Below are 57,671 nucleotides of genomic sequence, written 5' to 3' on the forward strand. Positions count from 1 at the left end.
GCCTGATCTTATTTTTGAGCATTGGCGCACCGGCACCCGCCTATGGAATGCACATCATGGAAGGCTTTTTGCCGGCACCGTGGGCGATTTTTTGGTGGCTAGTATTTATCCCATTTTTCACCTTGGGGTTGCGATCGCTGCACCGCATTACTAAAGAAAATCCGGAATTAAAATTACTTCTCGCCTTAGCCGGCGCGTTTGCTTTCGTCCTGTCTGCCTTAAAAATACCTTCAGTCACCGGCAGCAGTTCCCACCCCACCGGCACAGGGTTAGGGGCGATTCTATTTGGCCCAATGGCTATGTCTGTTTTAGGCAGTTTAGTGCTGCTCTTTCAAGCCTTATTGCTGGCGCATGGCGGTTTGACCACTTTGGGGGCAAATGCGGTTTCGATGGCCGTAGTCGGGCCGATAGTGGCCTCTGGTGTGTATCAGTTGGTGATGAAGGTAGCCGGTAAACAGAAAGTGGCAATTTTCCTCGCTGCAGCAGTAGCAAATTTAACCACTTACCTTGTCACTTCGGTGCAACTAGCCTTGGCGTTTCCCTCTGCAACCGGCGGCTTTGTGGCATCGTTTGTGAAGTTTGCTGGAATTTTTGCACTCACTCAAGTTCCTTTAGCGATCAGCGAGGGATTGCTGACTGTCTTGGTTTGGAATTGGCTTTCTAGCTATGGGCGTCAAGAATTGGAACAGTTGAAGTTGATTAAGCGGAGTGCTTAGTTAAGTTTTTGGTAATTGGGGATTTGGGAAAATTTTTAGTTATTTACTGTCTGAAAGGTTTTGAGTAATGCAGCAGAAACAAAAAGCTTGGGATAATTGGCTGTTGATTTTGGGAGTGGTATTTTTAGCGACGATGCCATTAATTTTGGTAAAAAATTCAGAGTTTGGGGGTGCGGATGGCCAAGCAGAGGAGGCGATTCAGGAAGTTCAGCCAGATTATAAGCCTTGGTTTAAGCCGGTTGTGGAGTTACCAGGGGGAGAAGTTGAATCGCTTTTATTTGCAGTGCAGGCTGCTGCCGGTGCCGGCGTAATTGGATATGTGATTGGCTTATACCGGGGCCGAGGTTTTCGGGAAGTAAAAAGTAAAAAGTAGAAAGTTAACTTTTCGCTTACTTTTTCTTTTTGCCTTTTTTTCATGCACCTTTATATCGATACGCTGGCTTACACGAATCGGTTGCGGTATTTGCCACCGGCACACAAACTACTGTTTGCGATTATCCCCCTATTTATCGCTTTTATCAGTCATGCGCCGGTGCAGTTGGCAGTGATAATATGGATGGCAATCTGGACAATTGGTTATGCGCGAATTCCAGTCGGAGTTTATTTAAAAATGATTGCCGGCGCTGGGGTATTTTTACTCATGAGTTTACCGGCACTCATGCTTAACATGACTTCAGTTAGTGAAATGCCGGCAATTCTTTCAGATCGATGGATCGGGATAGAATGGAGTAATTGGTATTTTTATATCAGTCACACCGGCACTCAACAAGCACTTGGAATTTTGCTGCGATCGCTTGCCGGGGTATGCTGTCTGTTTTTCATCCTTCTCACCATACCGTTTGTAGAAATTCTACAAGTTTTGCGCCGGCTGGGATGCCCAACCCTTTTAACAGAACTATTGTTATTAATGTATCGCTTTATTTTTGTGCTGCTGCAAACTGCCGGTGAATTGTGGATCGCCCAACAAGCGCGGAACGGACATCGCTCTTGGAGCATCACTATGCGTAGCCTAACACTATTAATTGGTCAATTATTACAGCGCACCCTCGAACGCTATCGGCAATATTCCTTCACCCTTGCCTCACGTGGTTTCACCGGCGACTTCCAAGTTTGGCATCCACAGCGCACTAGCCCCTCGCGTCGGTACATCCTAGAAGCATCCCTCGGCTGCATTGCATTACTCGGACTCGAAATGCTTACAGGTTATCGTTAATAGCCCAATGCCTCAGAAATGAGGAACTAGGGAAAAGTTAAAGAGGGTCGTGACATTTAGCGTACCATTCCCAATGCCCCAGGCCCAATGCCCCATTCCCAATTCCCAATGACACATTGGTTACTAGAATTTGACGGCGTACATTACAGCTATCCAGCCAGCCAGCAGCCGGCACTCAACGGCTTGACATTACGTGTGCCGGCGGGAAAAAAAAGCGCCTTGATTGGTCATAATGGTTGTGGCAAATCCACCCTCCTATTCCTAGCTGATGGCTTGCATCAACCTCAACAAGGAATGTTGCGATGGCACGGTAAGCCAATGCGCTATGATCGGCACTCCCTGATTCAGCTTAGACAAAAAGTGGGGCTAGTGTTTCAAGATCCAGAGCAACAGCTTGTAGCTCCCACTGTCGAGGAAGATATTTCTTATGGCTTATGTAATTTAGGATTATCCGCCGCTGAAATTAGCTGGCGAGTTGACGGCGCTTTAGCCGATTTTGGCTTAACTGAATTGGCTACCAGACCTGTACATCATCTCAGTTTGGGGCAAAAGAAACGAGTTGCCCTTGCCGGCGTGATGGTGTTACAGCCTGAACTATTATTACTAGATGAACCGACCGCTTATTTAGATCCGTTGCAGACACGTCAGTTGATGGCTAAACTCGAACAAATTCATGCTGCCGGCACCACTCAGTTAATGGCAACGCACGATTTAAATTTAGCTTATCAATGGGCCGATTGGATTTTTGTTATTCACCAAGGACGCCTGATCACTGAAGGCGACGCAGTAGCTGTGTTTTCTCAGCGTCATCTGTTGCAGGATTTACAGCTAGGTGTTCCTTTGCTTTGGGAAGTTTGGGAGACGATACTTGAGCAAATGCCGCTGGCAGCAGGGATGCAACACCCCAAAACTGTTGATGAGTTGCGCGAGCAATTACTCTTAAAAATGCCTTTACGAGAATAATCTCCGGCGCTATAAATATCTCCCAAGACTTTCACTTTTAAGCACTTTTACTGAGCTTCCGGCATGATGTGGCGCGGCTGCTTTTGTTTGGCTTTTGATAGTTGCTCTAGATAAGCCACAGGCACCACAAGAGGCCACAAAACACTCGCCATGACCAAAGTCGCTAAGGAAAGCTGCTTTTCTTCTTCCGATAATTTGCCGGCTTCCCGCTTGAAGAATTGCAGCCAGCTCGTGAAAAAGCAGGGAGCGCTAACCAAGTAAACCAATCCAAATGAGCCTAATAGTAGTGTGGCCATCGTTCTTTTTCCTTAAATTGGGTAACAGTTCAACCGGCTGCTAACCTTGGCCTAACTTATGAGCACGTGCCTTTAAGTCATCTTCCTAGAGGTAGATTTGCCAGTTGTGGCTTTGTTCTACTTTAAACCTACTTTTGTCCAGTTTTGTTGTTCTTTATACAAACTTTACCGAAATTTCACAAAAGTTTTATTCTTGTCAACGGCAAATATACTGAAAATTTACCAGCCGTTGAGTTTGTCCCTCTATCTTAAGTCGTAGTACCTACGACAGAGCAATTCTTGCCAGAAGCGGCAAAAAAAAATTAATACTTAATTTGCATAAAGCCAGACAACCCGGATTAAGCCAATCAGAAAATAAAGGTTAATCGGCAGCATTTATAGGGATGAATACTTACTAAATCCTTAGAAGTAACAAGCAAACTAGATGCAAAACTAAAGTTGATAGCGAGTGGCGGTGGCTGCCGGCAATCAGGGGGATATGTAGGTGGCGCAACAGTCGCGATAAAACTGGAATGCAGAGGGAAAGACATTTGTAGAGATCCAGAGCCAAAGGGCCGGCCTCAACACTTACGAAGTGTGTATCCGTAAAGATTCCTGCAGTTGCTTTAAAGTTCTTAAAATTTCTGATACAAGTGAAAAGTATATCTAATGGAGAATGAGCAATGGCTGCGGCTCAGCCAGAAATTGATATCGCGCCCTTTATTGATCACGCCTTGCTGAACCCAACAGCAACGCCGATGATGCTTCAGAAGTGCTGCGAAGAGGCAGATCGCTTTCAGTTCGCGACGGTGTGCGTATATCCCACCTACGTGCGTCAAGCCGCAACTCTCCTACACGGCAAACAACCGCGAGTGTGTGCGGTGATTGGCTTTCCTACCGGCGCAACAACATCGGCAGTGAAACTGTACGAAGCCCAAGAAGCCGTAGAGAATGGTGCGACTGAACTGGATGTGGTGATTAACTTAGGTTGGTTGAAAGCCGGTAAAACCGACGAACTGCACCGGGAGATTGCCGAAATTTGTGACGAAACAGGGAAAAGCGTCAAAGCGATCTTGGAAACGGCATTACTCACAGATGAGGAAAAAATTACGGCGGCTGAACTTTGTATGGATGCCGGTGTGGATTTCCTCAAAACCAGCACAGGTGTTTATGGGGGGGCAACTGTGGAAGATATCCGCTTGCTCAAGGAGTTCAGCAAAGGACAGGCCGGAATCAAAGCATCGGGGGGAATCCGTACTTATCAGCAAGCCGTGGAGTTAATTTTAGCCGGCGCAACCCGTCTAGGCACCTCTCGCGGACCCGAATTAATTCGCTTACGCGATAACCTGGAAGAGAAGCGTGAAGAAACATGAACAGACTAGGGACTAGGGACTAGAAGGACAAATTTGCCCAATACCCCATTCCCAATGCCCCATTCCCAATGCCCCATCCCCTAAATACTAAAAATGGGTCAAACTTACAAAGCGACTGGAATTAACCTAAAAGGCTCACCAATGGGCGAGTCTGATCGGCTCTTGACGATTTTGACGCGGGAGTTTGGTTTAATTCGCGCAGTCGTACCGGGGGCGAGAAAGCCAAACTCGCAGATGGGGGGGCGCGGTGGCTTGTTTGTTGTTAACGAATTGCTGATTCAAAAGGGGCGCTCGCTTGATAAAATTGCCCAAGCAGAAACTTTAGAATCTTATCCGGGTTTAAGTCGGGATCTGGGAAAACTTGCGGCTGGGCAGTATTTGGCTGAAGTGGTACTTTGTCAAGCTTTGAGCGAACAACCGCAGGAAGAACTTTTTTGCTTGCTAAACGAGCATTTAAGTCGAATTGAGCAGTTACCCAACGCAGGCGAGGGTGCAATGTCTGTGCCGGTGCTAGCCCACCTAACTCACGGTGTTTATCACCTTTTGGCTTTAGCCGGCATTGCGCCTCAAGTTCAATCCTGCTCTATCACCCAGCACCAGCTCATCCCAGATTTTACCGCGCCAGACTGGCGAGTTGGGTTTAGTATCGCTGCCGGCGGAACCGTGAGTTTACCAGAGAAACGCCGGTTGGAGGGGCCAGGTTCAGGGCCGGTAATTGAACTGCAACGATCCGCTTCTAAAACCACAAAATTCGACATAAGTCAAGCTGGATTTAAAGCCGGCATAGAAACGCGACCTGAAAAGATTTCAGCCTTAAAAAGCATTGCCATCGGCAACAAAGTGGCTGAGACTACTAACAACAGCTACCGCACACTCATCCATCCCGAAAGACCCGTAAAAATCGATACCCAGCTTAATGCCGTCGAACTGGCATTGCTTCAGCAGCTAGCGGAACCTCAGATACTTTGGCCCCAGGCCGGTTTATCTCATTTACCTACCCAGAACACAGAGACAGCTTGGGTCGCAGTTGAACGCATTTTGCGTCAGTACGCTCAGTCTCAATTTGATCGCTCGATCCGCTCGGCTGCTTTAATAGATTCCTATTTTGCCTCCCTGCCCATTTCCCCGTGAGCCATGATGCGACTGTCTGATTCTGATTTTAAAATACAGCATTCACCCCTAAAACACGCTAACCAGCCAGCCAACGAAGTGAGCCAACCTCGCCCAAATGGCAATGGTAGTAATCAAATACCTTATCACCGCCCAAACGCTGATCGCTCAAACGGCAGCAAAGAGTCGGCTACCCACAGGCTTGATAAAATGCCTGTACCCGAGACTCCCGCGCAAAAAACAGGCGAACCGGCAAATGGGCATGGGGCAACCGATGAGCCAGAGAACACCGAAGCAGCCCCCCAGACGCTCTCCCCCTCCACCCCAGAACCCATCGAACCGGCGCAAACAGACCAGAGAGGATTTAGGCCGATTCTGAGAAATCGCAACTTTGTAACGATGTGGAGTGGCCAGATATTTTCTCAACTGGCGGATAAGGTGTATTTAGTGCTGATGATTGCGCTGATCGCCAGTAAGTTTCAGGCATCTGGACAAACGATCAGTTCCTGGGTTTCAGCGATTATGATCGCCTTTACCATTCCAGCCGTGCTGTTGGGTTCTCTAGCCGGCGCGTTTGTGGATCGGTGGCCCAAAAAAATAGTGATGGTGATCACGAATTTACTGCGCGGCGCGATTGTTTTGGCGTTGCCGGTGCAGTTGTGGGTAGTTCAGGATTGGGCACCTGTGGCGGGACTGCCGGTGGGATTCTGCATTTTATTAGCCGCAACATTCTTGGTTTCAACGCTGACGCAATTTTTTGCGCCGGCAGAACAAGCAGCCTTGCCTTTGATCGTAGAACGCGGCCAGCTTTTAGTGGCAAATTCACTCTACACCACAACAATGATGGCCTCGGTCATTATTGGGTTTGCCGTGGGAGAACCGTTGCTGGCGTTGGCAGACACCTTATTCGGTCACTGGGAGATTGGGAAAGAACTGGTAGTAGGAGGTAGCTATTGCATCGCTGGTTTGCTGCTAGTTACCCTCAAAACCGGCGAAAAGTCAATGCCGGCAGATCATGAAGCCCCCCATGTTTGGGAAGATATACGAGATGGTCTGCGCTACTTGCGGGAAAACCGACGCGTCCGCAACGCCATGATTCAATTAGTTATTCTCTTCTCAATCTTTGCCGCCTTAGCCGTTTTGGCCGTTCGTTTAGCTGAATTGATCCCCGCAATGAAAGCCTCTCAGTTTGGCTTTTTACTCGCTGCCGGTGGGCTAGGCATGGGTGCCGGTGCCGCAATTCTCGGTCACAAAGGCCAGCGCTTTTCCCACGCTCAACTGAGTTTAGTTGGTTCAATGGGCATGGCAGCCTCTCTCGCCGGTCTATCCGTATTCACACAACAGCTATGGCCGGCATTATTGCTGATTACCACCTTAGGCGGATTTGCAGCCGTGGTCGGCGTTCCCATGCAAACCACCATTCAGGCAGAAACTCCCGAAGAAATGCGGGGCAAAGTATTCGGCCTACAGAATAACGGGATTAATATCGCCCTTACCTTACCCTTAGCGTTAGCCGGTGTTGCCGAAACTTTCTTCGGATTAAAAGTCGTTTTTCTAGGCTTAGCCGCATTAGCCCTCGCCGGAGGCGTCTTAACCTGGTATATTTCCCGTAAATAGCTGTCATGGTTGAGTAAACTTCTTGCAAAAACCCTTAATCGCATCAAACTCATTCACCTGATCTGCCTATCCCTAAAGGCAGACGCCGGCTAACACCTGCTTATACCTAACGGCACATTAAGGCTATCATCTGCGTTTATCTGTGGTTAAAAAAACAACCTTTGCAAGAAGTTCAAGTGTTCACGGTTAATTGTTCGCGCCTGAATGCGATAAACAATAAACCTTGAAGTATCAACACGGCTCACCGGCAGCCCATTGGGCAACAAACAAATAAACAATGCACATCGCTTGGCTTGGAAAAAAATCACCATTTTGTGGCAATGTCACCTACTCCCGCGAGGTCACAAATGCGCTGCTAGACCGGGGATACGAAGTGAGCTTCCTCCACTTTGCCCAAGAAGCCTTCGACCCGGATAACTTTTTTCCTTACCTGTGGGCCGGTCAGTTCGGCAGTACCGCCCGCACGGCTTTAAAAAAATCAAAAATTGCTCCAATCGTTGCAGAAGCGAACACCGGCCCTGTCGCCTGTGAAGTTTCTCTGCCTTGCCTCTATAAATCCACGATTTACACAATTCCCACCTTAAAATCGAGCAAGGTGTTGAGCGACTCGCTGCGGAAGCTCAAACCTGACTTGGTTCATGCGTCTTTGACGCTGTCTCCCCTCGATTTTATGCTGCCAGAAATCTGTGAGGAACTGAATTTGCCGTTAGTGGCAACGTTCCACCCGCCGTTTGATGGCAAGTTGCGGAATTTGACTTCAGGAACGCAGCAGTTGATGTATCAGTTGTATGCGCCGTTTTTGGCCAATTATGACCGCACAATTGTTTTTTCCCAACTACAGCGAGATGTGCTGATGCGCTTGGGGGTTCCAGAATCGCGGCTGGCAGTGATTCCAAATGGAGTAGATGTCCAGAAGTATTCGCCTGGGCCTTCGCAGTTAAAGGCTCGATTGGGTGCAAAGCGGATTTTTGTCTATCAAGGCCGCGTTGCCTTGGAAAAGAATGTAGAGGCGCTGCTGAAGGCGTGGAAGCGGTCTGACATGGGTGCTGATAGCCGGCTCGTGGTTGTCGGCGATGGGCCGATGGCAGCCTCGCTGATGCAGTTTTACGGGGAAGATTACGGCATCACTTGGCTGGGATTTATTGGGGATGAGCAGCGGCGGATCGAAATCCTGCGAGGGGCGGATGTATTTATTTTACCTTCCTTAGTTGAGGGGCTTTCCCTGTCGCTGTTGGAGGCGATGGCGTGCGGGTTGGCGTGTTTAGCCACGGATGCGGGGGCGGATGGGGAAGTGCTGGATGGGGGTGCCGGCGTGGTTTTGAGAACCCAAGGGGTGACGGGACAACTGCGAACCTTGCTGCCGGTGTTTGAACAGCAGCCGGAGTTTACTACGATGCTGGGGCAAAAAGCGCGTCAGCGAGTGTTGGAACGTTACACGCTCAGCAGCAATATCTCGCAAGTGGAGAAGCTTTATACTGAGGTCTTGCAGCAACACCGGCAGGTGCCTTTAAGAGTTAGTAGCAGTCAGCCAAGATTTATGAATCCGTTTTAAAGCCTTGGTGAATGAAATTTGTGCCGGCACCTGCAAATTTGGGGTGCCGGTTTTACAGTTATGCCGGCTTACTGTTATAGCACTACGCAAAAACATTAAAACATTGCTTGAAGGCTGCATCTACACATTCCCTGACTGTTTTAAATTCCTTCAGTCTCTGTTTCATCCAAGTTTTTAAGACAGCCCACCAACTTTCTATTTTGTTTAAATCCGGTGAATAGGGCGGTAAATACCCTATCTCGCATCCCGCTGAAGAAGGGCTATAAGCATAGGGATAGTTTTCTCGCTCATCAAATCCTGTTTCATCGACATCGACTAATTTTTATTGAGCGACTTCTTCTGTTCTTGTTATGAGTAGAAAAATTTAAAGATTTGCTATACCTAAATTTTTTAAAGCATACATAACTGCGCCAAGTCGGGTTTGAACATTAAATTTTTTATAAATATTCTCCATGTGTTTCTTGACAGTCCGATCACTCATCTCCAATCGTTTGGCGATTTGTTGGGTACTTTGATCTTTGGCAACCCAAAACAATACTTCAGCTTCTCGTTTGGTTAATCCCAGTATTTGTAGTGCTTCAATTGAAAACTGATTGGGTTGATCTTCTTCAAGTAAAAGATAAAACTGTTCCATTTCAATGTTACAGCCAAAACGTATTTTCAATCGTTGTCCATTCAGTTCTAAAGTAATTGGACGAATTGAAGAAATATCATTTAGTGATTGAAGAAATATAAATATTTGTTGATTAACCCAACGTTGTACAAAATCGGGTAAGGTCACTTGAACACAAGATAGTGAAAAGTAACGATGTAAAATTTCTTCTGCTTTTTGAGTTGCCCATTTCACTTTGCCATCTATAGATAGGGAAATTAGTGCTGCTTGTTCAATAGCTTTTTGCTGTTTAGCAAGCAGATGATGCAAATGGTTGAAAGTGACAACGTTTTCATAAGCTTGTTTCAAGTGAGGGCGAATCAAATTTAGGATTAGGTGATCGTGTTCTGTAAAGCTTCGACGATTACGGCTGGCTGATAGGGCTAAGTGTTCCTGTCTTTTGTGGAATGGAGCAATGTCTGATCCACTCTTCAATCTAGACGGAAGTTCAAAGTGGATTAGCAGTTGATCTTCCAGACCTAAGTGTTGAAAAAAATCTGAGTATAAAGGTTCCTGCCGGTGAAATTCTAATTCACTGAGAAAATCTGAAATTGCTAGTGCCTGTCCATCATTTGTTTGGACATAATGATAGGAAGCTGGATGAGCGAAAAAATTTTGACGGTTTGCTGTGAATGATTCAGCTACTATGCCTATCTCGGGATTTGGGAATGTGCGGATACGCGGCAGAATTGTATCGTCTGTACTGAAACTAGCTGCCCCAAATAATTCTGCACCGATCAACTTTGGCAAGGCTGTAAGTATTTGCCCTGGAAATTCATCTAGGTTACAGGGACTATAAATTGCTAATAAAAACTTGTGCAGATACTGCCAATCAATACTTGTCAGGGTTTCCATAGATTGTGGAGGGACAGGGACTGCTTAACAATTAACTACGGCGATCACCGTATTGTATCCCTTAAAGGAAAATGGCACGCTAATACATACTCTTTTTTGTAAATTACTAAACACCAAGGCAGTGGCTGCATCTCAGTTAATTCAACAACAATGCTAATTTGGAGTAATTGATATGGCTACAATCATCGGAACCTCTGGAAACGACAATCTCTCTGGAACGGCTGGTAATGACAGCATCGTTGGGTTAGCTGGCAATGACATCATCAATGGGTTAGCCGGCATCGATACGATGGTAGGAGGTCAAGGTAACGACATTTACTATGTAGACAGCACCTATGATGTGATTACCGAAGGCGTTTATGCCGGCACAGATAATGTCTATGCCGATGCCAGCTATCGCCTAAGCGCAGAAAGCAGCGTGGAAAACCTTTTCCTGCGAGGCAGCGCTTATTATGGCTACGGCAACGGACTTGACAACTATATCGCCGGTAATGTCGGCAACAACTACCTCTCGGGTGGCGCTGGCAACGACACCATCAATGGGGTTGCCGGCAACGATACGATGGTCGGCAGCACAGGTAACGACATTTACTATGTAGACAGCGCCGATGATGTGGTTACTGAAGGGGTGGGTACTGGCATAGATAGCGTTTATACCTCTGTCAGCTACGGTTTCAGTGCCCTTTTTGGAGGTGTCAGCGATCATCCAAGTGCCCACGTGGAAAACCTTTACCTCCAAGGCAGTGCTTATTTCGGCCTTGGCAACGCACTTAATAACTCTATCGGAGGCAATGCCGGCAATAACCTGATCTGGGGCGGTGCTGGCAACGACGTCATCAATGGTGCTGTCGGCAACGATACAATGGAAGGTGACGTAGGTAACGACACCTACTATGTAGACAACTCCAGTGATGTGGTTACTGAAGGGGTGGGTGCCGGCACAGATACCGTTTATGCCTCTGCCAACTACACTTTAAGTGCCAACGTCGAAAACCTCTACCTCCAAGGCAGTGCTTATTACGGCGCTGGCAACGAACTTAATAACTCTATCGTAGGCAATGCCGGCAATAACTACCTCTGGGGCGCTGCAGGAAATGACAACATCAATGGCGGTGCCGGCAACGATACGAATATTGGTGGGGACGGCAATGACACAATTAGAGGCAGCGCCGGCAGCGATGTCTTGACTGGAAGTGCCGGTGCAGATTACTTTACCTTCAACTCTGCCGGTGAAGGTATTGATACCATTAACGACTTTAGCTGGCAACAAGGAGATAAAATTGTGCTTTCATCTAGTGGGTTTAGCAGCTTACAAACTCCAGGTGGATCTCTGGCTCCCTCAGAGTTCGGCACTCGCATCCTCTACAACTCATCAACCGGCGCACTGTCTTTTGACCGAGATGGGACAGGGACAGTATACGGGTCAGTTCAAATCGCTACCCTATCAACCAGGCCAATTTTAATTAGCAGTGACTTCCAGGTTATTGCCTAGAATCGTTAGCCTTTTGCTAAAAGACCAAAGCAATTAATTTTATAACTTCAGCTCCTTTGACAGCTCAAAACTCTCAGAGGAGTTTTTCTTAAACAAAATTTAAAGCAAGTAGATAACTATAGCATTACGCGTTAAGGTTAGGACAGTAAAAGAATAGAAAAGAAAGTTACAACTCACCCAAAATAGAAAATTGGTGAACTGTGTTAAAAACTTGGATAAAATAGAGACTGAAGGAATTTGAAACAGTCAGGGAATCTGTAGATGCAGCCTTCAAGCAATATTTTAATGTTTTTGCGTAGTGTTATAAAAATTCAAACAACTAAAAACCCAGGATAGTTTCAGCAGATAAATGCATCACAGAATTGGGAAACCGGCCTTTGAGTGCCGGCAGCACAGGACAGGGTTTTTTATCTTCTAAATTATTCGGTTTATTCCAGGTAAAAGGTGCTTTTTGAGCCACAGACATCCACAGCAACCGCTTCGCGCGCGTCATCGCCACATAAAGTAAACGAAACTCTTCTGCTGTTTTTAAATAACCAGCTTGTTCCCAAGCATTACCGACATCTGGGATAGGTTTCTTATGTAAGCCGGCACGAATTTTCGCCCTAGCAACTTCTGCTAATGTAAACTCTCCGAGAAACTGCACTTGAGGCGGCACCCACAACCGGCCTGGAATTGTTTGTTCGTGCAAAAATGGTAGAAAAACGTAATCCCAATCTAACCCTTTTGCCTTGTGCATGGTGATAATTGTCAGCTTGCCGGCTTGCGTATAAAGTGACTCATTATCATCTGTTTCCACCCCCTCAAATCGCTCAGAACTAACAATATCACTCAAAACTGTCAGCACAGAACTCATGGAACTATTTCCCGCATTTTGTTGAGCCACTCTTTCTGCTAATTTATCCGCTGTTGCTAACTCCGCTTGGTTGTAGTTCAGTGCCAAAGCCAGAAATGAAATTAAATTATAAATCGGTAATTCCATCCGAGCGCGAAGTAAACTGCAACAGTAACGACGTGCTTGCTCAACCGGCTGCGGTTGCGGTTGTGGATCGAGAGGGCCGGGATAGAGGAATTGTTCGGGTAAACTTGCTAAAGTATTAAGGTCTTGAGTGGGAATTAGCCGGCGTTCTACCAATACCGTTAGTGCTGCTTTTAAGTAATCTGGAGAATGAGGCCGGTCAAGGAATTGCAGCATTGCTAAAATTTGAGCCGGCACATGAGAACGCCGTTCCTGTTGCACCACATCATAAACATCAATCTTGTCTTTATATTGGCGGTTGAGTTCGTTGCCTAACCATTCGCCTTGCCGGTTTTCTCGCACTAAAACTGCTGCGGTACTTTCTGGGTTTTCAGCAAATAATTCAATTACCCGCAATCCTATCAACTGAACGGTATTATAAATATCGCGGGGCGTATAAATTTCTAAGCCATGACCGACTGGATCTGGGTTCGCATTTGCTTGCGGATCTCCCACATCAACCGGGTGAATTTGCTGCTCCTCAAAAGGCGGTTCACTTCCCGCTAAATGAGAACTATTCACCCATTTTAAGACAAAATTAGCCGCATCAATAATAATTTGAGAACTGCGACCGGCCTCATACATTTTCACGCGCCGGTTTTCAGTCGCGCAATCCTTACAGAATTCCCGAAAGTATTTGGGATCGGCAGGGGTAAATGTAGAATTAATTGCTTGATTTGGATCTCCCACTCGCACTAAATTTAAATTTGGGAATTGGGCAAGGCTGCGCCAACCTAAAGGTATGGGCATGATGGGGAATTGGGGATTGGTTAGTTTCCCTGTCTCTACAACTCTCCCTTTCCGCGACTGAGTTGCGAGGATTTCTAGTAACCGCGTTTGCAAGGGTGAAGAATCTTGCGCTTCATCTTCAAAAACGGCAAAGACTTGATTTTGCCACAATTGCCTTGCCCCTTCATTTTCAAGGACACGCAAGGCAGCTAAAATCATGTCATCGTAATCGATAAAATCACGGGCTTGCAGCAAATTTTGATAATTTTCATATAAGCCGGCGGCAATGGTTAAAATCTCATATTCATCCTCTGAAATACCCTCACTCATCGTGAATAAATCTTGCGGTAAGCAACCCGATGATTTGGCTTCGTGAATCACGGTCATTGCCAAATTTGGCAAGACTTCTGTGCGTAAAACAGATTGCCGGCGTAGCCTTTCTGTTTCCTCTCCATCAAATTGACGCCCTTCCAATAATCTTTGATACCGGCGCGGATTTGCAGCGATCCACTGTTCCACACAAGTGCGAATTAGCCGGTGATTTTGGGTTGGCGTTACTAGCGTGGCAGTATCAAGGCTTAAATGTGAAAGTTCTGGATGACGCGTGGCAATATTCAACGCCAAGCCATGCAATGTATTAACCGTAAAACCTGAATAGGGTAGGGATAAATTTTTCAGATATTCGCGGATTTTAGCTTTAATATTGGCAGCAGCGGCACGGGTAAAAGTGACAACAACCAATTGCCGGCGGGTGTGTAACTGGTTATTTGCAATTGCCAAAGCTGCGGCTGCCGCCATACCTGTCGATTTGCCGGCACCAGGAACAGCGGAAACCGCCAAAGGGCCACCTTGCCAGTCAGTCATTTGCTGCTGTCCTGATCGCAGTCCCTCCCGAATACGACGCATCGCCAACTCGCGTAGCGCTGCCGGTGTGAGTGCTTGCGTCTCGGTATCCGCACTCTCTGAATGGGTAATATTTTTATCTGAATCTTTTGGCATCGTTTGCTTGGCGGCGGAATTTTGAGCCGATCATAATTTTGAGTTTATCTCTTAAACAGCAATTCGGAAAACCCTGTTATCTCGTTAGACTGCTGACAAAAATATGAATGTAGCGGCGGGTTTAGCCGGCATTTAACGCCCATCGCCCCTTAATTTCCCTCTCAACTCGCCCTACCCCAACTTTTGGCGTTTCAATTTTTGTATCAGTTATGTACACACGATTTATTTGAGGTTAACTTAGGTACACCCAGGAAACGATACTCGATTTTCTCTAAACAAATTCTCATGAAAACTGACTTCAAATCCAAATCCGCCCAATATTTTACCCAATTAAACCCGCCTCAAACCAACAGCGGCAGCCAGCGTTTTAGTATTGTCTTGCTGCTTGCAGTGCTATCTACCGCGATGATGGCAAGCTGTGCCCAGCAAGCCAGTCAATACAACGCCTCTATGGCAAGTCCTCCCGTGCCGGCAAATGCTCCAGCACCAGCAAATCAGGCTGTCGCGCCTGCTGAAGTGCCGAAAGCCGCACCTCAACTCATCAAAAATGCAGGGCTAACTCTCATGGTCAAATCCATTGACAAAACCATGAAAGAAGTTTCTGCAATCGCCCAAACCCAGCAGGGGGATATCTTGGGATTTCAGAATCAAAAGCCTCAAGATTCTAGTATGCGGCACACAGCATCCATGCGAATTCGGGTGCCGCAAAACAAACTCGAAGCTACATTAGATGCTTTAAATAGATTAGGAACTGTGCAAAAACAAACCCTCACTGCAGAGGATGTTTCCAATCAGTTAGTCGATTTAGATGCGCGGCTGCGAAATTTGCGAAAATCTGAAGAATTGACTTTGAAAATAATGGAGCGATCCGGTTCCATTGGGGATGTGCTAAAGGCATCTCAACAAGTAAATACGATTCGCGATGAGATTGAGCGCATTGATGCTCAGTTAAAAAAACTGCGAGATCAGGTTGCCTACTCGACTATTTTGCTAAATCTAGAAGCCGCTGTTTCTGCTTCATCTGAGACGCAGCCGACTCTAGGTTTGCGGATGCAGGAAAGCTGGGGCCAAGCAACTTACTCAGTTGGTCAAGTTACTTTAGGTTTACTTGCTTTGAGCATTTGGTTAGTTGCTTTCAGCCCTTATTTGCTTTTAGGGGGTGCGGCTATATATGGCTATCAACGATTTAGAAAACACAAGTCTCTTTCCAGAGTTCATCAGGCGAAAGTAAGAGAATGAAGGCTAAAAGTGAAAAATCGAGTGGGTGCCTGGTAATTCCCTAGGAAATTCTTCCTTTTTCCTTCTGCTTTTAGCCCTAGAACTGTGGGAAAAATCAGAGGTGAGCATCAGGCAGATCGCTTGCTGGTACAGGTTCAGGTGAGTGTTCAGTTGGTATTTGTTCAAAAGGCTCAGCTTCTGGAAGGATGAATGGTTGAAAACGAATATCACCTGGTTCAATGGCTTGCTTTCTCCACCAAGCCGGCAGCAGAAGCAGCCAAAACTTACCCAGAGACACAGCACGTTGCTCATGAACAAAAACCAAAGGCAGGAGAGCAACCAGCCGCAGGACGGCTGAGAGGGCAAACAGCCCCGGCAAGCCATTGAACTCACTGACAGTTGCGAGAAAGCCACCGAGTGTGATTCCCATTGCGCCGGTGACCCCAGGAACCGCCGCCGCAATCGCAAAGTAAATGGACTGATTTCGCAGGGGTGCTACTCCCATCAAAAGATTGCTGCTGCACAGATCAATTGCCGCCCACGTTGCACCGCCGACGATATGCAACAGGGGGAACCAAACCCAAAGGAAAATTGGGGCGGTTCCAGCTTCTAGCCAGAGTAGCGGTGTTAGCGCGACCAAAATTCCCACGACGATCATCAGGGGGCGATTTCCCACCCGATCAGCCAGTTTCCCCCACAAAACTAGCATTAGCAAGTTAGCGCCGGCTCCTAAGCTGCCATAAAGCGTAACCACGCTGACATCTATTGCTAAGTCATCGAGCAGATAGAGGTTAAAGAAGGGTGCGCTAACATTGACCGCAAAGCTCCATAGAGCAGAGTAGAGCAAAAACTTCAAATAATTGGTGTCCTTGAGGAAGCTAAAAACACTCCCTGTGGACGACTTTTGGGCGGTATCTGAATGGGTGAGATGGACTTGCTGCGGATTCACATCCACCATAAAGAACTGACAGGACAGACTGACTAACCCCACCGCAATGGCTAGAACCAAGACAGCGCTGTAACCTTGAAGCGTTCCACCGGGCCACTTTGAGATCACTAAACCCACCACCGGCACACCGATAAGATTGGTCAAGCTGATCGCACTGTTGCGGAAGCCAAAATACCGGCCCCGCAATCGCTGAGGGACTAAGGCAGCCAACCAGCTGAACCAAGAAGCTCGGCCCAAAGCTTCCATGATATTGGTGATCCAGATAATGGCGAGTGTTAGCTGCACCAGCCGGTGGTTAGTGATATGAAACGAGTGCCCGAACCAAAGTGCCGGCACGAGAATCAACCACAGCAGCCGTGATGGGCCAAAAATCCAGACGGAATACCAGTGCCGGCTTTTCGTTCGATCTGCTATGTACGCCCCTAGCGGTTGCAGCAGATTCGTTAGCTGAGGAATCGAGGCTAGCATCCCAATTTCTACAGGGCCGGCACCCAAACCGAGCAAGAAATTACTGAGCAACGCGCCGCCGATAATGCTATAAAAAATCGTGGCGAAGACACCTTCGAGCGTTATTGCTTTCAGGCTTGAGCGAATTGCCGGCTTAGCAATTTTTTGAGGCGGGTTTGCCAGAAGTGCTGTCTCTGATGATGCCCGCTCTTCTTGGATTTCCTGAAGAGTCAGAGGGATTGCTTCCCCTAAGCTCTCATTTTCGACTTGACTGAATATACTAGACAGCCAACTTTTTAACATATAAATATTTAATTAGTATGAGTTTGTGTGGTTCAGGAAAAATATCTGAATGCATAAGGCACTTGTGATTGTAACTGTATTCGTTTAATATAGATTCAGCCAAAAGAATGATTAGTGTATTAAATTATTTTGTGTTATCTTATACAAGAGAATTTAGTTTAGAATTAAAAGTTTCACCTACTTGATATTTTAATTTATTAGCTATTTTAAGTCTGCATTTGTTTTTTTGTTAGATTTTAGATTAAAAAATACTTCAAATTCTAAATATACTTGTAGAAAAATATGACGTTTTTGTTATATTGTCAGGCTTTTGATTTTTCTCAAACATTTATTTCATTAAAGGCTCACTTGTTTTTTCTGTAAGCATTCTCCAGAACCTCACAAATTTTATCTACATTAGCCCATTCCGAGTTACTCATCGCCACAAATCCCAGACGCTCATCTGGATAAATTATGAAACGAGTTCTCGTTTTTGGCTGAGCGCCGGCACCGATAATGCGCTTTCTACCCTTAAACTCACCTACACTAAAACCCATGCTTTGCTTCATGGATTTGCCGTCTCTATATTGGCTGCCTTTCCAGAGAATATCTTGTTTAATCTGTGCCGGCAGCACATCTTCTCTATTCATCAAACCATTGCAGTATTGCGCCAAGTTTTCAATCGTGGAAATAAACCCGCCAGCGGGTAATCTCCAGCTCACATCTTTACTTTCAACTCTTGCATATTTTCTAGTTTTCTTGTTGTAATTGTATCCAATTGCCCGACGCGGAATATTCACCCATTCCCAATCTGGTTGAAAGCAAGTTTCTGATAAATAACCGGCTTCAGGGTGTTTGGGAAAGGATGCCGGTGTCATACCAAACGGCACGGCTATTTTGTCACGCACTTTTTCCCAATAAGATTGAGATTCTGTGCCGGCACGCTCAATCACCATTCCCGCAAGGGTGTAGCCGTAAACGGAATAACTGTATTGAGTTCCGGGAATATAAAGCAAATGATCGGGATCATTCCAAAAATATTCTCCTGCCCAAAAGATGCCGGTGTTAACATTTGGATCGTTAATTAAATGATCTGGAGGGACGCCAGCTTCATTGAGTCCATTACTAAAGTCTTTTATCCCTGAAGTATGGGTGAGAAGCATTCGAGTGGTGATGCACGATTTGTCAAGATTGGGCAGCGCTTGTATCTGGAATTTTCCGTTTTTTAACGGAGAAGCATAGCTATTTGGGAACTGATATTCAGGCACATAATTTCTTACTTCTGTGTCGAGATCCAGGGTGCCGGTGGAAACAGCTTGCATTGCTGCCACACCTGTTACTGATTTTGACAAGGACGCCCAACGGAACATGGTTTTATGAGCTTCCACCGGCACTTTATTTTCAAAGTCTTCGTAGCCATAACCTTTTAAATAAATAATTTCTCCATCTTTAACGATGCCAATGGCTAGCCCGTAAAGTTTTTGTTTGCCCATTTCTCTCTGCACCGCCCGATCAATTGCAAGATCGTTGGAGTAAGGGTTTGACGTGTTTTCTTCTTTAACTTTCCAGGGGCGATCAGGCTGATTCCAAACAAAGAAGTTTTTCAAGGTTTTTTGCAAGGGTTGATTTTTTTAAACGCAGATAAACGCAGATAAACGCAGATGTAGGCTATAGTCTCTTGTTAGAGAGATGCAGATAGGGCTAGGATGCGATACTGAAGCTGTAAAAATGTTTATTCTCGGTTTGTATCTTTTTCTTTTAACAAGTTTGAGAGTATATTGATTGATGAGTTGTTAGTGGGATGCGCTGCGCTCTTATGGAACCATTGCACCAGATGGGAGACATCATTGCTGAGCGATACCGGCTCACCAATATTTTAGGGCAGGGTGGGATCGGGATCACTTATGAAGCCGAAGGCAAGGAAACCGGCAAGCGAGTGGCACTGAAGGAGGTATCACTGCGCCGGCTGACTGATTGGAAGGTTCTAGAATTGTTTGAACGAGAAGCGCGCGTACTCTCCGAACTCAATCATCCCAGTATTCCGGCTTACTTAGATTACTTTCAGGTGGATACACCCAGTGATCGTAGTTTCTATTTGGTTCAGGAAATTGCACCGGGGAAGTCACTTGCGGCGCTAGTAGAAGTCGGCTGGCGGGCGTCGGAAGGTGAAGCGCAAAAACTGGCAATTCGAGTATTAGAAATCCTTAGCTATCTGCATAGTTTAACGCCGCCGGTGATTCACCGAGATATTAAGCCACAAAATATTATTCTGGCGGAAGGTGGGCGAGTGTCTTTGGTCGATTTTGGGGCGGTACAAGACACTTACCGACATACATTTGCTGGCAGTAGTACGGTGGTGGGTACTTATGGATATATGGCACCGGAGCAATTTCGATGCCAAGCAGAACCGGCAACAGATTTATACGGTTTAGGGGCAACTTTATTATTTTTACTGACACATCAATCACCGGCAGATTTACCCCAGCGCCGGCTTAAAATTGAATTTCGCTCTCAAGTTCAAATCTCAGATGACTTTGCCGGCTGGATAGAAACTCTCATTGAGCCGGCTGTGGAAGATCGGTTCACTTCTGCAAAGGAAGCGCTGGCAGTGCTGTTAGGTGAACGAGAAATGATCTATCCCCGAGCATCTGCTCTTCAGCAACCAGCCGGTAGTCGCATTGTTGTGAACAAAACTGCCTCACGCTTAGTGGTGGAAATTCCACCTTCTGAATTGCGCTTTAGCAGGGTATTCATCAAACTTTCTACCCTAATCTGCAAGTTATTGTTCTTTTTTCTCGGGCTTCACTTTGGTCTGTATATGCTGTCTGAGATGACATCTGTTTACTATGCCAGGTTTCTCTTGCTGGCTCTATTAATATTAGTATTCTCGGGGCTGGATGAGATAGCATCATCCCTGTTCAGTATTGTCGGTACTGAGCAATTAGACATAAACCTACAAACCTTTCGGCTACGTTGGCGGTTGTTGGGTTTAAGCTACCAAGTTCAGGGACGGGCAAAAAATGTGCAATGTAGCTGCGATCTTAACGGCTGTGCCTTAGTAGAGGAATTGCAAGTTCACCGTTTTGGCTCAAAGTTAATGCCGGCGGAAAAAGAATGGTTAGTGGCGGAATTAAATAATTTTCTGGGAAAACCACTATATAAGTAGGCGATAGGCGGTAGGCTTAGGGGCGATAGGAAACCAGAAAGCCTATTTTTTGTTGCTAGCTTGCCTACTGCCTGACAGAATGCGATTTTTTCAACATTACCTAGCGCTGGCTGGGGTGATTGCCTTGGGTGGTGTCCTGCGCTTCGCTCAGCTTGACTTCAAATCCCTGTGGCTGGATGAAGTAATTACTGCTTTGTTTAGCTTGGGACGCAACTACTATGACATCCCCCTGGATGCAGTGTTTCAACTTGAACAATTAAAGGAAATTTTTACACTAAATCCAGAAACTACCTGTAGCCAAATTTCTCACAATATTGCCATCCAATCAACGCATCCACCGCTATTTTTTTGCTTGATGCACCGCTGGTTAATTTGGTTAAATCAGTTTAACTGGCTTTTTGCCTCTGACGGAAATTGGGAGTTAGCGTGGCAGTTGAGATCCTTGCCTGCATTCTTCGGTGTTGCTTCAATTGCTGCGGTTTACTGGCTGAATCGTCTTGCTTTCTCCCCGACAGCAGGATTGATATCGGCTGCTGTTATGGCAGTTTCTCCCTATGGCGTTTACCTGTCTCAAGAAGCACGACACTACACGCTGCCAGTGTTGTTAATTACCTTGGCTTTAGTGGCATTAATGATCATTCAGCAAGATTTTGAAAAGCGGCAGCGCAGCAGACCTATTGTTTGGGCGATTTGGGTTATTATTAATACAATTGGTCTTTATGTCCACTACTTTTTTATCTTTGCCCTGATCGCTCAGCCGCTCGTTCTGATTTTTAATGTTAATTCCCCCAACAAAAATAAAAAATACAAACTTCAAAATAGTTTATTTTTTGGGCTTCTGCCCTTTGCTTTGTTTATCCCTTGGCTACCAATTTTGATCGGTCATTTTGGGCGTTCTGAAACCAATTGGCTGCCGCAGCCACACAACATTGCTCCCCTGTATCAAACCCTTGCCGGCTGGCTGACAATGGTTGTGATGCTGCCGGTGGAAAAGCAACCCCTTTGGATTATAATTCCTGCCGGCTTCTTTATGCTTGTATTCGGATTGGGGATGGGATGGCTTTTTTTTGCGGGATTGAAAAAACTCTGGAACAATTCAGAAACCCAGCCAGCAACCCGCAGCCTACTAAGCTTCACACTTTGGGTGCTGCTAGCATTTCTGGCAATTGTTTATCTGTTAAACAAGGATATTACGATTGCGCCTCGATATCACTTTGTCTACTATCCAGCTTTCTGCGCCTTACTCGGAGCAAGCCTTTGGAAAATGCAAAAAGCCCGCGCAGAGATGCTAAAAGAAAAACCGTTAACACGATGGGCGGCACCCTTCACACTATTATTTGTTGGGATAATCAGTTGCCTTTGTGTCACTTCAGATTTGGCATTTAAAAAGCCTTTTCACCCCCAACGCGTTGGGCTGGATATGAACTTAGAGCCGGCTATCTCCCGCCTAGTTGTCGTGGCATATAAAACCTTTCAAGATGTGGCGTTAGGGGTGAGCTTTGCCTTAGAAATTCACAAACATGATCTCCCTGAAAATGCCGATTCCTACATGGCTTTTTTGCAGCAAGAAACAAATTACGATCAAGTTTGGCAAAACCTATCTCAACTGCCACTGCCGGCACTCCCGCTCAATTTGTGGGTGGTTGCACCTGAGTTGCTACAGCAACAAGACTATCCCCAGCAGCTATTTGCCTTAACAGAACTCAGCACAGAGTCTCAGCAAATTGTTTGTACAATCGATCCCTCCCATTATTACCGCGTGGGTGTTCCTTATCAGCTATATCGTTGTTTGCCGGCGGAGAGGGAGTGAGTGTGGAGTGGGAGATTTAGTAGTCTCCCATAAAATAGGGAATTAGTTGCACTTGAGCTTAGCTTAAATATATCGGGTTAGTTGAACGCGATATCGCTCTTTTTTGGTAACTGCCACTTCTCCAACTTCGAGGCGTCCTTTACCACGAATCGCAATTAAGTCGCCTGATTTAACCGGCTGACTTGATTGGGTGGTTTCTTTCCAATTTACCCGCACGTCACCGGCAGCAATTAAATCGACCATTTTGCTACGAGACATCCCAAAGCCGGCGGAAGCCACCGCATCTAGCCGTAAAGAAGCTTCTACAGTAGTTAATTCTTTCTTTTTGGGTTCTTTGATCTTCAGCTCGCTTAACTCAATGCGCTGCGTTTTCACCGGCACTGAGCGCACCTGCTTGAGTTCAAGTTCCAAAAATTCCACCATCTCCGGCACGACAATTGCCTGAGCACCTCGCTCACCCAATACAATTACGTCACCAAGCTTTTCTCGCACAATGCCGGTGCCCAAAATCGCCCCCATAAAGTCTCGGTGGGTGGCGGTATCGAATAAGAAATTGCCGGCAATCTCCAACGCTGCCACTTCCACTTGTGCCGATTCTAGGGGCAATTCTGATCGGGCAATTCCCAGGCGCTGTCTTTCTGCCTGCGGATAACCACCCCAGGCAACCAACTGCACCTCTGTCAGACGCTTAAAAGCTTGCTGCGCCTCAACCTGCACTGGCGGCGAAAGAAAATCCGTCAAGACAACTTCCCACGTTTTAATCGCCTGATCCGCTTGGTCGATCACACGAGCCACTATGTCTCGATTTTCAACGCCTTTTAACAGTTCTTCTCTTGGCAACATTCTGGCAGTATTTTTATTTAATCACTATTCTGATTCTATCGATTGAGCGGCGTGATTAAAACATCATGCGCTGTAGAGATACCTCGAATAAATGAGCGCGTTTTACGAATTTTATAAACTTTTGTCTTTTTTTATCTGCCTAAATGGTCGAGTCTGCCTTGAATTTTTATCTAATATCTAAAATTAATAGATTCCCTTTGTCTCCCTCTTGAGCGCAGTTTATGAATACTGATGTGGTTGAGCGATTACTCGCACTCTACCAACAAATTGATCAGGAAACGACCGCATTTCAAGCGGCAACCGGCCTGCAATGTCCTGCCGGCTGCGGTCGATGCTGCGAAAATCCTGAAGTAGAAGCAACTCCCTTAGAAATGCTGCCTTTAGCAATAGAATTATTCCGTCAGGGCGAGGCACAGCAATGGTTAGAGCGACTCGCTGAGTGCAACGAACTGAGCGTTTGTGTTTTCTATCAAAGCGATCCTCTCATCCCTGGAAATGGTCGTTGCACAGTCTATGCTTGGCGACCGGCTGTGTGCCGGCTGTTTGGCTATGCCACCGTTAAAAATAAGCAAGGAACGCCAGAATTTGCAGCCTGCCGGCATCATAAACAAACGGTGCCGGCAACGGTAGAAATTGCGAAAGCAGCCGTTACAGCGGGGGTGTCGGCTCCAGATTTTTCCCAATATGGCATTGAGATTGCCAACCTTGACCCGAATCTGGGACAAGGGCAAATGCCACTCGCCCAAGCTTTGAAAATTGCGATTGAACGCTTGGGATTAATTGCTCAGTTTGGGGGCGAGTGAAGGGCGTAAAAAGTCACCCATAAACCCTTCAAAAAACAATTTTTACGGTTGTCTCTATCCTGAGATGCTTGACTTTTTACGCTTTTTTTCTCATATTGGGCAACCTTTGCCTTTACACACTACCGGGTTCTGCATAACCTTGGATATTTTCAGGCTCAAACGGGCGGATGATAGAGGTCGCGCGGCGCGTTAGGCTTTCAGACCCTTTCACGACAACCAAATATTTGCCGGCATTAAGTCGGTTGCGGTAAGGCAACGCGTCACCGCTTCTAAACATCAAGCCGACCCCTCCGCCCACAAAAACACTACCCATTGCACCGGCAATGGCACCAAACAATCCCCCAATAAAATGATTGCCAAAATCGCCGGCCCAGGAAACAATCGATAAGCCGGTGATCGTATTGAAAATGAAACCGCCGACAAAACCAAAGGGAATCAGCCAAGTGGCCATCAGTTTAGCTTGTTTGCCGGCCTCCTCATTCGGGTCAATCAAGCCATATTCATCAGCACTTTTATATCCCCTGCCCAGAATGGCCACTTGCTCCATCGGCAAGTCTTCTTTCTCTAGGGCAGAGTAAGCAGCTTCTGCTTTGATGCGGTCTGGTAGCACAGCGACGAGATAATACATAGCAGCGAATCGGTGTCTGAGAGTGGTTAACGATCTACCTAACAGATTAACAGCGCACAACAGCGCAGATCATTTACCCAAAACACGCCACACTTGCGCTCAGCAAAGTTAACGGGTGGTGGATAATAGGAAAGAGGACGCCTGGCAATTAGCAATGAATCGCCTGTTCCGCCCCAAGAAGATAAAAACTTTCGAGCAGTTGGCAGTTTCAGGCCCCATTACAGTTAAAATGACCTACTGCGGTGAAACCTTTCCATCGAGTAAAAGACCGTTCCTGTGCTCGCCCTCCAGTCTTATGCCTTGCGGCTAGAGGCTGCGCTCACTGCCGGTGATCTTTGACCTCTTGCTGTTGCAACTTATCTGCTGACCATGCCAAAGGTTCTTGTTTCCGATCCGATTGACCAAGCCGGTATCGATATTCTTTCCCAAGTCGCCCAAGTTGACGTAAAAACTGGTCTGGCACCCGAAGAATTGGTGCGGATCATGCCAGAGTACGACGCCTTAATGATTCGCTCCGGCACCCGCGTCACCCAAGCGGTGATAGAAGCCGGCGCACAATTAAAAATCATTGGGCGTGCCGGTGTGGGTGTGGATAATGTGGATGTGCCGGCAGCCACTCGTCAGGGAATTGTCGTCGTTAATTCTCCTGAAGGTAACACAATTGCGGCAGCCGAACACGCTCTGGCTATGATGTTCTCCCTGTCGCGCTACATTCCCGATGCCAACCAATCCGTTAAAAGTGGCCAGTGGGATCGCAAAACCTTTATCGGTGCTGAAATTTACAAAAAAACTTTGGGCATCGTGGGGCTGGGAAAAATTGGTTCCCATGTCGCTACAGCCGCAAAAGCAATGGGCATGAGACTGCTCGCTTACGATCCGTTCATTTCAACAGAGCGGGCTGAGCAGTTGGGTTGTCGCTTAGTGGATCTTGATGTCCTCTTCCGCGAAGCCGACTACATCACCCTGCACATCCCGAAAACAACAGAGACGGCTAACTTAATTAATGCGGAAGCGCTGGCGAAGATGAAGCCCACCGCCCGGATTATTAACTGTTCTCGTGGGGGGATTATTGACGAGCCGGCGCTGGCAACTGCCCTGCAAGAAGGCAGAATTGCCGGTGCGGCTTTGGATGTTTACAACAACGAACCGCTCGAAGCCGATTCGCCTTTGCGCTCACTTTCTAAGGAAATCGTCCTGACTCCCCACCTAGGAGCCTCAACAGCGGAAGCACAGATCAATGTCGCGATCGACGTTGCCGAACAAATTCGCGATGTGCTGCTGGGGCTGCCGGCACGTTCGGCGGTGAACATTCCCGGCTTGTACCCCGACGTACTCGAAAAGCTCAAACCTTATATGCAACTGGCAGAAACCTTGGGCAACTTGGTGAGCCAGCTAGCAGGGGGACGCGTCGATTTTCTCAATGTGCGCTTACAGGGAGAATTAGCAACCAGTGAAAGCAAGCCGGTGGTGGTGGCATCCCTGAAAGGATTGCTCTCCCAAGCTCTGCGCGAACGCGTTAACTACGTTAATGCCAGCATTGAAGCCAAGGAACGCGGAATTCGCGTCGTGGAAACACGCGATGCCTCAGTTCGTGACTACACCGGCTCGTTGCACCTAGAGGCGAAAGGCTCTCTGGGCGAACACTCTGTCACCGGCGCAGTCCTCGGAGATGGTGAAATTCGGATCACCAACGTTGATGAGTTCCCAATCAACGTGCCGCCGACTCACCATATGTTGTTTACCCGTCACCGGGATATGCCAGGAATTATTGGCAAAATCGGTTCTCTTCTGGGTAGCTTTAATGTCAATATTGCCAGTATGCAGGTGGGCCGTAAAATAGTCCGGGGTGATGCAGTGATGGTTCTCAGTCTTGACGATCCCTTACCCGACGGCATTCTGGCTGAAATTACCAAAGTTCCCGGCATTCGGGATGCCTACACCGTGACACTGTGACGTCTGGAAATAGGGAATGGGCGAGGGGAAAGTTTGAAACAGTTGTGGGAAATTTATTTCACCCAATACTGATTTCTCAACTCCACCACTTCGCACCCAGCAAGCTACGGTTGTGGTGGAATCCCACGCCCTCGCCGATTTCCCATTTCCCAATCCCCATTTCTCAATTCTCAATTCCTAATTCTTAATTCCAAGAAGTTGGCAAATAGCTGGTGGGAAATTCAAGTTCTGTGTGATCCAGCCCTAGAAGATACAATCTTCTGGCGGCTGGAAACGTTTGGCTGTCGGGGCACTTCCAATGAAATTAAAGGTTATGCCTGCCTGGTATCCGCTTACTTACCTGAAGAACAAGCGCAGCTATTAGATTTGGCGGCTTTATCTCTGTTGCTGCGCCAAGATGCCCTCTGCATGAGTTTGTCACCGCCGGCAGTGCAGTGGCACTTAATTGATGAGGAAGATTGGGCAAGCAACTGGAAGCAATACTGGCATCCAATGGAGATTGGCGATCAGTTGTTAGTCTATCCAGCATGGCTGCCTTTACCAGAAGAACCAGGCCGGCACCTGTTACGCTTAGATCCGGGCGTAGCGTTTGGCACCGGCACCCACGCCACAACTCAGCTGTGTCTTGAAGCGTTGGAGATGCGGCTAGGATATGAAAAAACCGATGCCCTTGTCGCTGATATTGGTTGTGGTTCGGGCATTTTATCGATTGCCGCCATCCTGTTAGGTGCGAGAAAGGCTTACGGTGTCGATATCGATCCCTTGGCTGTGAAATCTGCTCGCAGCAATCGAGAACTTAATCGCATTTCTAACAAGCGCCTCGTTTTTGAACTTGGCAGTCTGGATCGCTTAGGCAAATTAGTGGATGAGCCGGTTGATGGTATTCTGTGCAATATTTTGGCAGAAGTAATTATCGACTTGATCCCGCACCTGGATATGCTAGCCAAACCGACGACTTGGGGGATTATTAGCGGCGTTTTGTTAGATCAAGCCAAGCCGGTTGCCGATACCCTAGAGCAACATGGCTGGATAGTTGCTACCCTCTGGCGCAGGCAAGATTGGTGCTGTTTTAATATTCGCCGGTCTTAGTGATGTGAAAATAGCAACTGGAAATAGAGTTTTTGGGCAAGTAAAATTTGCCGACAGCATCAGCGACTAAGCATCTAATTTTCCAGTTGCTGCCCAAAGAAACTGTCTGTCTTTCCCCTACTGAGCACTCAACACTAGTGCCTTAAGGCAATCCTGGGCGTGGGATACGCAAGCTATTCGTTTTTGAATTGAGCGAACTTGGCTGGAGAAAATTTGGGTAAGAAAAACCTGATGTGGGTGCTTCTGAGTTGGGCGAATTATGTTGTCGAACGGTAACGGGGGTTTCGGTATAAAGTCCTATTGCACCGTCTAAGTGAGCACCACTAAGGTTCGCGCCGGTAATATTTGCCCCCGTTAGGTTGGCACCACTCAGGTTGGCATTTAATAAGTTACCACTCGAAAGGTTTGCCCCACTGAGATTGGCATCACTGAGATCCGCACCGACTAACTGGCATTCTCTCAAGTCAGCATTGGACAGGTTAGCCCCCAATAAAACTGCATTACTGAGATTTGCCCCATTAAGTCCGGCACCGCTAAGATTAGCACCTTCGAGATCTGCACCAATTAAATTAGCACCTTCCAAATCCGCACCGCTCAAGTTAGCGTTTTGCAAGTTGCTATTCACACAGTTGGCAAAAATCAGTTCGGCTCCTCTAATATTAGACCCTTTGAGGTTGGCATCTAGCAGGTTGATGCCCTTCCCGTCAACACCACTAAGGTCTGCTTTTGTTAAATCAGCAGCGACTAAATTGGAAAAAGTTAGATCAGCACCGCTTAAATTAGCATTGCTAAGGGTGGCACCGTTCAGGTTGCTATAGGACAGCTTGGCACCACTCAAGTCAGCACCGCTCAGATTAAACCGAGCCATGTTAGCATCACGCAGGTCGCCTCCCTGACACTGTTTGGTTTCTAGCAAGCGTTTGATGTGTGCGGTATTTGCAGCCATAATCATTCCTGAAAGCTCAAAGCTAAAATTTATTTAATGGAAAACTTGGAACCTTAAATATTCCTATCTGGGGAAGGGGCGTTTCACCCTTGAAAAAATTTATCTAACTACTCTGTCTTTACAAAAGAATTTGGAGCGATCAGGAACCCTGCCGATGAGTTATTGCTGTTCGCGATTGAGCGATCCCCTCAACCTTTTCTAAAAGTAACAAAAAGATTCAACTCTCCCTTGAACACGGCGACAGTGGGAAATTAAAAGACAGACAGAACTTTAGTGGTTTTTTAAGGTGTCTTACAAAAAATTACAACAGGTCTCTGGTAGAGCTATTGTCTCAACTATTTTTTTATTAACTAGAATTGCTTAAACCTTAAAAACTGAAAATGAAATAGGGGTGCCGGCTCGCACCCCTAAAAAGTTAAAAGCTTGGAGATTGACTCCCCATCTGCCTGTATTTTTTAGTCTCTGATGGCATCCCTCACATTAACACCCGTCATATCTACATTCGTTAGATTGGCACCTCTCAAGTCGGCACCTCTCAAGTTAGCCGGTGTGACTGTACAGGAACTAAAATCGTTGCCTTCCCGCTCAGTACACGTACTCATGTCATAACGCAGATTTGTTGGCACCATCCCTTCTCCCTCACCGAAGGGTCTAAGATCCGCACCCCTTAAATTTGCGAACTCTAGGGTTGCATTACCCATTTGAGCGCCTCGGAGAATTGCGTTACTCAAGTTCGCTTCTCGCATAAATGCGCTTAAGTGAGCGTTTGTCAAGTTAGCTTTTGTGAGAGTGGCATTATCAAGCTGCGCTTTATTGAGGTTCGCAAAGCTCAGGTTTGCACCTTCTAAATTAGCGCCTCTGAGGTCTGCACCGACTAACAGAGAACCTCTTAAATCCGCACCACTCAGGTTGGCACCTCTGAGATCAGCACCACTGAGATCGGCGAAGGAAAAGGAGACTCCGCTGAGGTTTGCACCTCTTAAAGTTGCTCCCTCAAAAATGATCGGATCGAGGAATCGCCGGCCCGCTAAGACGAGACCATCCAGATTGCACCCGCGACATTCTCCTGTGTTTAAAAGCCGTTCAATCGTCGATGCGTTTTGAGCGTTCACTCGATGGGTTAAACCCATCGTGACTAACAGTGTGGCAAATGCAAGGCTTCCTAGTTTTTTGTTCATTTTTGTCCCCTAAAGTAGCAACTCTTGCTGATTGCAAAAATCACGAGTAAATATCTGAAATCGGTGGTATTTCAGTTTGAATCTAGACTTTATCAGCCAATTGTAAGCCTAAATTCTTCTTTTGCCAGGATTGTTAATTTTATTTTTCTTTCCCCCCTTTAACGGTCTGTCATTCACAAAAATTTTAAATTAAAGGCTGCAAGCGCTGAATTAACTGTTGAGCTTGCAGAACTCCTTCGATCCGCTCCACCGGCTGCCCATTCTTGAACAGCACCAGCGTTGGCAGGGCGTGAATGTGATAAGTGGTTGCCAGATCCGGATAGTTATCGGAGTTAATTTTGACGACTCTCAGCCGGTCTTTGAGCCGGCTATTGACCTCCTCCAGAATCGGAGCCATCATTTGACAGGGGCCGCACCAAGGCGCGTAAAAATCTACCAAAACCGGCAACTCGGAACCCGATAACAACTCTTGAAAGCTGCTGAATTGCTTTTTAACTGCCATAAAAAATCCTCTTTTTACGCGTTTACTTTGAACACTTTTATGATATATCGGCGGCGTTAGACGACGCTGAGAATTAATACAATTTTAAATTTTAAACTTGAGATTTCAAATTAACACAACCCTATCGTTCAAAGGTCTAGATTCTACTGTAGTAATGCAAATTTATAGCAAAATTACCCAGTTCACCCTTCACCCTTCATCGTTCCGATAAGATGGTCTAGTTTGTTACACAGTCACAAGAGGATTGGAAATGGAAGCATTGCCAGAGAGTTTGCAGCGGTTGCGCGATCAAGTGGCCATTGTCACCGGCGCTTCACGGGGAATTGGTCGTGCGATAGCTTTGGCATTAGCAGCAGAGGGGGCAAAGATCGCGGTCAACTATGCCAGCTCAAGTGCGGCTGCAGAGGAGATTGTCGGGGCAATTGAGGCGGCAGGCGGCAGTGCGATGGCACTGCAAGCAGATGTTTCTAAAACGGATGGGGTCGAAGCCCTGATCAATGGCACCCTTGAAAAATGGGGCCGAGTCGATATCTTAGTGAATAACGCCGGCATTACTCGCGACACCCTGCTGCTGCGAATGAAACTAGAAGATTGGCAAGCCGTGATTGATCTCAACCTTACCGGCGTTTTCTTGTGCACGCGAGCAGTTAGTAAAATTATGCTCAAGCAACGCGCTGGTCGTATTATTAATATTGCCTCAGTTGCCGGTCAAATGGGCAACCCTGGACAAGCTAACTATAGCGCCGCTAAAGCCGGCGTCATTGGATTTACCAAAACCGTTGCCAAAGAACTCGCCTCTCGCGGGATCACCGTCAATGCGGTTGCCCCTGGATTTATCACCACAGATATGACTGACGGCCTCAAATCTGAGGAAATTTTAAAATTCATTCCTCTAGGGCGTTACGGTCAACCAGAGGAAGTTGCAGGTCTCGTTCGCTTCCTCGCCGCCGACTCTGCTGCCGCTTACATTACCGGCCAAGTGATTAATGTCGATGGCGGGATGGTTATGGCGTAGACCTAGAATATTTAACGCACAGAACGCAAAGGAAACGCACACAATTTTCAGAGGATTGTGCAATAACTTCTGCGCTCTTTGCGTTAAAAGTGCCTTTTCTATTTAAATTTCATAGTGCCAAAACGGTTGTCGGTCGGGGACAACAATATAGCGGTGTTGATGCCGGCTAATGAGTCCTTGCTTTTCAAAATTCTTCAGCATCCGGGTGACGGTTACTCGGTTTGAACCGATGATTTCTGAAATTTCTTGATGCGTTAAACGCAGATCAATGAGCTGTCCTTGCTCGACTTGACGACCAAATCTTTTAGAGAGCCAAGTTAACAGCTTTAAAAGAGAGGCATCTATGGGTTTGCAATACCGCAATTCTAAGAATTCTTCTAACTGCTGAGTGTGCTGAATTAGCGATTTGATAAATTCGTAACTGTTATTTGCCGGCAAAACAGTCGCCTCTACCAGGGTCAAGCATTCAATGGTATAAGGTTCAGCTTTTGATAGCACTTTGCCAACAATATCCTGGGCACCCCATAATCCTAGAGGGATCAGCGTTCCGTCTTCACTCCAGGTAAATGTCCGCACCACGCCGCTTTTAATCTGCCAGATTTCATGAGGTTTCAAAGGCAGTAGAGAGCGGCGAGCAAAAGTTGTTTGTGTCCGGTTGGGATACTGATCGAATAAGACGGGAGAAACTATCATCTTTAATTCTTATTTATTGAGGATTTCTTTAATGAGAACATTTTAACTTCTAAAGAATTCTTGTTCTTTAAAATGGGGCTGTGGGAAAGATTTTTCGGTTTTCTAGTGTTCAATATTGCTTTACGAATTGAAGCCGGTTAAACAAGGCTTGAATCATTTTTGCATCTGGATATAGACCGGCTTTCCTTGTCGTCAGGTAATTTTCCTCGAAATAGCAACAGTGGAGCCATTAAAAGGAATGTCTTGGAGAATCAGGAAACTGAGACCGACGACTGCTAGAGGTTTCCTTAAAAAAGGCTCCCCCAAACGCACCAAGAAGCGCTCCGGCAATGGCTCCAGTAAGGGTGCCGGCAATTAGTGCCGTGACTCGCCAAATGATGGCAAATTGGCGTGGCTTTGGCTCTATCTGTACTGTAAACATTAAGCCGGTAATTGCTCCGTATATCAAGCCGTAACCTGACCAAAACAAGGTTTCACCCACGGCTTCAAAGGGAGTCCTTATCACGTCAATTGTGGTTAAAACTATTTTTTTCATCACAGCATTTCTCTCTGACTAAACTTGAGCGCAAATCTGCTCAGTCGCTCATTGAGTTAGATAAACTACGGTAAATCGATAGACATACCGTAGTTAGTGAGCGTTAATCAGGAGTATGTCACGAGCAAGCCCAGTTCGTCAAGAAAAAATACTTAAACTCTATCGGGTAACCGTAGTATAATAAAAAATCGATGTTGGCCTTTGGGTGATGGCAACTCATGGAACTATCGTGTAAAGTCAAGTACGCTATGGTGGCACTTCTAGAACTTGCCAGCCGGTATGGACACGGGGAACCCGTGCAGATCAGTCAAATTGCGGCAAGTCAGCAGATACCAGACCGTTATTTAGAGCAACTGTTAACCACACTCCGTCGTGGTGGCTTCGTCCGCAGTCAACGCGGATCGAAAGGTGGTTATTTGTTGGCCAAGCCGCCTTGGCAGATCCCCCTGTTAGAAGTGTTCGATTGCTTAGAAGGGCCACAAAGTGTTGAACATGATGGACAGTCGGATTCAGTCCCGACGCCAGAGAGTGCCGCCCTTCAAGAGGTTTGGACAGAATCAAATTTAGCAGCCCAAGAAGTTTTGCGGCGCTATTCGTTACAGGATTTGTGCCTAAAACGGGATGATTGCCAGCGATTGAATATTATGTATTACATATAGCGTTTAGCAAATTACGCTATCCCTCATTCAAAACTCAAAACTTAAAACAATTATGCGGATTGCTCATGATGTTACAGAATTGATTGGCCACACACCTTTAGTTCAGCTAAATCGAATTCCCCAAGCAGAAGGGTGTGTTGCCAGAATTGTCGTGAAGTTGGAGGGGATGAACCCAGCCTCCTCTGTTAAAGATCGCATCGGCATTAGTATGGTTCAGGCGGCTGAGGAAGCCGGTGAAATTCAGCCGGGAAAAACGGTTTTAGTGGAACCCACTTCTGGAAACACCGGCATCGCCTTGGCAATGGTGGCAGCCGCAAAGGGATATCGCTTAATCTTAACGATGCCCGAAACCATGAGCCAAGAACGGCGGGCAATGTTGAAAGCTTATGGGGCGCAGCTGGAATTAACCCCTGGCGTTGAGGGCATGAAAGGGGCAATTGCCAGGGCCGAACAAATTGTGGCCACAACCCCCAATGCCTTTATGCCGCAACAGTTTCGTAACCCGGCCAATGCTAAAATCCACCGGGAAGCGACAGCGGAAGAAATTTGGGCAGATACGGATGGGGAAGTGGATATTTTGGTGGCTGGGGTTGGCACCGGCGGCACCATTACCGGCGTTGCTGAGGTGATTAAACAGCGCAAACCCAGCTTTCAAGCAATTGCGGTTGAACCTGTCAATAGTCCCGTGCTTTCTGGGGGATATGCCGGCCCGCATAAAATACAAGGAATTGGTGCCGGCTTTATTCCTGAAGTGTTGAAAGTCGATTTAATTGATGAAGTCATCGCCATTAGTGATGACGATTCAATGGCCTATAGTCGGCGTTTGGCGCGGGAAGAGGGTTTACTGTCTGGCATCTCTGCCGGCGCTGCTTTAGCTGCTGCCATCCAAGTTGCAAAGCGTCCAGAAAATGCCGGTCGATTAATTGTAATGGTGCAGCCAAGTTTTGGCGAACGCTACTTGAGTACACCGCTGTTCCAAGATTTAGAAAAGCTTGAGGCTGTGGCAGTTAAATAAGGAAGAATCGGGATTTTTTGAAGCCGGAATTAGGGTAAGTAAAATTCTCTAAATTGTTGGAGAAACTTACCTGATAAATATGGATAAGGGAGATTGTAGATTCAACCTTTAGCAAACCTCTGGAAAAGGGCGAATTTGGTAAAAATTTTGCATAGCTTAAATTCAAACCAAAACTCGCCCGTCTTCCCCTTCTTGATATTTACTCAGTTTTTCTTCTATTTACTCTCGCGCCCCGATGTGATAGGGGCCAAGCCATTTGTCCTAGCCATTGGAATAATCGTTATAAGTCATTAGATGCACACTCTATTGATAAAATAAGGTGGCCACATATCTTCATTTTCCCATTGCAGAATTCCCACAGCAAAAACTCGAAGTTTTGCCGGCTCCCAATTCCATTGCTCTGTTGCCATGATAAAATCTCAAAATTAGAAGTTTGAGCGATTAAATTATATTATTTATACAAAATCCCAGAGTTGGGAAAATTATGACTCTTGCGAACAAGGGCCAACCAACCCTACATGGCCCTGGCTGCCTCGCTACCGGCTAAGCTAACGCGCATCTAATTCGCTATCCCCCTGTTTCTTTCTCTTGATCTCCACAGAAAAACTGATTTGCCTAGCAGATCAACGCCCGATGGGCTAAAATCCGCTCAAATTTGTTCGGTGCTCCACACTCAAAAATTTAGCACTCAACCCCTGGGAGTGCTAAATTGTCTAGTTGGAGAACTAAAAAAAACGACTCATGGCTAAAATTGTTGCATTTAACGAAGAATCTAGGCGGGCGTTGGAGAAGGGACTCAACGCCCTAGCCGACGCGGTGCGGATTACCCTGGGACCCAAGGGCCGCAACGTGGTGCTAGAGTCGAAGTACGGTGCGCCTCAAATTGTTAATGATGGAATTACGATTGCTAAGGAAATTGAATTAGAAGATCCTCTGGAAAACACCGGCGCTAGGCTGATCCGGGAAGTCGCCTCGCAAACCAAAGAGATAGCCGGCGATGGCACCACCACAGCCACTGTGCTCGCTCAAGCTTTGGTACGCGAAGGGTTGAAGAATGTTGCCGCCGGCGCAAATCCTGTGAGTTTGCGGCGAGGAATTGAACGGACGATCGCTTTCTTGGTTGAAGAAATCAAGGCGATTGCCAAGCCGGTGGAAGGTAGCGAAATTGCACAAGTTGCAACCGTCTCAGCCGGCAACGATGAAGAAATCGGGCAAATGATTGCCCAAGCAATGGATAAAGTCACCAAAGACGGCGTCATTACCGTTGAAGAATCGAAGTCCATCGCCACAGAATTGGATGTGGTGGAAGGGATGCAGATTGATCGCGGCTACATTTCTCCCTACTTCGTCACCGATCAAGAACGGATGGTGGTTGAATATGAAAACGCCCGCATCCTGATTACAGATAAGAAAATTAACGTGATTCAGGAATTAGTGCCGGTGCTTGAAAAAGTGGCCCGTGCCGGCCAAGCATTGCTGATCATTGCCGAGGACGTAGAAGGCGAAGCCTTAGCCACCTTAGTTGTCAATAAAGCCAGAGGCGTACTCAGCATCTGCGCGATTAAAGCCCCTGGATTTGGCGAACGCCGCAAAGCCATGCTGCAAGACATCGCCGTTCTCACCGGCGGACAGCTGATTTCCGAAGAAGTCGGTCTCAGCCTTGATGATATCTCCCTGACTATGCTGGGGACTGCCCAAAAGATAACGCTCACCAAAGACACGACAACGATTGTCTCCAGCACCGATGATCGCAATAAAGCCGACGTGCAAAAACGCATCACTCAATTGCGGAAAGAATTAGAAAGAAGCGATTCTGATTACGACAAAGAAAAGCTGCAAGAACGCATTGCCAAACTTGCCGGTGGCGTAGCCGTGATTAAAGTGGGTGCGGCAACTGAAACCGAACTCAAAGACCGGAAATTGCGGATTGAAGATGCCCTCAACGCCACCAAAGCTGCTGTAGAAGAAGGCATTGTGCCCGGTGGTGGTTCCACCCTGATTCACTTGGTCAAAAAAGTGAATGAGTTCAAGGCCGATTTGACTGGCGAAGAAAAAATTGGGGCAGAAATCGTCGCCAAAGCTTTGGAAGCCCCCTTACGTCAAATTGCCGATAATGCCGGCGTGGAAGGTTCCGTCATTGTTGAGCAAGTGCGCGACTCTGAGTTCAACATGGGTTACAACGCCGCCACCGGCAAGTTTGAAGACTTACTCGCCGCCGGCATCATTGACCCCGCCAAAGTCGTGCGTTCAGCCCTACAGAATGCCGGTTCAATTGCCGGTATGATTCTCACCACCGAAGCCCTCGTTGTCGAACGGCCTGATAAGAAAGCTGCCGGTATGCCTGACATGGGCGGCATGGGCGGCATGGGTGGCATGGGCGGCATGGGCGGCATGGGCGGCATGGGCGGCATGGGCGGCATGGGCGGCATGGGAATGATGTAATTCTCAGCACTTAGCCGTCAGCAGTCACTCGTCAAGAGTAATTAATTGCTGAACAATAAAAGCAGTTTGCCTTTCCCGGCAAGCTGCTTTTTTGATCAGGGAACCTGAATGCATCCACGTAAATGTAACCAATAGATACACAGAATTTAAGATAAATCGCTTAAAATCACGAGTGAAAATCTGTTCAGGTCACACAACATGACAGAAAACCGGATGCCACCGTCCCAATTCAAAATTCAACCCCAAGAGGAAGAGAAGGAAGATTATTTTGATTACTTCTATGACAAACCAGGCAGTTTACCAGGCACCCTTAACCTCGAACCAAATGCCCCACCTCCCGATATTGTGCTGATAGATTACTGTGAAGCGAATGCCTGCCGGCAGAAAATTACCTCGCCCGAAGCTTGTGCGGCCTACTTAGATACCGAGTCAGTTTCTTGGGTGGATATTCTGGGTTTAGGCAATCAAGAAACTTGGCGTAAGCTGGGTCAAGTTTTTAATCTGCATCCCCTTACCCAAGAAGATATCGTCAACGTTCCTCAACGTCCCAAAGTTGCTGATTATAGTGACCACTTAGTGATCATTACTCAGATGGTGATGCCTAAAGAACAGACAGGTGGTTTTTGGATTGAGCAGGTCAGTTTGGTTTTAGGGAAACATTACCTACTCACAGTGCAAGAAGAACCCGAACACGATTGTTTTGGGCCGGTGCGCGAACGCATTCGTGCTAATCGCGGCAGTATTCGCAGAAATGGAGCAGATTATTTAACTTACGCTTTGTTAGATGCAATTATTGATGGCTTTTTTCCCGTCTTAGAAGCTTATGGTGAGCGTATTAATGAACTTGAAGATGAAGTCGTAATGAACCCCACCCACCAAACATTACAAAAAATCTATCAAATTAGGCGCGAATTACTCGCATTGCGTCGTGCAATTTGGCCACAGCGAGATGCGATTAATACCCTAATCCGAGATGGCAGCGATTTGCTCGGCCCATCCGTGCGAATTTACCTGCGAGACTGTTACGATCATGCCGTTCAAGTCATGGATATGGTCGAAACTTACCGAGAGCTAACTTCAGGTTTGATGGATGTTTATCTCTCTTCCATGGGTAACCGAATGAATGAAATTATGAAACTTTTAACGGTTGTCTCTAGTATATTTATTCCCTTGACATTTATTGCCGGCGTCTACGGCATGAATTTTAATGCAGAAACATCCCCCTGGAATATGCCAGAGCTTAACTGGTATTTTGGCTATCCATTTTGCTGGTTAATCATGAGTATAACTGCCTTTAGTTTGGTTTACTTTTTTTGGAGACGGGGCTGGTTTGAGAATTTCTCTGCAATAAAAAAGGAACCTTAGTAGCAACATTTTAAGCTAATATTTGACAGACATAATAAGGAGAGAAAAGACAAATAGCTAGAAGCGAACTTTTTCAATTCAAAAGCACCTCAATAATTACGGGAAACACTAAAAAAATGTCAGGACAATTAGCAGTTAGAGCTTGAAACGCCATTAAAAAATCGTTGCCCAGATCCCTTCGTTCCCCATCGTCGCGCCACCCGTGTTACTAGTCCAAAACTCAACAACAGAAACGCTCGGTTTAGGTCATGACTGAATACGACCTCTTAATTTTGACCATCTATGTGATAGTCGTCACATCCGTTCTTTACCAATCCATCAACTCAATCGGAGAGCAAATTACGATTAAATTTGACCGAGCTAACTTTAAGCAACAACTCGCCGAGGTAAATATTACCGATATGGTTGAAGTTAAATTTGACTTTAAAGAACGTTACCAACTTGAGGAACTGCGTGAGTTAGTCATTAATATTAAAAATAATTCCCCAGAAAATGACATTGACGTCGATTGGGAAAGCTGCTGTCTGATTGATCCCGATGGGCAAACGCAGCGGATTGTGCGACTTACACAGGGCTTAACTTACAATTTGTTTCAAGCCCAAGTTGGCAGTGTGATTGCCCCAGGTAAAAACCTTAAGGAAAAATTCACCTCTGAAACTGTCCTGAAACGCGAGTCAGAAACCGGCCCTTTCAAACCCGCTGAGCCTTTAATCAAACGCTCTCAGCTCAAACTAAAACCTGGCTCCACAAACCCCTGGATTCCGTTTTCCCTCAGACTGGTGCTGCGGCTGAGCGATCCCACCACTCCTGAGGACGTGAAGCCCTCTTATGCTTTGTACTGCCTGTTCAGTGTCAAAAAACTTGAGTGGATATACGCCCTTCCTTGGTATTCCAAGCGGTAAGCGAACGACTGATGAAAGCCGGCAAGCGTAAAAAGTCCCTCAAGGAATTAGACTGGAATTAAGGAGAGAGTAGGCGCAGGTGGTTGCGGATGGGTGTGCTAACCCGTCTGAGGAAAGTCCGGGCTCCCGAAAGACCAAACTTGCTGGGTAACGCCCAGTGCGGGTGACCGTGAGGAAAGTGCCACAGAAAGATACCGCCAAACTTTGTCCTGAGTCCTAAGTCGTGAGTGTGTGTATACTCAGGACTTAGCACTCAGGGCGGTTTTGGTAAGGGTGCAAAGGTGCGGTAAGAGCGCACCAGCAGCGTCGAGAGGCGCTGGCTCGGTAAACCCCGGTTGGGAGCAAGGTCAGAGGAACTAAGGTTGGTCTTTTACCCGTTCCGTCGAGATGTACCGCTAGAGGCGTCTGGTAACAGGCGTCGGAGATAGATAGCTACCTTCTTAGCTGCGCGTCAGTTAGGAAAACAGAACCCGGCTTATGTCCGACTCTCTCCCCTTTTTTATTTGGAATTCTAGATTTTAGAATTTGAATTGGCGATAACATTTAAACTTCAAACTCTAAAATTCCAATCAAGCTGTTCTGTCATGACCCTCACTCATCCTCACCGCCAAAAGCAACTCCAAAAACTACTCCAAAAATTAGGACTTTCTGAAAACTCGCCGGTGCAATGGCAACTGCTCGATTTAGCGCTGACTCATCCGACAATTTCACCGGCAGCTAACTATGAGCAACTAGAGTTTGTCGGAGATGCCGTGGTGCGTCTAGCGGCGGCAGAGTTGTTATTAGAAACTTATCCAGACTGTCAAGTGGGTGAGTTTGCGGCAATTCGTTCGGTGTTGGTGAGTGATCGCGCTCTGGCCAAGATCGCTGACAGCTACGGTTGGGACCGTTATTTACTCGTTGCCAATAGTGCTGCTGCTGACACAGCCGGCTTGGAATCACGTCTGGCAGATTCTCTGGAAGCTGTCTTAGCCGCGCTTTATCTGAGCACTCATACGCTAGAACTTGTACGCCCCTGGCTCGATTCTCACTTTAAGCAACTGGCAACTGAAATTCGCACCGATCCCGCCCGCCAAAATTACAAAGCCGCCCTCCAAGAATGGACTCAAGCGCACTACAAAGCTTTGCCGGTTTATCGTGTTAAGGAAACGACGCAAGTTCATGATGATGCCCAGCGATTTACTGCTGAGGTGTTGCTGGAAGGCCGCCGGTTGGGTCAAGGCAAAGGCCGGTCAATTAAGGCTGCTCAACAAGCTGCTGCCCAGGAAGCTTTTTTGTCTTTGCATCAAGCATCTCATCCCGATTTTGAGCCTTGAAAGAAAGCTTTTCTATTAGTATGAATGATTAGAATGGATGAACATCAAAAAATGTGCAATTTTGCTAAGTTTTGCAGGAATTTTTTATAATTTTTTGAAAAAATAAGATTTTTAAAAGTTTTTATGGTACTATCTTACAATAGACATCTGTGCGTAAATAATATTTTTCGAATATCCAATTGTGTTCATTATAACCTGTTAATACCCAACTAAATATTACAATACAAACAGTAAAAATTAAAAAGTCAGCGACTGTATTTTTAAACCTCTAAAATTTTGTAGAAAAATTTTGTAAGAAACTTTTGACTAGGGGTATCTGACCTCAATTATAAGCTTGAACTGTGTTGCATTTATTGATGTCTGCCGGCCTACCGTTAGCGCCAAAGTTTGAAATTGCAGAAAAATATGCGAACAGTCAATTATGAGTTAGGAATTAATGGAAAATATAAAATCTGAAATCGAAAAGCCGATGGGTATTGCCGTATTGGGCGCGGGCCGGTGGGGTGCCCATTTGGTTCGCAATTTCTTAGAACATTCCCTAGCGGAGATTGTCGCTGTCGTAGACCCTCATCCGGAACGCTTGAGCGCACTCCAGCAGCGATTTGAGCTGGATGCCGGCGTCATTATGTCTACTGACTGGGCGCAGGTGCGGCACCTGCCGGCCATTGAGGCGGTTGTGATCGCAACGCCGGCATTGACTCACTATGCCTTAATTGCTGACGCACTAAAGCAGGGCTATCATGTCTTGGCCGAAAAACCTTTAACACTGAATGTGGCTGAATCTCTGGAACTGTGCCATCTGGCGGAACACCACGGCTGTGTTTTGGTAGTTGACCACACTTACCTGTTTCACCCAGCAGTCGAACAAGGCCAGAAAACGATTCAGTCGGGTTGTCTGGGCCAGTTGCGCTACGGCTACGCCACCCGCACCCACCAAGGGCCGGTGCGCCCGGATGCTGATGCTTTGTGGGATTTAGCTGTTCATGACATAAACATTTTTAATACCTGGCTGGGACTTGTTCCCTCTCAAGTGCAAGCCACCGGCACCGTCTGGCTTCAGGGGGAGGGGGAAAAGAAATTGGCTGACTTAGTCTGGGTGACGCTCACCTATGCCACCGGCTTTCAAGCATTTATCCATCTGTGTTGGTGTAACCCTGATAAACAAAGGCGTTTGGGGGTTGTGGGCAGCCAAGGTACTTTAATTTTTGATGAAATGTCACCGGAGGCAGTGCTGAGCTTATACCCAGGTTATTTCGAGCGCACCGGCACAGGGTTTACGCCAACGGTTGCGCCTCGTGAGGTACTCACCCTAGAGCCGGCTGAGCCTTTAGCGCGGGTTTGTGATCATTTTCTGAACTGTGCCCTCAAAAAAATACCCTCCCCTGTTTCGTCAGGTTGGAAGGGTGTGGAGTTGGTGCGAATTCTCAGCGCTTTAACCGAGTCAATGAAGCGGGGAGGGCAGTTGGTGCCGGTTTAGGACGGGTTGGGGTTTGCGATCGGCATTTCGGAAGCAGGGGAAGGTCGATCCGCGTGGTCGATGTGCGGTTGTGTTTCCTCCGTTTTCTGAGTCGCTGCCGGTGAGGGCGACGGCGTCTTATCCATCAGCGGCAACGCAATTTCAACCGTCGTGCCTTGGCCCATTCCAAGACTGTGCAGGGTAATGGAGCCTTTCATGAGTTCGACTAGGTTCCGAGAGATGGCCAGCCCCAATCCTGTGCCACCATGCTTGCGAGTTCGCTTCCCATCCACCATTACAAAAGGTTGAAACAGCCGGTGCTGCTGGGTGGGATCGATGCCAATTCCCGTATCTTGGATTGCTACAATCACACGAGACTCGGATACGGATGAGGCCGCTTTTGCCCCTTGGGGACTTGACTGAGTTGACTGGCAAGGCTCTATCCGAGTTGTCAGGGTAATGCTGCCGGTATCGGTAAACTTAATCGCGTTGCCTACTACATTGAGCAGCACCTGCTTGAGCTTCGCGGTATCCGCTTCAACAATCAGCGTTTCTGAATGCTCATGCCAATTTAACCGCAAGCCTTTCTGTTGAATGTGGCTTTGCTGTAAATCTACGACTTCCCTAAGTAATTTTGGGAGATCGACCGGCTCTGTGATCACCGACAAGGTGCCGGCTTCAATTTTGGCAATATCAAGCACGTCATTGATAATGTCAAGCAAATGAATTGCAGCGTCATCCGCCCGCTGCAAGAACTCCATTTCCTCTTCCTCATCATCACAGCAGTCATCACGCACCAGCCGGATGCACCCAATAATCGCATTCAGTGGCGTTCTCAGCTCGTGGGAAGTATTGGCCAAAAACTCATTCTTCAGTTCGTTGGCGATTTTTGCTTCCTTCCAAGCCGTTTCTAGCTCCTCCGCCCACGCTGTCAGCCGCTCTACCATACTGTCGAGCGATTCTGCGAGTTGATTGAACTCCTTGATTTTGAAGTTGTGGGGAACTGGTTCTAGAGAGCGCCGGCCCTCTACTGTTAGGGCGTAGTAGCCAAGTTTTTCTAAAGGACGCGCCAGATCGCGAGACAGATACACGGTTGCCAGCAGGTTAGCCGCTAACAAACCCAAAATCAGCGTCACCAGAACGTGCTGAATTTCTTCTAAGCCGGCCAGGGCGTTATCCAGACGAGTGACGGCTAAAACGATCCATTTTTGATTGCCGTCGTTGGTAATCGGACTCGGAATTGCCGTATAGCCGGCCAGCAATTCCACACCTTTGTTTTCAAATCCAAATAGGTGGCCAAAATCTGTTTTCCCGTTGAGCGCCGTACCCACCATATTTCTAAGTCGTTCGGCGTCTTTCTCCTGCTGAATGTTCCGTCCCACTCGGCTGGCATTCGGATGATTCAGAATTGTTCCATCTTGGCCGATCACCACCGTGTAGCCAGATAAAGACCTTGGTTTATCCTTCTCTGGCTCAAGCAGTGCTGACTGAATTCTCAGCGCGTAGCGCAATTCCCCCGTACCCTGATCGTAAACCGGCGCACTTAACAGCAAGCTAAGTTTGCTTTCACCGCTCATGGTTACAGTTTGGTTTGCCGGCAATGGCTCCTGGGAGACATTGGGCAGCAGCGCTGTGACGCGCACATCTGAAGCTTCTGGAACCAGCCGATTACGCCGCTGAGGCCACAATTTGGCCGACAGCTCTCCAATCGGTTGCACTCCGCAGGTACTCACTTCAATTGCGCCCGTCTTTACATTCGTCAGCTGAATGCACTGGATCGGTGTCGGCAATTGTTGCGCCAGCTGCTCTAAAAATTGTTTAGATACCTCTAACGAACCTGATTGCAAGGCTGTGGTTTCACTGGCCGTGATCAGTCCCGCTTGTAATGCTTTGATGGAGTCTTGAATTCTTTCTCCCTTTCTTACAGCGCTTTCAGAAAGGTTCTGGCGGGCAGTTTCTAGGAGGCCAGAGCGTGCCTTTCGGTAGGTCACATATTCCCCAAGCAATAGAACCGGCACGCTCAGAAGTAAGATGCGCGACAGCAAAATTCTGCGAAAGGAAGTCGGACCGATCTCAGTAAAACGAAATTGTTTCAATAGACCGGATAGATTAGGCATCCATCCACCACTATCTTAGGGGCTTAGGTGAAGTGTTTATGCCAGCACAGAGGCTAGTCAACAACATCAGTCACTACATTTCAATCAATTATAGGGGCTATTGGGTATGCCGCCCATAATTTGACATATCAAAACCAAAATGCTATTAAAACTGCGCCAGAAGTAAACAGGCTTTTTTTAAAAATTGCATTTGGTATTTTACAAATCCTACTGTTTTGTGGTAAGACTGCAATTGATTTACGTCAAATTTCTATTGAAATATTAACCTAAATAATCCGCAGATTCATCGCAAATTCGTAAAAATTAACAGATTATAACGAGATGAGGCAAAACAATTTAACGCGTCCTGAGACAATAGTCGTTGTCGCCATGAGTGCTGATGGCAAAATTGCGGAAGCCGCAAGAAACCAAGTGCTGTTCGGTTCCCCTGCAGATAAAGCCCATCTGGAAGCCCAAGTGGCGGCAGCCGATGGTGTGATCTTTGGAGCCGGCACTCTGCGTGCCGGTGGCAGCGCGATGAGAGTCACCCACCCCGAACTCCTCAAACAACGGGAGGAACAAGGCAAACCCAGTCAGCCGGTGCAGATAGTGTGTTCGCGTTCCGGTAACATTGAACCCAACTTAAAATTTTTTCAGCAACCGATCCCCCGCTGGTTGCTCACTACCGCTTCGGGACAGAGCCGGTGGCGAGAACAGCTAGGATTCGAGCAAATTTTAGCCCTAGAAACCCCCCAGCAAGAAATAGACTTACCGGCAGCCCTGCAACATCTGGCCACTTTAGGGCTAGAACGTCTTGCAGTTTTAGGAGGTGGCACACTGATCGCCTCATTGGTCGCTGCTGATTTGATTGATCAATTGTGGATCACCGTTTGCCCGTTAATTTTAGGGGGAGCGACAGCCCCCACCCCCACAGACGGCGACGGCTTTTTAACCGAACAAGCCCCTCGCCTGGAACTTCTTGAAGTTAAGCCGGTTGGACAGGAAGTATTTTTGCACTATCGTCGGCAGCGTGATGAGTGATTGCATTACCCTATATTAGGAAAGCGCTAGAGACTCGGAACAGAGGAGCAAGGACAGAGAACCCAGCACTAGCTCTAGCCTTTATCTTCCCCTCTAGCCCTTAGACCCTAGCCCCTAGCCCTAAATCCCACCTATGGTTGAACAGCTCAAGCCAAGCTATTCGGTTGCTTGGATTAACAAAATCGCCTCAGTACCCCAGTCTGCTTGGGATGCGCTGGCTTTACCGCTGAAAACCCCCTTTCTAGAGTGGGAATGGCTAAACAATATGGAAACCTCAGGCAGTGCGACGGCAAAAGCCGGTTGGCTACCCAATCACTTGATTGTATGGCGAGACCGGCAGATGGTCGCTGCTGCGCCACTTTATATCAAAGGTCATAGCTACGGCGAATTTGTCTTTGATCACCAGTGGGCCGATTTGGCCCACCGGCTGGGCATTGAATATTATCCCAAATTGCTAGGGATGAGTCCGTTTACGCCGGCAGAAGGCTATCGATTTTTAATTGCCCCCACAGAAGATGAGGACGAACTCACGGGCTTAATGGTTAATGCCATTGACCATTTCTGCGCTCGCAACAGCATCTCTAGCTCTCACTTTTTATATGTCGATCCCGCATGGCGACCGATTCTGGAACGCCACGGCTTTACAAGTTGGCTGCATCACAGTTACATTTGGCAAAACAATGGATTTGAGAGCTTTGATGATTATCTAGGAGTCTTCAACGCCAACCAGCGCCGCAACATCAAGCGAGAGCGCAAAGCTGTCGAAAAAGCCGGCCTGCGGCTGTTAACTCTAACTGGCGATGAAATTCCCAAACCCCTGTTTTCCAAAATGTATAGCTTTTATGAAAATACCTGCGACAAATTTGGCTGGTGGGGGAGTAAATACTTAACTAAACGGTTTTTTGAACAGTTGCATCACAACTACCGACATCGAGTTTTGTTTGTTGCGGCTTATACTGAAGCCGACGAACGGCAACCGATAGGAATGTCTTTTTGTATAACCAAAGGCGACCAACTTTATGGGCGCTACTGGGGAAGCTTTGATGAAATTGACTGCCTGCACTTTGATGCGTGTTATTACACACCCATTGACTGGGCTGTGAACCACGGCATCCAAACTTTCGATCCGGGGGCTGGAGGCCGGCACAAAAAACGACGCGGCTTTCCTGCTACTCCAAACCACAGTTTGCACCGATTTTACAATCAGCGTCTTAGCCAAATTCTGCGCTCTTATATTGATGAAATCAACGAAATGGAACGGCGGGAAATTGATGCCATTAATCAAGACTTGCCTTTTAGCTAGCAGCCCTCTTATTTTTTTCGTAAAGAGGGAACTTTTCCGCCTTAAAAACTGTCAAATTATGTTTTTGCTATGTCAAACTAGACCCTCAATCAACTTTTAAAAACATCCCCTAACTCCTGGCAGCTCTGTTCAAAACTATAAATATGCTGAATCACTGAAATCTTGCCAAAATCGAGATTTTACTGGTTTTTATGTCCGTAAATAAAAGCCAGAGGTACTGATTATCAAATTCAATTTTTCGCATCTACCTAAGTGATTAAATTGAACCTTTATGCGGGTATACTCTCAGGATAAGTAGGAACACGGAAATAAATAAGGTTTGCAGTTAGGAGCATCAAAATGGCAGAGATCATCGGCTCATCAAATAATGACTTTATAGACGCCTCAGGTATCAATGCCCTACTAGGTCTGGAGGGTAACGACACGATCCTTGGGGCTAAAGGAGATGATAGTGTCAGTGGTGGCCAAGGCTCGGATCTCATTGCTAGTGACCAGGGCAACGATACTGTACAGGGCGACGAAGGCGATGACCAACTATTTGGCGGACAAGGTGATGACCAACTTTTTGGCAACATCGGAAATGACGATATTTTTGGCAACGAAGGGAACGACTCTATAGACGGTAGTCTGGGCAATGATACGGGCCGGGGCGGTATCGGCAATGACTTAGTTTTTGGTGGGGTGGGTGATGATCAACTCTTTGGCGATCCAGGCGAGGATCTGCTAAGAGGCGGCAGCGGCAGTGACGCGCTTTCCGGCGGCGAGGGAAATGACCGGCTAGAGGGAGATGAAGACAACGACAGACTGCTAGGCGACGAAGGCAATGACGTGATCCTGGGAGGAGGCGGTAATGACTCACTTAGGGGGGGTGTTGGTGGAGATACCCTTGATGGCAGCGATGGCAATGATTTTTTACTAGGGGACTTAGACACTCCTCAACCCGTAATCGAACTCGATACAGAGGTTCCTTTACCTGGGCTAGAAAACTTTTTGAGCAACGACCTCGCTCAGGATTTTATCGTCGGCGGTGCCGGCAATGATACCGCAGTCGGCAGCAATGGGAATGACGATATCTTTGGCAACTTGGGCGACGATCAGTTGTTCGGCAACCAAGGAGCTGATGATATGTATGCCGGCCAAGGCAACGATACAATGCGAGGTGGCCAAGACAACGACCAAATGTATGGCGACCAAGGCAACGATGTCATGTTAGGTGATATCGGCAACGACCAGGTAGCTGGGGGAGAGGGCAATGATTCTCTCTATGGTAACCAAGGCAACGATGTTGTCTATGGTAACGAAGGCAACGATAGCCTTTATGGCGGTCAGGATAACGATACCTTACAGGGCGGTAAAGAAAACGATCTTTTATTTGGCGACCTAGGAGATGACAACCTCGCCGGTGAATTGGGAAGCGACACTTTAACCGGCGGACAGGGACGCGATATTTTTGGCATTTCTAAAGAAAGTGGAGGCGCAACTGTCACCATTGCAGATTTCGTAACAGACTTTGAAGATACCACTGATTTTATTGAGCTGGCTTCTGGTCTGGCGTTTACCGATCTCAATATCTTTCAAGGCACAGACGTAAACGCAGCGAACACCGTCATTCAAGATAAGCTGACGGGCCAGTTTTTGCTCGTCCTCAACAATGTGAACGTCGCCGCCATCACTCAAGCGGATTTTCTGCCGGCACCCCCCACACCACCGACACCCACTGCGCCCCCTGCCACCGGCACTATACAGTTTAGTGCCGCAACCTACCAATACAACGAAAATGGGGCGCCGGTCGGCGTCGCAGTTACCGTAACCCGCACTGGCGGTAGTAGCGGAGAAGCAACTGCACAGATCACCCTAGCTGGTGGTACAGCCACACCGGGCGTAGATTACACAAATACTCCCATCACCGTTGAGTTCGAGGATGGCGAGGACACAGCACAGACGATAACAATTCCGATTACCAATGATATTGCCAGTGAGCCAAATGAAACAGTTAATTTAACGTTAGGCAATGTCGTTGGGGCAACGCTGGGCGCTCAACGCACCGCAACTTGGACTATTGTTGACGATGACAAGGCCGGCACTCTGGAATTTACAGCGCCCACCTTTACGATCAACGAAGACGGCACCACCTCAGCCGCAGTCACGGTGAAACGTACCGGCGGTAGTGCGGGAGATGTCACAGCCACTGTAACTTTGGCAAATGGCACTGCCATCGGTGGAACCGATTTCACGAATACTCCCATCACAGTCAGTTTCTTCGACGGGCAAACGGCTGACCAAACCGTGACTATTCCCCTTACAAATGACGCGCTAGTTGAGGGCAATGAAACGCTGACTGCGACTTTAGGCAGTCCCACTGGCGGCGCGACGATTGGCACCCAACGCACCGCAACTGTCAATATTGCCGACGATGACGTTCCTACTGTCTCGATTGTGGCCACTGGCGATGCAACGGCAGCGGAACAGGGGCAAACCACGGGCGGATTTACCATTACGAATAGTGGAGCAACTGCTGTCGTGGTGAATTACACTGTTGCTGGGGACGCTGCTACCGATAACTCTGATTACACCATCACCTCTTCCAACCCTGCTGATCCGGTTGGTCAAATTACTGTTGTGGGAAATAGCACAGCAACCCTGACAGTAACGCCGGTTGATGATGTGGTACTAGAAGGCTCTGAAACAGTAGATGTGGCACTCACTCCTTCAGCCGGCTACAACGTCGATGCCACGAAAAATACAGCCTCGGTGTCAATTATTGACAATGACGTTCCTATTGTTGAAATCGTTGCCGCTAACCCCAATGCCAGGGAAGGGGGAGAACAGGGACTCTACACAGTTAGCCGCCGGGACGGTGCCGGTAACCCCATCACCACGGGCGCTCTTACCGTAAATTACACGGTCGGTGGCTCAGCCCGGGTGAACAATGACTACGATCCCTTAACAGGTACAATTGTCATTGCAGAAGGTCAGTCCACTGCCAACATTTCCTTAAACCCCGTTGATGATGCGACAGTGGAACTCACTGAGTCGGTCAAACTGACTTTATCTAACTCTACAGCCTATAGTGTTGGGCCCTTGAAAGATGCCACTGTCAACATTAAGGACAACGAGGCCCCGACGATGGTCATTTTCGCTTCTGATGATCGGGCTGAAGAAGCTGACTTGAGCAGCGGCACCTTCCTCATCCAGCGTCTGGGCGATCTCAGTGGATCGCTAACGGTGAATTATGCGGTTGCCGGTACCAGTAGTGCCACCCCTGGTGTTGACTACGTCCAGTTGGGCAGCAGTGTCACATTCGCACCTGAACAGCGCGATGCCTTCGTAACGGTAGCAGCGTTGAATGACACCGGCAGCGAACCGGAACCCCCCTATGAGGAATTGAAGGTGGATTTAGTTGAAGGCGCTGGATACAGCTTAGGCTTCCCAGTCAGCAACACAGTCTATATCGTTAACAACGGTGGGCTGTAGGGCTGGCATTTGTAAATTTACCCATTAGTAAAAATCAAATTTGATTTTTACTGTACCTCCCCCTCTCTAAACTTTTATAGAGCTGGGGGAGTTATTTTTTGCAGACATTACGCAATGAGTTAAACAAGTCAGGAATCTTTCTTCCCCTTTCCTTGTTTATTTAAGTAGCCGTTGCAAAGCGTAAAGTCTGTTTTACTTGGTGGCTTTGTGAAGTAACTGCACTAACTGCACCAACTGCTCTTTATTAAATGCTTGGATCAGCGTTTTTGCCGCTGCTTTGGGTTCCACAACCACGACGACTTGCTTTAAACCGGCAGCCGGTGCACCGGCTGCTAGCTGTTGCAGACTGTAACTGGGTGCAATTTTCTCGGCTTTACCAACGACGACTAAATCACTAGCTTGCTTGAGTTCTTTAATCACAAAAGGAGCCAAGATTGCATAAGAATGCTGCGGATGAGAAATTGCTTTATGAGCAGTTTTAACAAGTTTGAGCCAAGTTTCCGCCCCGGCATCCATCTTTGCTAAACCAACACACAATTTCTGTAACTGTTGGCGGCTGGCTGGCGTTTCTTTTTGTTTAAACAGTTGTAACATCTGTTTAAGAACGCTCACTACTTGATCACCAAAAATACTCGCGTCTGTACCCGCTTCATCGGACGCACCCCCAGCGATCCGGCTGTTCAAATAATCTTGCAGTTGAGCAAAAGCCGGTTCGGTTTCTTGAACCACGCGATCCCCTTCTTCTTCCCGTAAGCCAAATGGCCCTTGGAGACGTTCGAGCAAGTCTTTGAGGGCGTCATACCCCTTTAAAAATAAAGCTTCTATCTTTGGATCGACCTTGACTTGATTCTCTTTAAGGATTTTCAAACAATCCTCTAGCCTATGAGAAATTTGCTGAATGCTGTTGAAACCCAGCATTGCAGCGCCTCCTTTAACAGAATGGGCAGCGCGAAACAATTCGTTTACCCGTTCTTGGTCTGTTACAGTGGCTTGCAGCTCCAAAAATCCTTTTTCTAAGGTTTCGAGGTGCTCTTTGGCTTCCTCTAGAAAATAACCTAAAATCTGCTGCTGCTTCCCGGCATCCACGGCTGTGTTCCTCAACGTGACTATTCTTCGTGGCTATAAATCGTGATTGTTTTGGGGATGGGGGATAAGAGAATTTATTTCTCTGTCCCCCACTCCTCTCCCATCTAAAATAGCGGGTTAATTGGGTGTGGGTGCCGGCGTCCCTGGCAGCTGATTTTGGGGGATAAAGCTGGGATCGAAATCGGCAATACGATCCGCTGCATCAATGCACACAGTCATTGCTTGAGCGGGAACTACATCAATATTACGGCTGAGACCGACCACACACTCGGAATAGCGCTTCGGCAATAGACTACGCCGGCAGTTGTCTAACACGACTGGTGTTAATGAGGCTTGAGCGGTTTTGCTAATATCCACTACGCAAGTCGCTAATTCGCGGGGACGCCGCACCTGCCGGCAAGTCGTCAACGCATCTGTTGCCGCAATATCCGTTCTCCCATATATTTTGACAACACAGCTAGCCAGTTCCTCAGGATCGAGGGCACCCGCACAGGCTGGGGCTACTGTTTCCGGAAAGAGGCCGACATTTAACAGTTTAGACGCGCAGCTTTGATAATTATTTCCGTGAGTGGCAGCAGCCGGGTGCTGGGGAACCGCCATTGCGAGTAACCCGGCAATCACCAACTGCCTTACAGAAAAGCGCATCAAACGCCGGATTTTGGGGCTGCCGGCCAGATCACAGCCTTGGTCGGTCATGGGCAGATCGTAGTGCAAACGATTAAGAGGATGCATAGCCATTCTAGTTAACGTCCTCAAAATGAATCCAACTTAACACGGGTAAGTCACAGTCGTTAAGGTTTATACTAGAATGTCTGGGTAAAATTCCACCGAAGGATATAGAGAGGAAATTCCATGTCGCGATACAGAGGCCCGCGCCTCAGAATTGTACGTCGTCTGGGCGATCTGCCAGGGCTTACTCGCAAACAGCCGAAACGAGCCTACCCACCGGGCCAACATGGCCAAAACCGCAAAAAACGGTCTGAGTATGCTATCCGCCTAGAGGAAAAGCAAAAGCTCCGTTTCAATTATGGTCTCACGGAACGGCAACTGCTGCGCTATGTCCGCAAAGCCCGCCGAGTCACCGGCTCCACCGGCCAGGTCATCCTGCAGCTGTTAGAGATGCGTCTCGATAACACGGTCTTCCGCTTAGGAATGGCTCCTACCATTCCAGCCGCCCGCCAGCTAGTGAATCATGGCCACATTACCGTTAACGGTCGTGGAGTCAATATTGCCAGCTATCAGTGCAGGCCGGGAGAAATCATTGCGGTCAAGGACAAAGAAGCCTCCCGCAAGATAGTTGAAGCCAACTTGGCCAACCCAGGCTTGGCCCATACGCCCAGCCATTTGGAGTTTGACAAAAACACCTTGGTTGGTAAAGTCAACGGCGTCGTTGAGCGCGAATGGGTGGCCCTACAAGTTAACGAACTGCTTGTGGTTGAATACTACTCCCGCAAGGCTTAGGTCACTTGTCTTTTGTCCTGCGTCTACTGTCTTAGGGCAAGTGACAAAGGACAATTGACTAACCTCCTATCTGTGACATGGTGCGCGTATAGATACCGGCGGCAGTGCCTGACTCGCGCTGTTTAAAGTTAATCTCTGGTTTGAGACCGAGTAACTGGCGCACCTTCTCCCTCAACTCAGCTAAGGGAACTCCGCTTCGCAGGGCCGCTTTCAAGTCAATCTGGCCAGCTTCATTTAACAAGCACGGTCGCAACCAGCCGTCTGCTGAGAGGCGCATCCGGTTGCACCGATCACAAAAACATTCGGACATTTGACTGATAAATCCCAGCGTGCCTTTAGCACCGGGAATTTGAAATATGTCAGCCGGCCCCGCACCTGTGACTCGCGATTCGACCAATCCCCAGCGATCACAAATTTGCTGCCGCAACTGTGCTGATGGCACCCACCCGCAACCATCAAACAAATCGCCGTTGCCAATGGGCATAAACTCAATAAATCGGACGTGCCACTGGCGTTCAATGGTAAGAGCGGCTAAATCTAGAACTTCACCATCATTTACGCCCGGAATTACCACGACATTCAGCTTGAGTGGGTCAAACCCCACCCGATGAGCTGCTTGAATTCCCGCCCAAACTTGTGGCCACCGGCTTCGGCCTGCTTTACCGGCAATTCGATCAAAGGTTGCCGGTTCCAGCGAGTCTAAACTGATATTTATTCGCCGTAGGCCGGCCTGATATAAATCTTCAGCTAAATCGGCTAATAAAAATCCATTCGTCGTCATCGCCAAGTCTTCAGTTTCTGGCAACTGGGCAATCTGGCTTACCAATTTCACTACATTCGGACGCAGCAGCGGTTCTCCCCCAGTGAGTCGAAACCGACGAAACCCAACTGGGATAAAGATTTCTCGAATCAGGGTGAGCAGTTCTTCATCGGTTAGCAAATTCTGTTTCAGGATGTAATCAATTTCCGCCCCCTCTGGCATACAGTATTGGCAGTTGAAATTGCACCGATCAATCAGACTGATGCGAAGATAATCTACCTGATTCATATTTTTATCCTGACCCGGCTTGCGAGTCTGATTGCCGGAACTAGCCTAAGTGCATACTTCTAAACTAGAGGCGGTTGATTTGCCGGCTCTCATTTTGGCCAGAGCTGCGGCTGTATCTTAATCTTACTTAATATTTACAGTTTAAAGGATTTTATCGATTTCTCAAATTATCTGAGACACAGCAGCCGTCTCTTAATTGCTCTAAACGCGCAATCGCTCAACTATGCTGTATGGGAAATAGCTGCTGCTCAATCAATAATGCAAAGTCTTCATTGATAGCCGGCATTTCCTAAAATAGTCAAACATTTTCTACCTGAGCTGGCTCTAGCTCAGTAGGTATTGGCGGGCCTGAAAACTTGAGCTTTATTAAAAATTTAATAATATTCACTAATATTTTATCATAAATCATTCTAAATTAGAAAATATAAATTTTTTATAAATTATGAAGATTCTAGCAAAGCTGTGTTCCGGACAAATGTCTCAGTCAAAATACTTGTTCTAATATTGATTCTTAAAGTTTTGATGAAAGACTCAATAGAATTACAACGCTTAAAAGATTATAAGATTACAATCAAGACAATAAAGAGTAAAGTATATTTATGACAACTTCAGCAAACCCAAAGGGGCAGAGCGAAGCATTTTAGCGATTTGGCGGTGGCAGGTTAGTAGAAAAAACTAAATCCGTTCGGTAAACACCACTCATCAGAGCTAGTCTAGTCTCGCCAAAACAGCTTGAATCGAAGGCTAACGAAAAATACCTGTTTGTATTTTAAGTTACAACTAAATCAACAGCAAAACAAATTAAATAGTCTGTGTGTCTGACGTACTGTCAGCGAAACTTTCAAATATTTGGGCAAAATCGGCAGATCGCAGGGTTCAAATTGGCAAGCCAGCAAGCGCTAGAGGATGCAATGATTCCAACAACAATGCCGAAAAGTCAAACAGATGAGCTTGCTAGCTCACCTGCCAAAACGTATGGATTTGAACCTTGGCTGGAAGAGGCATTGGAAGAGATTACTCGCCTAGCCGCACAGGTGTGCGAGGCACCCATTGCCCTAATTTGCCTGGAAAACGGCTATCAGCATTGCTTTAAATCAAAAGAAAACTTGGAGTTGCCGGCAATTCCTGCTCCCTACCCTTCCAGCGATGTCGCCTTTTATGCGAAAATCCCCCTAATTGATGCACAAGGTTCTAAAATCGGCACCTTATCCGTCATGGACTTTTTGCCTCACCATCTGGCAAAACCGCAGAGGAAAGCCCTGCAAGCCTTAAGCAACAAAGCTGTTATTCTCCTCTGGCGGCACCAGTACCCAACGGGCTTACCTGGTGAACTTGCCCAATTCGCGCACAAATCGGTATCTGAAACAATAAAACATGGCGTTGATATGGCAGCCGAAGCAGTCTTCTGGATCACCTCAGATGGGCGATGCGTCTATGCCAGTGAAGCCGCCTGCCGGCAAATAGGCTATTCCCGCGAAGCGCTGCTTAAGTTGAGTGTCTGGGATATCAACTCGGATCTGAGTGCCACAAATTGGTTACAGCACTGGCACACCCTGAAACAAACCGGCTCCTTCACCTTAGAATCTTGTAATCACCACAAAAACGGTCAAAATGTGCCGGTGAAACTAACAGGAGATTATCTCGAATTAGAGGGCAAGCAATACTGTTGCGCCATTGCCCAGCCTCTGGCTGAGTCCACTGAAACGAAGACTTCTGTTCCGGCTGTTGAAGTCGCGGTGAATTTAACCTGTGCCGAGTTGGAAAGTCAAGTGCTCGCCCTCAGCACTCAATTAAAGCAGGCAAACGAGCAATTACAAAAAGAGATTGAGGAGCGGGAAAAGGTCGAAAAAGCCTTGCGAGAGCGAGAAGAAATGGTGCAGGCGCTTCTGAATGCGTCGGTAGAGTCACCAGTATTGATTGATTCACAAGGAACCATTCTCGCTGCGAGCGAAATGGCTGCCCAAAGATTAGGCGTATCCCCGAAAGAAATCACCGACAAGTGTATTTACGAGCTACAACCCGCCGAACTTGCCCACCAGAAAAAAGTGCAAATAGAGCAAGTCATTCGCACATCAAAGCCGGTACGATTTGAAGAAGAGTGTGCAGAAAGTTGCCTAGAAAGTAGGATATTTCCAGTCTTGGATGCTCAGGGTGATGTAACAAGACTGGCGATTTTTGCCCGTGAAGTGAGAGAACAAAAACAAAATATTGGAACAAGAGATTATACTTCTATCTTGGAATATCGTCCGCTGCTTGAGCGGATAAACGAAGGTTTGTTAATTGCCGACAAAGACGGCACCATCGAATTTGTGAATCAGCACTTTTGCGAAATGCTGGGCTACAAAGTAGAGGAATTGCTAGGGCGATCAGAAGATGACTTAGTCGCGGGAGAAGCCGACTATTGCTTATTGCAAGAAAAAAGACAGCAATACAGCACCGGCACTTACGAAGATTATGAAATCGAACTGCGGAAAAAGTCGGGAGAAACAATTTGGGTGTTAGTCAGTGGGACGCCGGTGTTTGATGGACATCACTGCCTGAGTAGTTCGATGAAAATTCACACAGATATCACCCAGCGTAAACAAGCCGAGGCAACACTGCGAGCCTCTGAAGAGTTACATCGAATCACCCTATCTAACATTACAGAAGCAGTTTTTATCACCGATGAAGCCGGCAAAATAACATTTATCGGACCCAACGCCCAAGTTTCGTTCGGATATTCAGTCGCAGAAATTCATGCGTTAGGCAAAATTTCTAAGCTGCTAGGAGAAAATATTTTTGACTGGGAACAGCTGAAAAGGACAGGAGAAGTTCAAAATATCGAGCGGCAGGTAAGGAACAAAGCCGGTAAGCGCCGCACCATGCTCGTGAACGTCAAGCGTGTCTCCATCCAAGAGGGAACCATTCTTTATAGTTGCCGGGACATTACAGATCGCAGAAAGGCAGAGGAAGCCCTGTATGAAGAGAGAGAAAGCTTCCGCCTTTTACTAGAAAGCGTCAAAGACTACGCCATTTTCATGCTAGATCCCCTCGGTCAGGTGGTTAGCTGGAACCCCGGTGCGGAAGGCATCACCGGCTATTTAGCCTCTGAGATTGTGGGAAAGCATTTTTCTTGCTTTTACACCAGCGAAGAAATTCAGGAAGAAAAACCGTGGAAAGCCCTCAAACAAGCTGCCCTTGCCGGCCGGCTTGAAGAAGAAGGCTGGCGCGTGCGCCAAGACGGTTCGCAATTTTGGGCTGATGTGATTATTACCGTCTCTCGCGATAAATTTGGCTATCTGCGGGGCTTCTCAGTCGTCACCCGCGACATTACAGAGCGCAAGCGGGCGCAAGAGCAATTATGGCACGCAGCATACCACGATCCCCTCACCGGCTTGCCTAACCGTGCCTGGTTTACCAACTGCTTGTGGAGTGCCGTTAAAGTGGTCAAACAGCGACCAGATTACAGATTTGCCGTACTGTTTCTGGACTGGGATCGCTTCAAGCTGATTAATGATAGCCTTGGGCACAGTATTGGGGATCAGTTGCTGATCGCCTTCGCTCACCGGCTGCAAACTTGCCTGCGCCCTAATGATACCGTCGCCCGTCTGGGAGGAGATGAATTTGCGATTCTCCTCGACAGTATCCAAGATGCCGGTGATGCCAGTGCTGTAGCAGATCAGATCCATGCCACTTTAAAGTCACCGTTCCACATCAACGGACATGAAGTGTTTACAACTGTCAGCATTGGCATTGCCCTTAGCCAAACTGAAGTCCCAGAAATAGCCTCTGGTGACGCCTCACCCTTCACCCTGGACTGTTATAGCCGGCCTGAAGACCTCCTGCGCGACGCTGACACCGCCATGTATCGCGCTAAAAGCTTAGGAAGAGCGCGTCATGAAGTTTTCAACGCCGCCATGCACGCCAACGCATTAGAGCGCCTGCACTTAGAAACAGACTTGCGGCGAGCCATCTTAGGAAAAGATGAAACAGCAACGATAAAAAATGGGGAAAAAATTCTTAATTCTCCTGTCTCTAGTCTCCATACTTCATTCCTACTTCACTATCAACCGATTGTGTCCCTCAAGACGGGTAAACTCTTAGGTTTCGAGGCACTCCTTCGTTGGCAGCACCCCACACGAGGCTTCATCTCACCAACCGAATTTATTCCCATTGCCGAAGATACTGGCTTGATTGTTCCTCTCGGACAGTGGGTTTTGCGCGAAGCTTGTTTGCAGATGGCTGAATGGCAAAAACAGTTCAACACTCAAGAACTGTCCGTGAATGTGAATATATCTAGCAAACAACTGACAGCACCGTGTTTAATCGAGCAAATTGATGAAATTCTCCTCGAAAGTGGGCTAGAGGCGACAAGCTTAAAGCTGGAAATTACGGAAAGTTTGCTGA

At 47.3% G+C, this 57,671-nt stretch carries 45 protein-coding genes, 1 other RNA gene and 1 pseudogene (2 of these 47 cut by a window edge); 30 read left to right on the plus strand and 17 right to left on the minus strand.

The features are described from left to right. The 4 genes from H6F56_RS01400 to H6F56_RS01415 all read left to right on the plus strand — a co-directional run. Positions 1-716, plus strand: partial view of an energy-coupling factor ABC transporter permease gene (locus H6F56_RS01400; RefSeq protein ID WP_190665022.1) — the 3' portion only. It extends 43 nt beyond the left edge of the window; 716 of the gene's 759 nt are visible here — the last part of the coding sequence; its start codon lies beyond the left edge, outside the window; its stop codon occupies positions 714-716. A gap of 67 nt (positions 717-783) precedes the next feature. Further along, the gene (locus H6F56_RS01405; protein WP_190665023.1) at positions 784-1,089 is read left to right on the plus strand and encodes an energy-coupling factor ABC transporter substrate-binding protein; all 306 of its coding nucleotides are present in this window, start codon (positions 784-786) and stop codon (positions 1,087-1,089) included. Positions 1,090-1,131: 42 nt separating this feature from the next. Continuing rightward, positions 1,132-1,929, plus strand: coding sequence for a cobalt ECF transporter T component CbiQ (cbiQ, locus tag H6F56_RS01410; protein ID WP_190665024.1), 798 nt, complete (start codon positions 1,132-1,134; stop codon positions 1,927-1,929). A 108-nt stretch (positions 1,930-2,037) separates the two neighbouring features. Continuing rightward, positions 2,038-2,892 (plus strand): energy-coupling factor ABC transporter ATP-binding protein, encoded by an 855-nt coding sequence (locus tag H6F56_RS01415; RefSeq protein ID WP_190665025.1) that lies wholly within the window; start codon positions 2,038-2,040, stop codon positions 2,890-2,892. Between the two features lie 47 nt (positions 2,893-2,939). On the opposite strand, the gene H6F56_RS01420 is transcribed toward H6F56_RS01415, so the two are convergent. Continuing rightward, positions 2,940-3,188, minus strand: coding sequence for a hypothetical protein (locus H6F56_RS01420; protein WP_190665026.1), 249 nt, complete (start codon positions 3,186-3,188; stop codon positions 2,940-2,942). A 662-nt stretch (positions 3,189-3,850) separates the two neighbouring features. Here H6F56_RS01420 and deoC point away from each other — a divergent pair. From deoC to H6F56_RS01440, 4 genes are all read left to right on the plus strand, one after another. Continuing rightward, entirely contained in the window at positions 3,851-4,540 is a 690-nt protein-coding gene (gene deoC, locus H6F56_RS01425; RefSeq protein WP_190665027.1) for a deoxyribose-phosphate aldolase, read from the plus strand. A gap of 93 nt (positions 4,541-4,633) precedes the next feature. After that, positions 4,634-5,671 carry a DNA repair protein RecO gene (gene recO / locus H6F56_RS01430; RefSeq protein WP_190665028.1) on the plus strand — a complete coding sequence of 346 codons (1,038 nt, stop codon included), beginning with the start codon at positions 4,634-4,636 and terminating at the stop codon, positions 5,669-5,671. Positions 5,672-5,674: 3 nt separating this feature from the next. Continuing rightward, positions 5,675-7,267, plus strand: coding sequence for an MFS transporter (locus H6F56_RS01435; RefSeq protein WP_190665029.1), 1,593 nt, complete (start codon positions 5,675-5,677; stop codon positions 7,265-7,267). Positions 7,268-7,544: 277 nt separating this feature from the next. Next, positions 7,545-8,819, plus strand: coding sequence for a glycosyltransferase family 4 protein (locus H6F56_RS01440; protein WP_190665030.1), 1,275 nt, complete (start codon positions 7,545-7,547; stop codon positions 8,817-8,819). Between the two features lie 82 nt (positions 8,820-8,901). On the opposite strand, the pseudogene H6F56_RS01445 reads toward H6F56_RS01440, so the two are convergent. Together H6F56_RS01445 and H6F56_RS01450 are read right to left on the minus strand one after the other, a co-directional pair. After that, positions 8,902-9,075: pseudogene (locus tag H6F56_RS01445) on the minus strand (transposase); the annotation flags it as partial. A gap of 108 nt (positions 9,076-9,183) precedes the next feature. Further along, on the minus strand, positions 9,184-10,326 hold the full coding sequence (locus tag H6F56_RS01450) for a response regulator transcription factor (RefSeq protein WP_190665031.1): 1,143 nt from the start codon (positions 10,324-10,326) through the stop codon (positions 9,184-9,186). Between the two features lie 172 nt (positions 10,327-10,498). Here H6F56_RS01450 and H6F56_RS01455 point away from each other — a divergent pair, with 172 nt between their 5' ends. After that, positions 10,499-11,818 carry a calcium-binding protein gene (locus H6F56_RS01455; RefSeq protein WP_190665032.1) on the plus strand — a complete coding sequence of 440 codons (1,320 nt, stop codon included), beginning with the start codon at positions 10,499-10,501 and terminating at the stop codon, positions 11,816-11,818. 319 nt (positions 11,819-12,137) lie between these two features. On the opposite strand, the gene H6F56_RS01460 is transcribed toward H6F56_RS01455, so the two are convergent. Then, on the minus strand, positions 12,138-14,564 hold the full coding sequence (locus H6F56_RS01460; protein WP_190665033.1) for an ATP-dependent helicase: 2,427 nt from the start codon (positions 14,562-14,564) through the stop codon (positions 12,138-12,140). A 285-nt stretch (positions 14,565-14,849) separates the two neighbouring features. On the opposite strand from H6F56_RS01460, the gene H6F56_RS01465 reads away from it, so the two are divergent. Further along, positions 14,850-15,803: a DUF4349 domain-containing protein gene (locus tag H6F56_RS01465; RefSeq protein ID WP_190665034.1), complete on the plus strand. Its 954-nt coding sequence runs from the start codon at positions 14,850-14,852 to the stop codon at positions 15,801-15,803. A gap of 94 nt (positions 15,804-15,897) precedes the next feature. Here the strand turns inward: H6F56_RS01465 and H6F56_RS01470 are convergent, their stop codons facing one another. Then, the gene (locus H6F56_RS01470; protein ID WP_190665035.1) at positions 15,898-17,481 is read right to left on the minus strand and encodes an MFS transporter; all 1,584 of its coding nucleotides are present in this window, start codon (positions 17,479-17,481) and stop codon (positions 15,898-15,900) included. A 344-nt stretch (positions 17,482-17,825) separates the two neighbouring features. Then, entirely contained in the window at positions 17,826-19,079 is a 1,254-nt protein-coding gene (locus H6F56_RS01475) for a serine hydrolase domain-containing protein (RefSeq protein ID WP_190665036.1), read from the minus strand. 197 nt (positions 19,080-19,276) lie between these two features. Between H6F56_RS01475 and H6F56_RS01480 the strand changes: the two genes are divergently transcribed. Both H6F56_RS01480 and H6F56_RS01485 read left to right on the plus strand, forming a co-directional pair. Next, positions 19,277-20,626, plus strand: a complete 1,350-nt coding sequence (locus tag H6F56_RS01480; protein WP_190665037.1) for a serine/threonine protein kinase — start codon at positions 19,277-19,279, stop codon at positions 20,624-20,626. Between the two features lie 79 nt (positions 20,627-20,705). Further along, entirely contained in the window at positions 20,706-22,436 is a 1,731-nt protein-coding gene (locus tag H6F56_RS01485; protein ID WP_190665038.1) for a glycosyltransferase family 39 protein, read from the plus strand. A 63-nt stretch (positions 22,437-22,499) separates the two neighbouring features. Here H6F56_RS01485 and H6F56_RS01490 read toward each other — a convergent pair whose 3' ends face one another. Then, the gene (locus H6F56_RS01490) at positions 22,500-23,279 is read right to left on the minus strand and encodes a photosystem II S4 domain protein (RefSeq protein WP_190665039.1); all 780 of its coding nucleotides are present in this window, start codon (positions 23,277-23,279) and stop codon (positions 22,500-22,502) included. 221 nt (positions 23,280-23,500) lie between these two features. On the opposite strand from H6F56_RS01490, the gene H6F56_RS01495 reads away from it, so the two are divergent. After that, positions 23,501-24,082: a YkgJ family cysteine cluster protein gene (locus H6F56_RS01495; protein ID WP_190665040.1), complete on the plus strand. Its 582-nt coding sequence runs from the start codon at positions 23,501-23,503 to the stop codon at positions 24,080-24,082. 112 nt (positions 24,083-24,194) lie between these two features. Here H6F56_RS01495 and H6F56_RS01500 read toward each other — a convergent pair whose 3' ends face one another. Then, positions 24,195-24,710 carry a hypothetical protein gene (locus H6F56_RS01500; RefSeq protein ID WP_190665041.1) on the minus strand — a complete coding sequence of 172 codons (516 nt, stop codon included), beginning with the start codon at positions 24,708-24,710 and terminating at the stop codon, positions 24,195-24,197. A 369-nt stretch (positions 24,711-25,079) separates the two neighbouring features. Here H6F56_RS01500 and serA point away from each other — a divergent pair, with 369 nt between their 5' ends. The 3 genes from serA to prmA are packed head-to-tail and all read left to right on the plus strand — an operon-like array spanning position 25,080 to position 27,752. Next, positions 25,080-26,663 (plus strand): phosphoglycerate dehydrogenase, encoded by a 1,584-nt coding sequence (gene serA / locus H6F56_RS01505; protein ID WP_190665042.1) that lies wholly within the window; start codon positions 25,080-25,082, stop codon positions 26,661-26,663. After that, positions 26,660-26,851 (plus strand): hypothetical protein, encoded by a 192-nt coding sequence (locus tag H6F56_RS01510; RefSeq protein ID WP_190665043.1) that lies wholly within the window; start codon positions 26,660-26,662, stop codon positions 26,849-26,851. The genes serA and H6F56_RS01510 overlap by 4 nt, the downstream gene beginning before the upstream one ends. A gap of 10 nt (positions 26,852-26,861) precedes the next feature. Further along, a complete protein-coding gene (gene prmA, locus H6F56_RS01515) occupies positions 26,862-27,752 on the plus strand; it encodes a 50S ribosomal protein L11 methyltransferase (protein ID WP_190665044.1) in 891 nt (296 codons plus the stop codon). A gap of 142 nt (positions 27,753-27,894) precedes the next feature. Here the strand turns inward: prmA and H6F56_RS01520 are convergent, their stop codons facing one another. From H6F56_RS01520 to trxA, 3 genes are all read right to left on the minus strand, one after another. Continuing rightward, positions 27,895-28,698, minus strand: a complete 804-nt coding sequence (locus H6F56_RS01520) for a pentapeptide repeat-containing protein (protein WP_190665045.1) — start codon at positions 28,696-28,698, stop codon at positions 27,895-27,897. A 455-nt stretch (positions 28,699-29,153) separates the two neighbouring features. After that, positions 29,154-29,876: a pentapeptide repeat-containing protein gene (locus tag H6F56_RS01525; RefSeq protein WP_190665046.1), complete on the minus strand. Its 723-nt coding sequence runs from the start codon at positions 29,874-29,876 to the stop codon at positions 29,154-29,156. A gap of 184 nt (positions 29,877-30,060) precedes the next feature. Then, positions 30,061-30,378, minus strand: a complete 318-nt coding sequence (trxA, locus tag H6F56_RS01530; RefSeq protein ID WP_190665047.1) for a thioredoxin — start codon at positions 30,376-30,378, stop codon at positions 30,061-30,063. 250 nt (positions 30,379-30,628) lie between these two features. On the opposite strand from trxA, the gene fabG reads away from it, so the two are divergent. Continuing rightward, positions 30,629-31,393, plus strand: a complete 765-nt coding sequence (fabG, locus tag H6F56_RS01535) for a 3-oxoacyl-[acyl-carrier-protein] reductase (protein ID WP_190665048.1) — start codon at positions 30,629-30,631, stop codon at positions 31,391-31,393. Positions 31,394-31,495: 102 nt separating this feature from the next. Here fabG and H6F56_RS01540 read toward each other — a convergent pair whose 3' ends face one another. Together H6F56_RS01540 and H6F56_RS01545 are read right to left on the minus strand one after the other, a co-directional pair. Beyond that, complete coding sequence (locus tag H6F56_RS01540; protein WP_190665049.1) at positions 31,496-32,086, minus strand: Crp/Fnr family transcriptional regulator; 591 nt, start codon at positions 32,084-32,086, stop codon at positions 31,496-31,498. Positions 32,087-32,315: 229 nt separating this feature from the next. Continuing rightward, positions 32,316-32,621: a hypothetical protein gene (locus tag H6F56_RS01545; RefSeq protein ID WP_190665050.1), complete on the minus strand. Its 306-nt coding sequence runs from the start codon at positions 32,619-32,621 to the stop codon at positions 32,316-32,318. A gap of 218 nt (positions 32,622-32,839) precedes the next feature. Here H6F56_RS01545 and H6F56_RS01550 point away from each other — a divergent pair, with 218 nt between their 5' ends. The 8 genes from H6F56_RS01550 to H6F56_RS01585 all read left to right on the plus strand — a co-directional run bounded on the left by H6F56_RS01550 (position 32,840) and on the right by H6F56_RS01585 (position 41,797). Next, on the plus strand, positions 32,840-33,280 hold the full coding sequence (locus H6F56_RS01550; protein ID WP_190665052.1) for an RrF2 family transcriptional regulator: 441 nt from the start codon (positions 32,840-32,842) through the stop codon (positions 33,278-33,280). Positions 33,281-33,332: 52 nt separating this feature from the next. Next, positions 33,333-34,295 carry a cysteine synthase A gene (cysK, locus tag H6F56_RS01555; RefSeq protein ID WP_190665054.1) on the plus strand — a complete coding sequence of 321 codons (963 nt, stop codon included), beginning with the start codon at positions 33,333-33,335 and terminating at the stop codon, positions 34,293-34,295. Positions 34,296-35,036: 741 nt separating this feature from the next. Further along, positions 35,037-36,737 carry a chaperonin GroEL gene (groL, locus tag H6F56_RS01560; RefSeq protein WP_190665055.1) on the plus strand — a complete coding sequence of 567 codons (1,701 nt, stop codon included), beginning with the start codon at positions 35,037-35,039 and terminating at the stop codon, positions 36,735-36,737. A 198-nt stretch (positions 36,738-36,935) separates the two neighbouring features. After that, positions 36,936-38,102, plus strand: a complete 1,167-nt coding sequence (gene corA / locus H6F56_RS01565) for a magnesium/cobalt transporter CorA (RefSeq protein WP_190665056.1) — start codon at positions 36,936-36,938, stop codon at positions 38,100-38,102. A 248-nt stretch (positions 38,103-38,350) separates the two neighbouring features. Next, positions 38,351-39,004: a hypothetical protein gene (locus tag H6F56_RS01570; RefSeq protein ID WP_190665058.1), complete on the plus strand. Its 654-nt coding sequence runs from the start codon at positions 38,351-38,353 to the stop codon at positions 39,002-39,004. Between the two features lie 66 nt (positions 39,005-39,070). Further along, positions 39,071-39,497, plus strand: an RNA gene (gene rnpB, locus H6F56_RS01575) — RNase P RNA component class A. Between the two features lie 91 nt (positions 39,498-39,588). Continuing rightward, positions 39,589-40,320, plus strand: coding sequence for a ribonuclease III (gene rnc / locus H6F56_RS01580; RefSeq protein WP_190665060.1), 732 nt, complete (start codon positions 39,589-39,591; stop codon positions 40,318-40,320). Positions 40,321-40,756: 436 nt separating this feature from the next. Then, positions 40,757-41,797, plus strand: a complete 1,041-nt coding sequence (locus H6F56_RS01585) for a Gfo/Idh/MocA family oxidoreductase (protein ID WP_190665062.1) — start codon at positions 40,757-40,759, stop codon at positions 41,795-41,797. Here the strand turns inward: H6F56_RS01585 and H6F56_RS01590 are convergent. Beyond that, entirely contained in the window at positions 41,794-43,893 is a 2,100-nt protein-coding gene (locus H6F56_RS01590) for an ATP-binding protein (protein WP_190665064.1), read from the minus strand. The two genes, H6F56_RS01585 and H6F56_RS01590, sit on opposite strands and share 4 nt — an antisense overlap. Positions 43,894-44,214: 321 nt before the next feature. On the opposite strand from H6F56_RS01590, the gene H6F56_RS01595 reads away from it, so the two are divergent. From H6F56_RS01595 to H6F56_RS01605, 3 genes are all read left to right on the plus strand, one after another. Continuing rightward, on the plus strand, positions 44,215-44,913 hold the full coding sequence (locus H6F56_RS01595; RefSeq protein ID WP_190665066.1) for a RibD family protein: 699 nt from the start codon (positions 44,215-44,217) through the stop codon (positions 44,911-44,913). Between the two features lie 133 nt (positions 44,914-45,046). Then, a complete protein-coding gene (locus H6F56_RS01600; RefSeq protein ID WP_190665067.1) occupies positions 45,047-46,216 on the plus strand; it encodes a GNAT family N-acetyltransferase in 1,170 nt (389 codons plus the stop codon). A gap of 339 nt (positions 46,217-46,555) precedes the next feature. Continuing rightward, positions 46,556-49,690: a Calx-beta domain-containing protein gene (locus tag H6F56_RS01605; protein WP_190665068.1), complete on the plus strand. Its 3,135-nt coding sequence runs from the start codon at positions 46,556-46,558 to the stop codon at positions 49,688-49,690. Positions 49,691-49,882: 192 nt separating this feature from the next. On the opposite strand, the gene H6F56_RS01610 is transcribed toward H6F56_RS01605, so the two are convergent. Beyond that, entirely contained in the window at positions 49,883-50,776 is an 894-nt protein-coding gene (locus tag H6F56_RS01610; protein WP_190665070.1) for an Hpt domain-containing protein, read from the minus strand. A 117-nt stretch (positions 50,777-50,893) separates the two neighbouring features. Further along, positions 50,894-51,514, minus strand: a complete 621-nt coding sequence (locus H6F56_RS01615; RefSeq protein ID WP_199312521.1) for a hypothetical protein — start codon at positions 51,512-51,514, stop codon at positions 50,894-50,896. Positions 51,515-51,628: 114 nt separating this feature from the next. Between H6F56_RS01615 and rpsD the strand changes: the two genes are divergently transcribed. Next, positions 51,629-52,237: a 30S ribosomal protein S4 gene (gene rpsD / locus H6F56_RS01620; protein WP_190665071.1), complete on the plus strand. Its 609-nt coding sequence runs from the start codon at positions 51,629-51,631 to the stop codon at positions 52,235-52,237. Between the two features lie 58 nt (positions 52,238-52,295). On the opposite strand, the gene moaA is transcribed toward rpsD, so the two are convergent. After that, the gene (moaA, locus tag H6F56_RS01625) at positions 52,296-53,285 is read right to left on the minus strand and encodes a GTP 3',8-cyclase MoaA (RefSeq protein WP_190665072.1); all 990 of its coding nucleotides are present in this window, start codon (positions 53,283-53,285) and stop codon (positions 52,296-52,298) included. A 911-nt stretch (positions 53,286-54,196) separates the two neighbouring features. Between moaA and H6F56_RS01630 the strand changes: the two genes are divergently transcribed. After that, positions 54,197-57,671, plus strand: partial view of an EAL domain-containing protein gene (locus H6F56_RS01630; protein WP_190665074.1) — the 5' portion only. The gene runs 374 nt beyond the window's last position; only the first 3,475 of its 3,849 coding nucleotides appear in the window; its start codon is at positions 54,197-54,199; its stop codon lies beyond the right edge, outside the window.

The organism is Microcoleus sp. FACHB-672, from assembly GCF_014695725.1.
GTDB lineage: Bacteria > Cyanobacteriota > Cyanobacteriia > Cyanobacteriales > Oscillatoriaceae > FACHB-68.

What these genes read in the sequence shown, in the direction of transcription:
- H6F56_RS01405 (WP_190665023.1), top strand. Translation starts at nt 784, where the DNA reads ATGCAGCAGAAACAAAAAGCTTGGGATAATTGGCTGTTGATTTTGGGA.
- cbiQ (WP_190665024.1), top strand. Translation starts at nt 1,132, where the DNA reads ATGCACCTTTATATCGATACGCTGGCTTACACGAATCGGTTGCGGTAT.
- H6F56_RS01415 (WP_190665025.1), top strand. Translation starts at nt 2,038, where the DNA reads ATGACACATTGGTTACTAGAATTTGACGGCGTACATTACAGCTATCCA.
- H6F56_RS01420 (WP_190665026.1), bottom strand. Translation starts at nt 3,188, where the DNA reads ATGGCCACACTACTATTAGGCTCATTTGGATTGGTTTACTTGGTTAGC.
- deoC (WP_190665027.1), top strand. Translation starts at nt 3,851, where the DNA reads ATGGCTGCGGCTCAGCCAGAAATTGATATCGCGCCCTTTATTGATCAC.
- recO (WP_190665028.1), top strand. Translation starts at nt 4,634, where the DNA reads ATGGGTCAAACTTACAAAGCGACTGGAATTAACCTAAAAGGCTCACCA.
- H6F56_RS01435 (WP_190665029.1), top strand. Translation starts at nt 5,675, where the DNA reads ATGATGCGACTGTCTGATTCTGATTTTAAAATACAGCATTCACCCCTA.
- H6F56_RS01440 (WP_190665030.1), top strand. Translation starts at nt 7,545, where the DNA reads ATGCACATCGCTTGGCTTGGAAAAAAATCACCATTTTGTGGCAATGTC.
- H6F56_RS01450 (WP_190665031.1), bottom strand. Translation starts at nt 10,326, where the DNA reads ATGGAAACCCTGACAAGTATTGATTGGCAGTATCTGCACAAGTTTTTA.
- H6F56_RS01455 (WP_190665032.1), top strand. Translation starts at nt 10,499, where the DNA reads ATGGCTACAATCATCGGAACCTCTGGAAACGACAATCTCTCTGGAACG.
- H6F56_RS01460 (WP_190665033.1), bottom strand. Translation starts at nt 14,564, where the DNA reads ATGCCAAAAGATTCAGATAAAAATATTACCCATTCAGAGAGTGCGGAT.
- H6F56_RS01465 (WP_190665034.1), top strand. Translation starts at nt 14,850, where the DNA reads ATGAAAACTGACTTCAAATCCAAATCCGCCCAATATTTTACCCAATTA.
- H6F56_RS01470 (WP_190665035.1), bottom strand. Translation starts at nt 17,481, where the DNA reads ATGTTAAAAAGTTGGCTGTCTAGTATATTCAGTCAAGTCGAAAATGAG.
- H6F56_RS01480 (WP_190665037.1), top strand. Translation starts at nt 19,277, where the DNA reads ATGGAACCATTGCACCAGATGGGAGACATCATTGCTGAGCGATACCGG.
- H6F56_RS01485 (WP_190665038.1), top strand. Translation starts at nt 20,706, where the DNA reads ATGCGATTTTTTCAACATTACCTAGCGCTGGCTGGGGTGATTGCCTTG.
- H6F56_RS01490 (WP_190665039.1), bottom strand. Translation starts at nt 23,279, where the DNA reads ATGTTGCCAAGAGAAGAACTGTTAAAAGGCGTTGAAAATCGAGACATA.
- H6F56_RS01495 (WP_190665040.1), top strand. Translation starts at nt 23,501, where the DNA reads ATGAATACTGATGTGGTTGAGCGATTACTCGCACTCTACCAACAAATT.
- H6F56_RS01500 (WP_190665041.1), bottom strand. Translation starts at nt 24,710, where the DNA reads ATGTATTATCTCGTCGCTGTGCTACCAGACCGCATCAAAGCAGAAGCT.
- serA (WP_190665042.1), top strand. Translation starts at nt 25,080, where the DNA reads ATGCCAAAGGTTCTTGTTTCCGATCCGATTGACCAAGCCGGTATCGAT.
- H6F56_RS01520 (WP_190665045.1), bottom strand. Translation starts at nt 28,698, where the DNA reads ATGGCTGCAAATACCGCACACATCAAACGCTTGCTAGAAACCAAACAG.
- H6F56_RS01525 (WP_190665046.1), bottom strand. Translation starts at nt 29,876, where the DNA reads ATGAACAAAAAACTAGGAAGCCTTGCATTTGCCACACTGTTAGTCACG.
- trxA (WP_190665047.1), bottom strand. Translation starts at nt 30,378, where the DNA reads ATGGCAGTTAAAAAGCAATTCAGCAGCTTTCAAGAGTTGTTATCGGGT.
- fabG (WP_190665048.1), top strand. Translation starts at nt 30,629, where the DNA reads ATGGAAGCATTGCCAGAGAGTTTGCAGCGGTTGCGCGATCAAGTGGCC.
- H6F56_RS01540 (WP_190665049.1), bottom strand. Translation starts at nt 32,086, where the DNA reads ATGATAGTTTCTCCCGTCTTATTCGATCAGTATCCCAACCGGACACAA.
- H6F56_RS01545 (WP_190665050.1), bottom strand. Translation starts at nt 32,621, where the DNA reads ATGAAAAAAATAGTTTTAACCACAATTGACGTGATAAGGACTCCCTTT.
- H6F56_RS01550 (WP_190665052.1), top strand. Translation starts at nt 32,840, where the DNA reads ATGGAACTATCGTGTAAAGTCAAGTACGCTATGGTGGCACTTCTAGAA.
- cysK (WP_190665054.1), top strand. Translation starts at nt 33,333, where the DNA reads ATGCGGATTGCTCATGATGTTACAGAATTGATTGGCCACACACCTTTA.
- groL (WP_190665055.1), top strand. Translation starts at nt 35,037, where the DNA reads ATGGCTAAAATTGTTGCATTTAACGAAGAATCTAGGCGGGCGTTGGAG.
- corA (WP_190665056.1), top strand. Translation starts at nt 36,936, where the DNA reads ATGACAGAAAACCGGATGCCACCGTCCCAATTCAAAATTCAACCCCAA.
- H6F56_RS01570 (WP_190665058.1), top strand. Translation starts at nt 38,351, where the DNA reads ATGACTGAATACGACCTCTTAATTTTGACCATCTATGTGATAGTCGTC.
- rnc (WP_190665060.1), top strand. Translation starts at nt 39,589, where the DNA reads ATGACCCTCACTCATCCTCACCGCCAAAAGCAACTCCAAAAACTACTC.
- H6F56_RS01585 (WP_190665062.1), top strand. Translation starts at nt 40,757, where the DNA reads ATGGAAAATATAAAATCTGAAATCGAAAAGCCGATGGGTATTGCCGTA.
- H6F56_RS01590 (WP_190665064.1), bottom strand. Translation starts at nt 43,893, where the DNA reads ATGCCTAATCTATCCGGTCTATTGAAACAATTTCGTTTTACTGAGATC.
- H6F56_RS01595 (WP_190665066.1), top strand. Translation starts at nt 44,215, where the DNA reads ATGAGGCAAAACAATTTAACGCGTCCTGAGACAATAGTCGTTGTCGCC.
- H6F56_RS01600 (WP_190665067.1), top strand. Translation starts at nt 45,047, where the DNA reads ATGGTTGAACAGCTCAAGCCAAGCTATTCGGTTGCTTGGATTAACAAA.
- H6F56_RS01605 (WP_190665068.1), top strand. Translation starts at nt 46,556, where the DNA reads ATGGCAGAGATCATCGGCTCATCAAATAATGACTTTATAGACGCCTCA.
- H6F56_RS01615 (WP_199312521.1), bottom strand. Translation starts at nt 51,514, where the DNA reads ATGGCTATGCATCCTCTTAATCGTTTGCACTACGATCTGCCCATGACC.
- rpsD (WP_190665071.1), top strand. Translation starts at nt 51,629, where the DNA reads ATGTCGCGATACAGAGGCCCGCGCCTCAGAATTGTACGTCGTCTGGGC.
- moaA (WP_190665072.1), bottom strand. Translation starts at nt 53,285, where the DNA reads ATGAATCAGGTAGATTATCTTCGCATCAGTCTGATTGATCGGTGCAAT.